Genomic DNA, 56,143 nt, shown 5'->3' with positions numbered 1-56,143 from the left:
TCGGCGATGCGCCCGAGCTGAAGAAGCGCGCCGCATCGAAGGCTCTCGCGGGATGGGGCCGGGCCGACCAGGTCCTGCCGGCTCTGATGCAATGAGAATTGCGACCTATAACGTCAACGGTGTCAACGGCCGCCTGCCGGTGCTGCTGCGCTGGCTGTCGGAGGCACAGCCGGACATCGCCTGCCTCCAGGAACTCAAGGCCCCGCAGGAACGCTTTCCGGAAGAGCCGATCCGTGACCTTGGCTATAACGCGATATGGCACGGACAGAAAAGCTGGAATGGCGTCGCGATCCTGAGCCGTGTTGGCAATATTCATGAAACGCGGCGAGGCCTTCCCGGTGAGCCCGACGACAGCCATAGCCGCTACATAGAGGCCGTAGTCAACGGCATCCTGGTCGGCTGTCTCTATCTTCCGAACGGCAATCCGAGGCCAGGCCCGAAATTCGACTATAAGCTCCGCTGGTTCGATCGGTTAATCGCTCACGCCGAGGAACTGCTCGATTCGAAGCAGCCGGTGGTGCTGGCAGGTGACTTCAACGTCATGCCGACCGATCTCGACGTCTACAAGCCCAAACGCTGGCTCGACGATGCGCTCTTCGCGCCCGAAGCGCGCGCCGCTTATGCGACGCTGCTCAAACAAGGCTGGACCGACGCGCTTCGCACCCGTCATCCCGGTGAGAAGATCTACACGTTCTGGGATTACTTCCGCAACGCCTTCGGCCGCAATGTAGGCCTGCGCATCGATCATCTGCTGCTGAGCCCGTCGCTCAAGAAGCGATTAGTCGACGCCCAGGTCGACGTTGAGGTGCGCGGCTGGGAAAAGAGCAGCGATCACGCGCCTGTATGGATCGAACTGTCAGATAACCGCGCACCAAAGGTTTCACCGAGAATTCGCTCCGCGCCCGGGGACTAGCCAGTCAACCCCGCGCTGAACGATGATGACGACTGCCGACGGAATGCCCTTCTTGCACGACGCCGAGAATTCCTGATGTCTAGTCGAGTGGGTCGCACCTTTGCGTTCATCGTACGCTGGTCGTTGATGGGCCAGTGCATCGCTCTACGAGGTTGATCTGCATGAACCGCCCGTTTTTCACGACGTGCAAAAGCCGCAACCGCGGCAACAAGACCGCTACGGCGGCGATGTTGAGATGCTCAAGCTGCCACGGGGACTTCGACCGAAGGAACCAGGGCAGCGCCCCTTCACTGTCCTGCACGCGAAGGATCGATCATTCCCGAGCGCTGCCAGCAGCGGCACTCCCGCTGAGAGGCCTCGAGACCGGCCGTGTCGACCAAGTGGAACAACCGCGTCGCCAGGCCCGGCATTAGCTTACGCAGCGCACGGCTGCATAGTTCCTGCGCCGTCGAACTACCGTCCGCCTCCGCTTCTGGACCTCGCCAAAGACCCGGCTACAAAAGCGCAGTCTTGGAATCCTCGGGATCACCTATTTCGCGCTTCGTCTTGAACTTTGCTTGCCGAGCGACGTTGAGCGGGAGCAGACCCATCCAGCGGAGCCCAAATGACCAAATCAATTGAGAACTGGAGCGATACGTATGGCCCAGCCGAACTTGCAAAGTTGTTTGGTTTGACCATCGAGCAGGCGAGGATCGTAATCGGCTCGAATGGGCCTTCGAAACATGGTTGCGAGGTAGGTGCCCGAGCCTTCCGAAATGCCTTGAAAATGCGAAGCGGGCGGCAGCCATCCCGTCGCCGCAACGGCGGTTAGATGGCTTCTCTGTGCCAATCGAGAGGGCGTGCTTGTTCAATCTGGGGTTCGATCTCTACCGGGGAGCGCAGCAGCTGATCTTGCTTCAGGCATTTCGAACGCCAAAGGGGAAACGTTATCTCGGCCGGAGGCCCGACAAATCGCCGGCGAAAAAGCCGAGCCGGCCGCGCTGGCGAGTGTCCTCCTGGCCAACACGTCGGTGAGCGAAGTAGCGCGCGTGCACCGCAAGAAGATCAGTACCGACTTGACGCCGTTGAACCCAGTGGGCGCTGTGGCAGCGATGATGCACCGCCGCATCCGCACGTGCGTTGCACCGATCCTTTATATCGCACAAGACACCCGCAGAGCCGAGCAGCTAGCAACAATCCTCAACGCGATGGCCGGCGAGTTGGCAGCTGCGTTCTATCCGCGTTGGGATGGTTCAGCGGCTGACGCTATTCCAGCAAGCGCGCAAGCGGTTGGACGGCGCATGAGCGTCCTGCGATGGCTGCTGGATCGAGACAAGCGGCCGCGCGTGCTCGTCAGCACACCTGAGGCATTGCTGCGCCGTGTCCCTCCTCGTGACATCTGGAACAACGTTCACCTCGAATTCCACGCCGGCGACGAGGTGGTCGCGGAGGATGTTCAGGCTCGGCTGCAAGAAATCGGATATGTATTCGACGACCGCGTCGACGAGCCCGGTGAAGCAGCGATCCGTGGCCGGGTGATAGAGGTGTTCCCTGCCGCCTCCCCCCGCCCCTGCCGCATCGAGATAGAGAACAGCACTATCGTCTCGATCCGCTCCTATGATCCTTTGTCGCAGCGCTCAGTCGCGGAAGCCAGGCACCTCATCGTGGATCCGGCATCGGAATCGGTCCCGGTCTACGGCACGTCGCCGGATGGCCTCACCCGGCCGAGCGAGACAATTTTCGACTATCTCGATGATGTCGAGGTGATCGCCGAACGTGGCGCCAATCAGCGGGCTCTGGATGCCATCTCGGCGTTGCAGGAAGATGGCGAGAACATGTCCGACTTCCTCTCCCGGGATGAATGGGAATCCATCACCAGCAAGATTGCTGCTGAGGTGGTAGACGATGTCGACGCGAAGACGCAAATACCCGTTTTCGCCCGAGAAGCCGATGCTGCTGGTGCTTTGCGATCTTTTGCGGAAAAGCTGATCGCAGAGGGATTGCGGTTGGTTCTCATCGGACCGGCCGGACATGTGCTGCAGCTGTGGGGGCGGCGTGTCGAACGCGCCTTGGCGTTGCCGCTGGCTCCCCAGGACGATTGGGACGCTGTGTGCTCAGCGCCTTCGGCGTGCCTGTATGTAGCCCCAATCGAGCGTGGCTTTGTTGATCGTGAGGACATGCTTCTTTGTGTCACGCTAAGAGATCTGGCTGGACAGGCACTCCCGGTTCATCAGCCTCGGAATGATTTATCGCACCATCTGGACGCCCAGCTCCGCTTCGGCGACGTGGTGGTTCATTTCGAACACGGCATCGGCATTCTGGAAGGGCTTGAGCCCGCAATCGAAGATGATGAAGCGCTGCGTCTGCGTTACGCCGATGACGCGGTCCTGCTGGTCCCGCTGCGGGAGATCGGGAAGCTTTGGCGGTATGGCGGCGCCGAAACGGAAGTCACGCTTGACCGGCTCAAGGGTGATGCCTGGAGACAACGCCGCGACGAGACAGTGGCGAGGATCGAGCAAACGGCCAAACGGATGGTGCGAATGCTTGGCGAGCGCGACCGACGCCGGGCAACGCCGCTCAATCCCGACCGGGTGCAATTTGAACGCCTCTGCGCCGGCTTCCCATACGATCTGACCTTGGGGCAAGCCGATGCCGCTGCCGCTATCGCCGCGGACCTTGCCTCCGGCCGGCCGATGAACCGGCTTCTTTGCGGAGATGTCGGCTTCGGTAAGACCGAGATCGCCGTGCGTGCCGTAGCCGCTGCGGTCTTCTCGGGACGGCAGGCGGCAATCGTCGCTCCGACCACCGTCCTTGCCCGCCAGCACTTCGAGCTGTTCAGAAGGCGTTTCTGGCGACATGGCATCGAAGTTGCAATGCTGTCTCGCCTGCAAACGGCGTCCGAGACCCACCGAACGAAAGCCAGCCTAGCGAAGGGCTCAGTCCAAATCCTTGTCGCTACCCATGCGATCTGCGCCAAAGACGTCCGGTTCAGGGATCTGTCGCTCGTCGTGATCGACGAAGAGCAGAGATTTGGGACGCGCCACAAGAAGGCCATGCGCGATCTGGCCCGAGGACAGCACGTTCTTTCTATGACAGCAACGCCCATTCCAAGGACGCTACAAGCAGGCTTCGTGGGGCTCATGGATCTGAGCGTCATCACCACGCCACCGGTACGACGTCGCCCGATACGTACAGCGACGGTCACGTTCGAAAGCGAAGTGGTGCGAAAAGCGCTGCGCGCGGAAAAGGAGCGGAGCGGGCAAAGCTTGATTGTGTGCCCGCGCATTGAGGACCTCGCTCCGCTTTCCAGGCGCATCAACGCTATTGTCCCCGAGCTTTCTCTCACGGTTCTTCATGGCGACATGTCAGCTGCGAAAATCGATCGTGCGATGCTCGCCTTTGCTGCAGGCGAGGGCGACATATTGTTGGCAACCAACATAGTCGAGAGCGGCCTCAACGTTCCGGGAGCTAACACAATCATCGTTTATAAGCCCGAGCGGTTTGGCCTTGCCCAGCTCCATCAGTTACGCGGTCGCGTCGGGCGTGGCTCGCGCCGGGCAAACATGCTGATGGCGCTTGAACCCGGCGCTGAGGTGTCCGAGGGTGCGCGACGTCGGTTCCAGGCGTTGGAGCAGTTCAATGCCCTCGGCTCGGGATTTGACATCAGCACTCGCGACCTCGACATCCGCGGTGCCGGCGACTTGCTAGGCAAAGAGCAAGCCGGACACCTTCATGCAATCGGTTTGTCGCTTTATCGAAGCCTGCTCGAACGTGCTCTTGCCAAAGTTCGAGGCGAAAAAATAAAAGCAGCGAACCGCGCCGAAATTGACCTCGGCTTTACTCCCGTCATTCCGATTGACTACATCCCCCATCCCGAACTGCGGATCGAGTTAGCCGCCGCACTCGATCGGGCCGAAAGCGAAGTTGCCCTCGCCCAAACTCGTGAGGAATTCAGCGATCGGTTTGGGCCGATCCCGTCCTCGCTCGAGACAGGCTTCGCCCTTGCGTCGCTTCGAATTCGCGCGACGATGCTTGGCGTCAGCAAAATCCATGGCGGACCCAAGGGGATTGCGCTGACACTTCCTGCCGAGCAGGCGGCAGAGCTGCAGAAGCACCTCAAAATTGGGAAAAACGATCCGCTCCGATGGTCGGCCCAGCGGCTCATTCTTGAGCACGGCACCGATGTGCGAGAGGAGAGGCTGGCCGCCGTTGAAACCGTTCTGGACCGGATCGCTTGACCGATTTGCCTGCCAACATCCACGCGCCCAGTTGGGCTGTCGGAAACGGTTCCACTGGACGGCGCTGACTGACCATTGAGGCATTGGCCGAATGAGCTACTGCAAGGCGGGCTGTGACGGTTGCTTGCCCGGTTGGTCGCCGCCTGTGCTGGATCGAGGCGTTGGGTCCCTGTCCACCTGTGGATTTCGGTCAACAGGGGTGACGTTCATATTGTCGGCTTTGGACTTTGCCGGATCAGCTTCCGCGGGATTTGGACTGGCGGTCGACGGTGCCCGACCATTCTCCTGCGGCGCGGGCTTTTCCTGAGTTGCAGGCGTCTTTGCCGCCTCGCCATAGATCTCCGCAATGCCCCATGCGATCGCCGCCAGCACCAGCCCGCAGATCAAAACCCCAAAAACCCGAACTCCACGGCCGCCCTGGCGAGCTTTCTTTTCGGGGATGTCATTGGCCATCGAAACACCATTCCGGAGAGGGATGTTGCCCGCGGCACGCCACAGGCTCTGCTGCTGGAGCTAACCAGTGATACTGACGGATGTTCCCGAATTGACCAACCCGCCGGGCTTCTCAACGCTTCCGACAGTTTCACGCTGGAAACATCGGCCTGGCCGAAAAGTGCCAGAAGTTGCTGAACTGAGCTCTGTTGACGAGGTTGCGCTTTCGAGGGTGCGCTACCCAGATGTCGGAAGGCCACTATCTACGCTGGGCGCACTCGATCGATGATCGCGTTGGCGGCGTCGGCCGAAGCGGGCTTCTGCATATGGGGATGTTGGCGATTAGTGGCAGATCCCCTTGGCCGTGACTTGTAACGAACGCGATTTCCTTTTCGTACAAAGTGTCGGCCAGCGCGTAAGGCGTCTCGCCGTTCAGTTGAACGACAAGCAGCGCGACATCGATCTGTTGCCTCTCAAGGAGAACAAGAGCAGCCTTTACGGATCAGGCGGCTCTCACAAGAGGGTGGCTTGCACGTCCGGCGGCGAGCGCGCGGCCAGAAGCTGAGCGGCCATTTACTACACGCACGTTTCGGCGAGGGTGGCGCAATTTCGCCTCTCTTCCTTAGAGACTATGCCTTCCATGCCGGTCATGTCCACCCGGTGGAACACTGCGTTGCCGGTGCCCGGCAGGGCACCACCTGAACTGGATCCGATGCTCTGTGATCGACCCATGATGGATCTCGAGACGCCGCCGGTTGCCGTCGGGGTCCTTGGATCACTTACGTTCCGTAGCCGTGCTTATTGACCTTGTGAATCCAAAGGTCGCCCTTCGGAGGACTCCTGAAAAGCTCGGTTCCATAGGGCTGGATGAGTAGAGTTAGCCCCTGCCCATGGGCTTACCCATGTGCACTAAATCTCTGGAGTTCGATTCAATAGCAAGGAGTGAATTCTCCTCCATTAGCAACAGCTAATTCAACAGTGGAACAATTAAAGACGGTCGGCATTGATGGTCAAATGCAACCGAGGGCCTGCCAATGTCCATCATTGAGAGCATCACCGGCATTTTCTCGTCGAAGGAGGAGCCGAAAAAGGCACGTGCAAGAAAGGCTGCGCCGAAGAAGGCCGCTGCGACAAAAGCTGCCACCAAGTCGTCAGCAGCGAAGAAGACTGGTGCAGCTCCGGCGATGTCGGCCCACGCGAAGGACGCTGCCTCAAAGGGCAAGTCAGGTCACCCGAAAGCGCCGGCCAGAAAGAAGGCAGTCGACTGACCGAAGAGAACCCGCAGAACGCGAGTTCCTTTAGAAGATCGGGGACTGCTCAGCGCTGCTTCCGTGCCGGCCAATGGGAACATTCGTTACCGGCCGCTGTTCGACCAGAGGCAAAGCTACGGCAGACGACGGAGCCAAACGAGACTTTCGCGACCGAGGCGGTGAATGCCGATACCCTCAGGCCGGGCGCTATGTGCCGCCGAAGCGGAAAACGCCGCTCATCAACAAGGTGAGATAAAAGAAAACCCGCCCGGCCGTCCCTGCGGGCTGTTCTTTCCTCAAAAGCTCGGTGCTCCCCTTTTCCCCGACGGTCCGCCCGCCAGGAACCCTGCACGCGGGTCTCTTGATACAAGTCCATCAACGACGCTGTAACTTCGCGGCAACTGCGAATGGGATTACAGCTCTGGACAGTGACAGCCAGCGCAAACCGCACTGCGCGGCACCAGGTTCGGGCATAGAAAAGCCCGCCGCAGCTATGAGCGTAGGCGAGCGGCCTCCAGCGATTGGCCTCAATCCAGCGGCTAACACCCCTGAGGGACCGACCGCTGCTTTGACTACCCATCGGCGTGCAAAGCGCTCCACAGACCGGTCCACCATCCCCACCTCTCGAGACTCCATAGTCTCGGAGACGCTTTCGACCTCTTAATGATGTCAGCCGTTGGTGCCCCCCGTTCGGTCGCGTTCATGTGTTCCTCACGCAGTTGCCACGTTACCAGCGGCTCGGACGGCATTGCGGTCGGCAGATGATCTCTCAGCAAAACGATTCCAGGATCTACCCCACGCGTGCTCCTCGGTGGAGTATGAACGCGGAGAGGACGGCCATGCCGAGGGACACCGGCAACGCTACTAGGAAGCACGCTTCCACGAATGCGTTTTCATAGCGGCCTCAAGTTTTTTTGGTGCAGGTAGGTGCTGTAGAAATCTCCGGCTCGGACCAACTCCCGCCAGTCAACCGCTTTGAGCCTCGAGCCTGACGTTGATATCAGACCTTCGCGACGAAGCTCCTGCAGCACTCGGTTCACGTGCACTGTGGAAAGACCCAATGTATCACCAAGCACGGCTTGGCTTATTGGAAACTCCGCCACATGGTCCTGAATCCTGCCGACGGCATGAAGCCGAACGATGAGTTCACACAGGATGTGAGCCATGCGGGTATAGGCGTCTCGTCTACCGAGATTGGTGACCCATTCTCGATATATAGCTGCGTCGATCAGCGTGGAGCGCCAGAATATGTTGGCAATGGAAGGGTGCTCAGTGCAAATGGCACGCAGAGTGTCATGACGCATGAAAGCTAGCCTAGCGGGGGTGAGAGGCGCGAAGCTGCAATCCATAACGGAAAGATGAAGTCCGTGAAGATCGGGAAGATCTCCCGGAACAAAGATCGACGTGATCTGCCGTTTGCCCTCCCCCGTGAGCTTTGCCGATGCCACCAAGCCGTCCAGAACGACAAAGGAATGGGAAGGCCGATCGCCCTCGCGCACGATATCCTGGCTTGCTTCGAAGGTGCGCTCCTGAACCGCCACCTTTTCCAGAATGACAACATCCGATGGTGCAAGATCAGAGATGACCTGAAGCTTACGGATCATCAGGTTTAACGACGAAGCTACGAACGCCCGGGTTGTTGACATAGAGCCGAACCTTGGTGGGCCGACAATGTTCCGGTTTAAGCCCGCGCCAGAGCGCATCTGAATTGTCTAGTGGGTGGAACAAAGGAGTCCGGCGCTTGTTGGAGTGACACCCATTCAACAAGGAACCTCTCTGATGAAACACCGCCTTATGATGGCAGCGCTGTCTACCTGCGCGGTCCTGGCATTTGCTGCGCCCTCCTACGCCGCCGACAAAGCGCAGGACTTTGTCGACAAGGCCGCGGCGGGAGGCATGTTCGAGGTCGAGTCGAGCAAGATCGCACAGAGCAAGGCCCAAGATCAGGCAACCAAAGACTTCGCTCAGAAGATGATCGACGATCATGGTGCGGCCAACGCCAAGCTTGAAACAATCGCCGGCGAGCAGAAACTGAAAGTACCTGCCCAAATGGACGCCAAGCACAAGAGCGACCTCGACACTTTGCAAACCGGCAAGGACGCGTTCGACAAGTCTTACGCCCAGATTCAGCGTGATGCACATGCGGATGCTGTAAAGCTGTTCGAAGGCTACGCCCGGGACGGCGACAATGCTCAGCTCAAGACATTCGCGCAGGAGACGTTGCCGACGCTCAAGATGCACCAGGAAATGATTGAAAAGATTGCTTCCGGCTCCAACGACCAGTCATCAACCACGAGCTCGACCACGCCCGCCGTATCCACGAGCGACACGAACAATCCGGCCGCGCCCGTACCGGGCGCCAACAGCTTCACCGAAGATCAGGCCAAAAACCGAATCCAAGACGCCGGTTTCTCGGATGTGTCAGGGCTGACGAAGGATGACCAAGGCATCTGGCGTGGGCACGCTACCAAGGATGGCAAGCAGACAGACGTCGCCCTTGACTACCAGGGCAACGTCGTTGCCGGCGCCAAGTAACCGAGATTTTGGAGAAGACTCATGCAGACAGTGACCGGACTATTCGACAATTATGACGACGCTGCAGCGGCGGTTCGCGAACTCGAGGAGAGCGGGATTCCCCACTCCGATATCAGCATCGTCGCCAACAATTCGACCGACTGGTATGAAGGTGATCGCTCCGACGCCGCTGAAGACGCGGCTGGCGGCGCAGGCATTGGTGCCGTCATTGGCGGTGCCGGTGGGTTGCTGACGGGCCTCGGCATCATGGCCATTCCTGGTGTTGGTCCCGTGGTTGCCGCGGGGTGGCTCGCTGCCACCGCCGTAGGCGCCTTAGGCGGAGCGGCGGTTGGGGGAGCCGCCGGAGGAATCATCGGCGCGCTCACTGACTCTGGAGTGTCCGAAAGAGATGCTCACGTTTATGCAGAAGGCGTGCGCCGTGGCGGAACGCTGGTAACGGCACGGGTCGACGACCAACTGGCTGCCCAGGCACAGACGATACTGGGACGCACAAGAGTGGTGAACGTGGAGGAGCGCCGGCGTGATTACGAGGCTGGTGGCTGGACCGGCTTTGATCCTGCTGCAGACAACTATACGCCCGAGGAGATCGAGCGCGATCGAGCGCGATATGCAAATCGTCCTTGACGGTTTCGCACTTACGGCCGGACCAATAATGAGAGCGCCGGGACCCGCCCGGCGCCTTTGTCTGACGGGTCGGGTCCTCTACGACTGGGGCCTGCGCATCCGCACTAGTGTCAGGATGAAAGGCCTTGTGGTCTGATACTGGCGCGCACTGGTCCCAATAGGCCTTCTCGGGGGAACATCAAGGGACCTTGGCGCTGCGCGAACGGTTCGTCCGAGATTGTATCATTTCGGACTCCACGTTGCTGCGGGGCCTGGATCCGGCTGCGGGGCCTGGATCCGGCAAAAAGCTTCTCCCCGGAAACCCCGTCCCAAGCTATTTATTAGCGGATCCGCAACCGACCGGGGCAGGGCGCGTTGCACGCGGGCGATGTCTCGGATCATTGCCAGGCAGTACGGAGGCTCGATGGTGGCGGCCAATCGTCGTAATGGGGCGTCGGAGTTGAGGCTGGCGAGCCTGCTCGCCGCTTCCAGAGGCCATCCGCGCACCGTGCTGCCAACGGTGGCGAGCGTCGTTACCACGGTCGCCGCGCTTTACTTCGGGCGCGAGGTGTTTCTGCCGATCGCGGTCGCGCTGCTCTTGACCTTCGCCATCGCGCCCGTCGTGTCTTGGCTGAAGCGCGCCGGCGTCCCGCGCATCGCGGCGGTCATCGCCAGCGTCGCGGGGGCGTTCGCCGCGCTTTTGCTGTTCTCCTTCGTGGTCGCCACGCAAGTCAGCGATCTCGCGCAGAATATCCCCGTCTACCAGATCAACATCCTGACCAAAATCCGCGCGCTGAAGGAAAACGGCCTTAGCGGAGGCGTTATCTCGCGTCTCAGCGGCGTCATCGAGCGGGTTGGCCAGGAGATCGATCGCCAGGAACCGCAGCTGCCCTCAGCCGCCCAGGCCCCGAAGCGCGAGCCGATCCCGGTCGAGGTTGTCTCGCATGAAAAGCCGCTGGATGTTCTACAGAACCTCATTGGGCCGCTGCTCAGCCCGCTCGGCTCGGCCGGCCTCGTCGTCATCGTCGTCATCTTCATGCTGATGGAGCGGGAGGACCTCCGCGACCGCTTTATCCGGCTGGTCGGCTATGGCGATCTCCACCGCACCACCCAGGCGCTGCAGGATGCTGGCAAGCGCGTCGGCCAGTATCTGCTGATGCAGTTGGTGGTGAACACCGTTTACGCCGTGCCCATCACAATCGGGCTATGGGTGCTTGGCATTCCCAATGCGCTGCTCTGGGGCCTTCTGGCGCTGGCCTTACGCTTTGTTCCCTATATCGGGCCGATCGTGGGCGCGCTGCTGCCGCTGTTCCTCGCGCTGGCGGTGGCGCCCGGCTGGTCGCTGGTTTTGTGGACCGCCGTGCTTTTCATTGTCGTGGAGCTCATCACCGGTAATGTCATCGAGCCGTGGCTCTATGGCTCGCACACCGGCTTGTCGCCCTTGGCCATTATCGTGGCGGCGATCTTCTGGACTTGGCTGTGGGGGCCGATCGGCTTGGTGCTGTCGACGCCGCTCACCGTTTGCCTGGTGGTGCTCGGCCGGCATGTGCCCCAATTCGAGTTCCTCGACGTGCTGTTCGGTAACGAACCGGTGCTGGAGCCGCATGCTCGACTCTACCAACGGCTGCTGGCCGGCGATCCTGACGAAGCGACAGATCATGCCGAAGAGATGCTTGAGGAAAAATATCTGTTCCAGTTTTATGACCAGGTCGCCATCCCCGCGCTTCTGCTTGGCGAGCAAGACCGTGGGCGCGGCGTCATGGATGACGAGCAGCGCAAGCAGGTCGCCGACAGTGCCATGACACTGGTCGCCAATCTCGACGAGAACGCCCAGCAGGAGGCCGACGAGGAAGAGGCAGAGCAGGCGGCTGAGGCGGACGAGAAGGCAACGGACAAGAGGGCGACGGACAAGAAGGTGCTTGAAAAGAAGGCTGCCGATGGCAAGCCTTCCGACGAAGGCGACGACGAGGAAGATATCGACCTGCCGGACGGCTCCGGCATCGCGGTCCTCTGCACCGGCGGGCGCGGCGAGCTCGACGATGCGGCCAGCGCCATGTTGGCGCAGGTGCTGGAAGTACAAGGCGCCTCGGTGTCAAAGGCGAGCTTCGCAGACCTCGAACCTTCGGCTATTCGCCGCCTCGACCTGAAGGCCGCCAATGCCGTCCTCATCAGTTTCCTCAACCGCCAGTCCATCCAGCACGCGCGTTTCATGGTGCGCCGGCTGAAGCGCATTGAACCGAAGCTGCGCGTCGGCATCGTTTTCTGGTCGGAGGTCGGCGATGGCGATGGCAAGGCCGCGGCCGAGCTCGCCAGCACGCTCAACGCCGATTTCGTCGCTTTCGACATGGTTGGCGCCGTGACCGGCGCCCTGTCGGACAAACCGGCGGTCCCGCTCAGAACCACACACCGCCGCCGCCAGCCGGTGCGCCGCAAGCAACTGCAGGCTGCAGCGAAGTGAGAGTGGCGTGTCTGCCAGTCGGCATGCCAGTGACGAATGAAACTTACCGGGCCTGACGCTCAACGCCCACAGGCCGGGAGCGAGTTTTCCAATGAGGGCCAAAAGCGTTTGGCTCGAGCTTCTTGCAGGCCCCACTCACAGTCAGATCTGGCCACTGCAATAGGGTTGCTCTCAACCCATGCAGCAGATTGCGTTGAGGCCATTTGGTCAAGGGTCTCGCTCGAATTTCGCTCGGGCTAAATTCGCGATTGGAGAAGGCGGGACGTAATCATTGGAAGTCGCTGCGGCCCGCCTTGGCCGGGGCTATTTCTCCACGGCCGGTTAACCCTAGGGCGGGAAGCGAGGGTTTCATCATCTATTGCCGCCTCGACCTCGTTTGGCCCGATAGGCTGGTTGGGACCGGGGCTGACCCAAGAACCCACTTTTGAGCCGGCTCCCGCATCTCGGAAGCGGTCGACGATATCGCCAAGAGCTGTCCCGGAGACGCCTTTGGACAATTGGTCCAGTATCCCGCCCCGCGGATCGTTAGGATCGCGACTCCCACGGAGCCCCGATCTTGTCGCGATTTTGGTAGGCGAGCACGCCGAGTAAGGCGACTGCCAGCCTGCCCAGATTTGCCATTGGTTTCTTCCCATCACAGGGGAAGCAGCCGCAGTCGGAAAAGGTTCCGCTGCATTTCCAAATGCCCGATCAGCGGCTTCCCCCAGGAGAGGCGTCGGCCACTTTTAGCCCCGTCGCCAGGTGTGGGCACACCAGCGGCGGGCTATCGACCTAGTGCCTTAATCCTCTTCTCGAAAATCTTGCAGCGAAGCATGACGCAACGTCTCTTCGCCACGCAGATGCTTCACGCGGCAGATCAGCCCAGGCTTTACCCACTGCGTTGCGGGTCGCTTGACGCCCTTTGGCGCGGGTCCCGTGTGCTCCTGGACGCGTTTCCAGAGCCGATTACGCACTTCTGTGTTCAAGGTAACGGATGCAGCCCCCATGAAGCGCCCCGATCCGCGCTCGGTGAGGAGAACGAAGGCCGGCTTTCCGGGCTCGCGCTCGACACCGAGCAGATCGTATTCGTCGACGGCATAAGCCTTGATCTTCAGCCACGCCGTCGAATCGCCGCTCCGATAAACGCTGTCCATTCGCTTCGAGACCATTCCGTCCAATCCAGCCTGGTCGATCAGGTAAAAAATAGATTTTGCGTCACCCGGCAGTGCTTCGCTGAATTGGATGTGCTGGCCTTTTGGTATGAGATCCTGAAGGATGTCCCGTCGATCGATCAACGGCATGTCGCGCAGATCATGGCCGTTCAGGTGCATTAGGTCGAAAGCCACAAAGTACAAATCGTGCGGGCGGCGTGTGATGGCTTTGCGAAGCTCCCGGAAGTCGGGATGCCCCGCTGCATTCAGCACAATAATCTCACCATCGACAATCGCGCTGACGACGTTTAACTCGTCGGCGACTTTCGCCAGTTCTCGATATTTTTCGGTCCAATCGATGCCGCTCCGCGTGAAGATGCGAACGCCACGCCTATCGATGACGATCTGAGAGCGGTATCAGTCAAATTTCATTTCGTGAATCCAACCCTCGCCTTCCGGTAGCTTATCAACCAAGGTCGGCGATAAAGGCGGAATAAAGGACAGCCGGTCGCTGCCTGATCTACGCATCAGGTCCCCAACACTCCCTCGAATTCGATTTAATAGCGCAGGATTGTTTCGGTTCCGTTAGCTCTCGCTAATAGGACCATTCATTCGCTGCTTCTCAACGGCAACCAGGAACAAGCCTTGATAGTCACCGTTCATCTCCGACGAACGGAGCGCAGTGCATTGAAAAGCTATGTGGTCGAGACGATGGCCGGCGAAGCCGTGACAGCCCTTCGGATAGTCGTAGCAGAAACTCCGTTGGACGCCGCCAGGATAGGGACCGGCCGCGAGGTGCACGTGCGGCGCCAAGAAATGGAATGGGTACGGGTTACCGACGAGTCCGACGCCGCCGTGTTCTGGTTCGCGTTCAAATGACTTGTGGATAGTTAGTGCCTATTCACCATCGTGGCGGGGTGCCCCTTGAACGCCGCAACGGCCGGCATAGCGTCGGCTGGTCGGTTTCTGTCACTCCGACACACCTCGGGCGGCCAGCAATCCCCCACCGGGCTGGCCGCTCATTCTTTTCGGGAGACTGAAATGGTTTCGCGCCAAAAGGCCACCAATTTGATGTTGTTCCGCCACGCATGTGCGCGGTCACGCCCAAGCTGGTTGAGCAGCTGAGTAAGGACCTTCGCTCGGCGTTACCCGGTTTTCGGTTTCAGATCGTACCCGACTACTAAGGCGCGACGCGCTTCAACACCACGCTTCCAAAGCCGCCGCGGCCGACGCTCTGAACCTCCGGCCCGTCTGTTTCGGCCCAGGTGAGGCGAAAGCTTCGCGACGGCCGGGAGCCGGCCACCTCTCAACTGATGGCCCACCAAGAGCACGGTAATCGGCGCGGCGAGCGGTCGGCGCCGTGGTCGGCTCTGCGACTACGCCGCAGCGCCGCGGCGATCAGCTCTGCCGGTATCGGGACCGCTACGGACGCATTTACACGGCGCCCTGCGACGACCGGTACTACAGCGGCAATTACTAGGACAGGTAGGCCGACCGGCTGATCTTCCCCTGTGAAGATCAGTCGGCCGGCTTCGGAGCTTGTTGGTGTTCGAACTGAACTGTGAAAAGACAGCGCACTCCCGTCCGCTCGTAGATCAGTTCAACGCCACCCGACTTTTCTCCGCCGAAGACCCGCTGCAGAAGTTGCGCTCCAAAACCTGCCTTGCCGGGCGCGACCGGCGGACCGCCCTGCTCGCGCCATTCGAGTTCGAGAATGCTTATGCCCTCCCTGTGCTTTTCAATTCGCCAAGAGATGGAGACCGAGCCTTTCGTATTCGAAAGCGCTCCATGTTTGATGGCATTCGTCGTAAGTTCGTGAAAGGCTAGGGCGAAGGAGAGCGCTGTGTTCGGAGGCAGCCAGATCTTGTCCCCGGAGAAATCAAATCGGTCAATCGGCGCATGAGGCCCTACCGAGGCCGCAATAACTTCCGCGAGATCAGCTCCGCTCCAGTTTTGCCGGGTGAGAATGTCGTGTGCCTTGGCCAGTGACACGAGCCGGGCTGATAAAGCTGTTCTTGCCTGTTCGAGGCCGGTCGCGTTGCGGAGGATCTGGCCGGCTATCGCTTGGACCACGGCAAGGGTGTTCTTAACGCGATGGTTCAACTCGTTAACAAGTAACTGGCGCTGTTCTTCACCGCGTTTGCGCTCGGAAATATCCAAACTGATCTGCACGGCCCCAATGATCGATCCCTGCGGACTGCGTATGGGCCGGGCGCTGGAAAGCAGATAGCGCTCTCCTCCCGTCGGCAAGGTGTAAACAAATTCTTCGTTGCTGGTGTTTTCGCCGCGCATGGCCTTGCTCAGCGGTCGATTTTCCCGGCTTACAGGCTGGCCATCCTTATATGCCAAGGTGGCGATGACCTGGTCAGGCCTGCCAAAGAGATCGCGCCCCTCGGTTGGCAGGCCCATAAGTTCGGCCGCGAACCGGTTGCGGATGACCTGGTGCGCCTGCGGGTCGTAGGTAAACCAGACCGCGGCCGGCACAGTCTCCAGAACCGTCTCCAGCTCGCGCGTGCGCTTTGAGATGGCATGCCGGGCAGCGATCATGGCCTTGGAAATCGAGGCGAACTCGGCGACTGAGGTGGAGACTTCCTGAACTGCGCGGCCGCTCCCAAGCGCATCGGCACTAGCGGCGAGATCGCCGGTAGCTTTGGTGATTCTCCTGCCTACGACGTAGGCGAGAGCCAGCGATATGAGCAGCGCTGCGAGACCCGTCGCACCGATTTGTGCGAGGGACGACCAGAGAGGTGCCTGAACGTCAGCCAAGGGAATGTTGGCGGTGTAGAACCACTCGGAGTAGGGAGACCTGTAATAGCCTGCCAGCAGGGTGTTGCCCTCGAAATTACGGGAGTGGAAGCTACCCGAGCGACCTACAATTTTACTCACGTATTCCGGCAAACCAGGCCTGCCGGTCACCTGGTCGTGCAGCTTTGACCTCGCGACATATCTTCCCTCACGGTCACCAACGCCGATGATCCATCCATCGGGTACGGCGGGCAGCATCACGAGGCGAATGCGTTCCGTTGGGACCGAGATCGAAAGCAGCAGCGGCACGCCCTTCCCGCCGGACACCTGTTTGGCAACCGCAATACGATATGCGTTCGGTCCCGGCGCGGCATATACGTTGCTAACCAGGATACCGGCGAGTTTCAATTGTTCATGCTCGGCGGCCGTAAGCGGTCGCTCCGGCAGATCCGGCATCCTGCCCGGCTGGCTGCTCGCGAGGTCGCGACCTTCGAAATCCCGGAGCGTGATTATCTGATCCGTACCCTGGACGACGCGTCGGGCTTCGCTGCCGAAGGCTTGCCAGTCTTGAGCCGCTAGGGCCGGAGATTTCGAAAGCCCATCGAGAAGGGTCTGGAGACTGGCCAGTTCGCCTTCTACGACCAGCGACATCTGACGGGCAGTCCAGCGTGCTTCCTGCTCTAGCCGCGACTGTTCATGCCGCGCGTAGTCAACGAACAGGTAGGCGGCGAATAGCCAGACGGGCAACACGACCGCTGCTATCAAGCCAAGCAGATGAGCTCGAGCCGATCGACGGACCAACTTCAACCCTCTCCCCAACGGCAGCCAAGCTTATCCCTATGCTGAGAGACAGCAAGCTCGATTAGCACTGTCTGATCTTACGCCCTTTGCGGCAGCCCTTTTTCCGGCATGCTTTCTACCTATTGAGGCGGCCGGCAGGAGGAGGTCGAGAATGACAGGCCTTGCCGTTGCTCTGAAGAACCGAAGCAAACATGCCGTGAAGCGGCTGCTTCGCTATGACGGGCGCAACTGGCTGCGCATCCGCCAGATCGAAGCCTTCAACACATTTCTTGGAGCGGCAATCGCAAGTCGCGCGACGTGATCGAGATCTCGCCGGGCTGGAACCGCTATTGGCGGACGCTCTGCCCCAACTATCGCTCGGTCGATTTCCCGGAATTCGACATCTGCCGGGATCGCACCGAGGAGCAATATTCGATCGTCATCGCCGACCAGGTGCTTTGAGCATGTGCGGCGGCCGCTAGCGGCCGCCGCCAACACCACGCCATGACGACTCGGGGGAGGCCATGGCTTCGGCCTCGGCATCGAAGTCGTCCAGCCGCTCCCTGGAATTCAGACGGAAGAGCCCAATTTCCGGCTGGCTGACGCGAGCCTCCACCGACATGCACACCTGCCCTACGACTGCGCCCAGCGCATTCGCGACGTTCTCGCCTTCGTAGAAGCAGTCGACGGGGCAGACCTCCACGCGGTCCATGTATTTGCATGTGATGCAGTTGTCGGTAACCACGAACGTCATGGGGCGCGTATCGGCGGCCAGGGCCGGTCAGGACGATAGAATAAGGCGAACGTCGTAAACCAGGTCCACGAGTTGACGGATTTGCTGTTCGGAAACCGGGGCAGCGTCCTTGACTTCGATGCTCATTTCTCTGTCCTCGCCCTGCCTCAAACCACCGCCTAGGCAATGTCGAGGGGAACGCGGTGATCGTTCACCGCCCGAACTCCGGCGATGTTTTCGGCCAGAACGAGCGATGCCTTTCGTTCCTGTTCCGACAGATAACCGCCCCACAAGGTGACCACGCCGCTTGTCACGCTCACGTCGGCTGCTCCGATCGATGGCCATGCTTCGGACCGCAGAGCACCGACAATTTCTCGCCTGATGCTCGCATCGTCACGGAATGAGACCGGGCGAGGCATGCTTGTTAGCGGAGCAGGCCGGGTTGGGCTCCAAAAAGGAGCAAGGCTCGCATCATGCACTGGCAGATGGAGCGAATTCTCAAACAGGGAGTTAGGGTGGCTACACGGGAGATCCAAATGCATCCGAAGGCCGCCGCAGAAAGCATAGGGTACGTGACGCCGACCACGCCGGCGGCGGAGGGGCTCGCCCCTGCCCTGGCGCGAAACATAGAGGCACTGGTCGAAAGGAGGAAGCGCGATGCCAAGGCCGCCTCGCTGGAGCAACGTGCAGCCGCAGCGATCAGCAGCTTTGCCGGCAGCATGATCTTCGTCTACATCCACCTGGTCATCTTTGGGGCGTGGATTGGACTCAATCTCGGCATTGTAACGTTCATCAAGCCATTTGATCCGTCGTTGGTCATCCTGGCGATGTTTGCCTCTGTCGAGGCGATTTTCTTGTCGACCTTCGTGCTCATCAACCAGAACCGCATGGCGGCTGAGGATGATGCCAGGGCAGACCTGGATCTGCAGGTCAGTCTGCTGAATGAACATGAGACGACCAAGCTCATCAAGCTGGTTGAAGAGATTGCCAAGCGCTTGGACGTGAACACCGAGGCAGACGAAGAACTGAAAGAACTCAAGCGCGATGTGGCGCCGGAAGCTGTCCTGGACAAGATCGAAGAGGTGGGCGAGCGCGCGACCCGAAATTAAGTCGTGCAGCCTGTCTTACGCGGTCGTCACGGGCGCCCGCTTAGCCGACATTCTGCGTAGTGAAGGATGGAGTAAACGCAAGGAACCGGCGTTAGTTTTCGGCGTTGTTCGGCTCGCAGCTGCCGGCATTGCCCGGCGCATTCCTTTATGAGGGGAAGCAAACGTGGCTGATTATCAAGAGGGGCGCGCTCGAACCGCAAGCGGCGATGGTCATGTCGAAGATTCAGGAGAAAGGCGCGTATCGACGGGCAGCGAGGGGCTGGACGATATCTTAGGTGGGGGCTTTGACCCCGACCGGATGTATCTTTACGAGGGACGCCCCGGTACCGGCAAGACGACGATAGCGCTTCAATTTCTGCTCGAGGGCGTAAGACTCGGCGAGCGCGTGCTCTATATCACGCTTTCGGAAAGCCGACGGGAGCTGGCCTTGGTAGCCAAGCGGCACGGTTGGACCCTCGACGGGATTGACATATTCGAACTGGTGCCGCCGGAAACGTCGCTCGATCCCGACCGAGAACTGACGATCCTGCACCCTGCCGAAGTCGAACTGAGCGAAACCACCAAGCTGGTGTTTGACAAGATTGCCGCCCTTGATCCGACGCGCGTGGTGTTCGACAGCTTGTCGGAGCTGCGATTGCTGGCTCAGAACTCGCTGCGCTACAGACGACAGGTTCTCGCGCTGAAACATTTTTTCACGGCACGCCGCTGCACGGTCGTTTTGCTGGATGACCTCTCGTCGTCGGATACCGATCTGCAATTGCACTCGATATGCCATGGCGTGATCAATCTGGAACAACTCGCGCTGGACTATGGGGCGGAACGGCGTCGCATCCGGGTGGTCAAAATGCGAGGGATTCGGTTTCGCGGCGGCTATCATGATTTCACGATCGTGAAAGGCGGCCTCAGAATCTTCCCTCGCCTGGTAGCAGCGGAGCACCACAAGGAGTTTACGGTCGAAGCGGCGCCGAGTGGGAATGCCGAACTCGACAAGATGCTCGGGGGCGGCATCGAGCGAGGAACCAACGCTCTGTTCATCGGCGCCGCCGGCGTTGGAAAGTCTTCACTCGCCTTGACCTTCGCCCTGGCTGCGGCTCAACGGGGCGAGCACGCCGTGTACTTCGCTTTCGACGAAGGTCGCGGCACGATTGAGGCGCGGGCACGCACATTGGGTATGCCGCTTGAACAGGCGCTGGCCGACGGAACCATAAGACTCCAGCAAATCGATCCGGCCGAGCTTTCGCCCGGAGAATTCGCTGCCGGGGTGCGCGCCAGTGTCGAGCTGGACAAGGCCAGAGTTGTCGTCATCGACAGCCTGAACGGCTATCTGAACGCGATGCCTGACGAGCGATTCTTGATCCTCCAGATGCACGAGTTGCTCAGCTATCTAGGGCAGCAGGGGGTCACCACTATCCTCATTCTTGCACAGCATGGTCTCGTTGGCCCGATGGATACGCCTCTCGACATCAGCTACCTGAGCGACGCCGTGCTCATGCTGCGCTACTTTGAGTTCGGCGGCACGGTTCGGCGCGCGCTTTCGGTGGTGAAGAAACGCAGCGGTAATCACGAGCATACGATCCGGGAATTTCAACTGACGCCAAACGGCGTTGCGCTGGGCCCGCCGCTCACGCACTTCTCCGGAGTCTTCTCAGGCACGCCGACCTATAGCAGCGACAAAGAACTGCCAATGGTGCACGGTGCCAACGATTAGGCCTGCAATGGACAGCGCCGCAGTTCTTGTCCTGGCCCCGATCGGCCGAGATGGGCCGGCGGTCGTCGAGATTTTGTCGCGAATCGGAATCTCAGGGATCGTTTGTCCTGATTATAGCGCATTGGTCGAGCGGCTTGGCCCGCAATGTCTTGCCGTCATCGCCGCCGAAGAAGGTCTCTACGGTCGCGATCTCGACGACTTGATCCGCTGGACCAAGGATCAGCCTGTCTGGTCAGACCTTCCTTTCATCATTCTCACGAGCCACCTGCCCCATCAAAGGGCCACAGCATGGCGAGCCGAGCTTGTCTCCTCGCTCGGAAACGTCACGCTGCTAGAGCGGCCGGTCGAGTCCATTACGCTTACCAGCTCGACCAGGGCAGCACTGCGTGCCCGTCAGCGCCAATACGAGCTCAGAGGGTTGTTAAGCGAGCTGGAGCACGGAAATGAGCGCTTCCGCCTGATTGTCGAGAATGCCCGAGACTACGCAATCATACTAAGTGACCCCGACGATTTGATCGTCGACTGGTTGCCCGGGGCCGCCTCGGTTTTCGGCTGGAGCGCAGACGAAATGCTGGGCAAGCCCACCTCCTCGATCTTCACACCCGAAGATCAGGCACATGGGGTGCCCGAGCAAGAACTCAGCCGGGCGCGCTCTGAAGGTGTCGCTCCCAATGTCCGCTGGCATAAAACCAAGGACGGTGGCCGGGTTTTCCTTGACGGCCAGACGGTTGCACTTCGCAATGATGACGGAACAATTCGCGGGTTCATGAAGATCGGCAAGGACATCACCGAGCGCAGGCGCAACGAAGAGCGCCAGGCCGTCCTGACGGCTGAGCTACAGCATCGGGTCCGCAACGTTCTTGCCACGGTCGCTTCGCTTGTCAAGAGAGGCGACGCGACCGGCTCCACTCAGGAGTTTCGTGAACGGCTGAGCGGCCGAATTGCCGCCATGGCGCGCACTCAGACTCTGCTGACGCGCGGAGCCGGAGAAGGTGTGGAACTGGACGTCATCGTGCGTGATGAACTTCTGGCGCAAGCTGCCGATGCGTCGCGGGTTTCGGTCGACGGGCCTTCCCTCATACTGATGCCAAAGGCAGCTGAGGTCCTGACATTGGCAATTCACGAATTGACGACCAACGCTGCCAAGTACGGTGCCATTGGCGCGCCGCAGGGTAACGTCACCGTCCACTGGCGGCGACAGCCGCGGCAGGGCAGGGATTGGCTGGAACTGACGTGGCAAGAGAGCGGCGTCGAAATATCGCCGGGTCGGCAGATGCGCAAAGGATTCGGAACCGAGCTAATCACCCGCCGCGTGCCATTCGAGCTCAAAGGTGTAGGTGAGATGCAGCTTACCGAAACCGGGCTTTTGTGCCGCATTTCTTTTCCGTTGCAGCCGAGCGAAAGCGTGCTGCAGACCGACGTGCCCGCGGAGCGAAGCGAGGAAAACAGGAGGAGTTAATGAGCTTCGACCTGCACGGCCGAGCAGTGTTGGTGGTCGAGGACGACTTTTACCTTGCCGATGACACCGGACAGATGCTCGAAGACGCCGGGGCCAAAGTCCTGGGTCCCGTCAGCGCAGCCGACGAGGCTCTTTCGCTGCTGGAGCTTCAGAGGCCGGACTGCGCTGTGGTGGACGTTAACCTCGGCGCTGGTCCCAGCTTCGGGCTGGCCTCCGCCCTCCAGGCGCGGGGGATACCTTTTGTCTTCCTTACCGGCTATGATCCCGACATCGTTCCAGCCGAGTTCAAGGGCGTTCCCTGCCTTCAAAAGCCGGTAGACCCTGAGAAAGTGCTTGTTGCCCTTTCAACTCTCGAAATGGGCGTTCGAAATCCCCCTGGGAGATAGCGATGACGCGGATCGCGACGTTCAACGTCAACGGCGTCAACGGCCGCCTCCCGGTCCTGCTGAAGTGGCTTGGCGAAACCGGTTGCGACATTGTCTGCCTTCAGGAGCTGAAAACGTCGGACGACAAATTTCCGATCGAAGCAATTCGAGACGCCGGCTTCGGCGCGATCTGGCATGGCCAGAAATCTTACAACGGGGTGGCAATCCTGGCGCGAGGGAGGGATCCGGTCGAGCGACGCCGCGGCTTGCCTGGTGATCCCGACGACACGCACAGCCGCTATCTCGAGGCAGAGATCGACGGTCTCGTCGTCGGTTGCATCTACCTGCCGAACGGCAATCCGGCGCCAGGCCCCAAATTCGATTACAAGCTGCGCTGGTTCGACCGTCTCACCGACTACAGCAAATCTCTGCTGAGCGAGCGCGCCGCGCTTTGTGGCGACTACAACGTCGTGCCCACCGAGATAGATGCTGTGGTCCCTCGGCGTTGGTTGGGCGATGCCGTCTTCTTCCCCGAAAGCAGGAACGCCTACGCTCGCATGCTGAGCCTTGGCTGGGTGGATGCGATGCGAAGAATCCACCCGGGCAAAGGCATCTACACCTATTGGAACTTTTCCTACCGCGGCGGATACGACCGGAGTTCCGGCCTGCGCATGGATCACTTGCTTGTAAGCCCATCGCTTGCGCAGACGATTCAAGCCGCAGGCGTCGACGTCGAGACCCGTGGGTGGGAGAAGCCGAGCGACCACGCACCCGCCTGGATCGAAGTACGCAGATAAAACCGCCGCGCTTGGAATCCCGTTCTGGACCGGACCTTTTGCGCCTCTTCAGCCCGCGTTAGATCACTCACCCAGACGAAGAATCGCGTCGACGATCGTTACGGCCTTGTCGCTCAGACACAGTGCCGGTCTCGGCTTGGATCAAGCCGATGGATTTTTTGAACCGCGCAAGAAATCCACTGGCCTGGAACATTGTCTGCCCCTCCTCGGCTGGGGCGGGAGCAATGATGTTCGTTCTCAGGCACCGAGGTTCGAGACCTATCTGGGTGATATGATCAGGAATGCGACCGGCAGATATGCGCCAGGATCGAATAATGCGACTCTTGCGGTGCATATCAGGGACGTGGCAGGCCGGTTGCTCCACATTGCGGAGATCAGCTTCGACGCACACGAGACACCGTTTTGAGAGAACGTCGGCAACGATGAGCCGAGGTCAACGTGACAGCCGTATGCGGTTGGCCCTGACCTTCCTTTGATAGTATCGCGCAATTGCCGCCGGCGTCGCTCCGGTAGCCAGCATGATCCCGGCGTGCACAGCGGCGTCGATCTTCTCACTGAGCATGCGTTCGGCCTCCTGCTCGGCACCTTTCCCGCCCTGACCAATGTACAGGAGCCGCAGCCAGACCACCTGTTGGCCTTCCATCATGGAGAGACTTAGATTGAGCATAGGGTTGAACATGGAGGCGCTCCTAGGTGGCACAGGAGAACGGCCTCTCCAACTATGTGTTCCGTTGGAACGCGGACTTGTACACGGTCCAATTCTCGTGATCCGTCACAGGGGCCCAATGGTTTTCCGACCGCCTGTCCTCCACCGGCCGCCCGTTTGCCTTTGCAGCGGCAGCCATGGGCGTTTCGGCGGTAGTGACTTGTGGGAAAGCGGGACCTCGCCCGCCATTATCTCGACCTCGTAGGCTCTCATTAAGCTGTGCTCCAATCAGACCACAACCTGTTGCATCCCTTGTTGAGCCAACGAGACAGATGGCGCGCTATGAGCTTGGTTTGGTAGCCGGCATCGTTCGTGCCTTCGGTTTTCTCGTAGCGGCCGTTCTTGGGTGGCGCCCGAGGCCCCGATGGAATCTGCGCTTTGAGATATGATGACGCCGAGGTCGTTTGGGCGCACGAGGCGCCAACGGCATTCGTCGAGGCGAGCCTGCGCGATGCGGCTTAGCCCACGCCACCTTCGCGATCCCTCAAATCCCCGGCGTCGTCTTTGGTCAGGCCGACCTGCCGTGCGAGCTCGGCAAAGGGCGGCACCCCAGTCTCGTCCTGGGACAGATTGGCGAGCTGCAAGAGCCTTAAGGGGAAACAGATCGCTTCCCTGTGGGCCGGTGACATATCTTCATAAACACGCTCGTCGGATGTCACGGACGATTCGGCCTTGCGTAACGCCTCATCTATAGCGTCGATCGACAGAACACCCTGGTGCACCAGGGCATTGTTGATCGCGGCGACCGCCATCATAAGCCCTTCAAGCTGCAGGTTGGCGACGTTCATCTGTTGTCCTTGACATAGGCACCGAGCTGACGGCCGCTCTTGGGCGCCTTGGCGTCCTTGGAGTGCTCGGCGATCGCGGGTCCGGATCCGGACACCTTCTCCGTTGCAGGCGAAGGCGTGGCGGGATTGGGCTCCAGGCGGGGAGCGTCGTTTGATTTGTTCCCGTTTGCGAGATCGGCCATGGTCGTGCTCCGGTTTGAACGCAAATCAACATGGCAGCCACCGCTAAGTTCCAACGGCGTCTTGGAGCGGCCAACATTTGGTGGGCCTCCCTTTGCACCAACCGAGGGGCGCTCTCTCATCGGTACTGACTTCAATCATCGTTCGATAATGCTAAACTCTAGGAATGCATGAGCGGAGATGGAGACTGCCGCGCGTCACGTCCACGATGGCGCGCGGCATATCGCCCGGCAGCATGAAATCATTCGAGCCCTGACGACCTCGAGGGCACCGCTTGATCTCGCAATTGCTCAACCTGTTTGAGGATATGCACAGCGTGCCTCTCGTCGCTTCCGATTGGCTGAGCCCGATCATGGAGGCGCCGTTCGCATGCGCGGGAATGCCGGTGAAGACGTGATAGACGGTCCAGGAACGCTCGGCTTCAACGCGACGGCCATATTGATGGTCCCCAAAGTCGCAAGCCCGCGCGCCGCCTGCATTTTCCTCGCGGAGATGAGGCCAGGCGTCGCGAGCGGCATCGGTGCGAAGGTCGCTTGCGTTCATGATGTCGGCCCTTTGTCTATGTCCGCCTGCGCGGCGGTGACGCTGGAATAGATCGTCGCACCCTCGGCGTCGGCAATGGCGACCGCATCTGGCCACTGGGGCATGTTCAGCGTCTTTGCTAGAAGCCGCGCGATCTCGATCGCCGCGTCGAGGTCGGCCGCGTCCACGGTTTCACGGCCGACGACGGCGTGCGCGTCGTCGGCAAGGCGCGTGCGATAGAATTCGATCACGACCTTCATAGGAGTCCGTCAGCCCTTGCCCTTGCTTTGGGCGTGGGTTCCACCGGAACCTTTGATTTGGCCGAGCAAACTCTCAGACTTGACCGGACTCTTGTCCTGTTTCGGCTTCCTGATCTCTCTGTTCGAGCGCTTCTGTCCCTTGGCCATGTCCGAACGTCCTTTCAATGAGTCTCATGCCGCCGTCCGACATCTCGTCGACCGGTTCCAGCCTGTCCTCCGTCACCACCCGCTCATGCGGTTCAGCGTCGCTGCGGATGCGGTACTGCGGCGAGTTCCCCCTCAGCGGGAGAGTACGGGTGACACGATAGATTTCGCCGGTCCTGGGGCCGGATCCGGGACCGCCTTTCAGCCGGACCGCCTGTCCGATGTAAAAAAGACGCGTCGGGGCTCCGTGCTGGATTGGTTGTGCGTTGCGTTGCATGAGGGTCGTCATGATTGCCTCCGGTCCTTGTCGAGCGCGACCTCGAGCGAGGCCGGTTCGATCGGCACCATTTGCTGCGTGGATCCCTTCGCGGAGATCGCCGGCAGGTGAATGAAAGTTGCCACGCGGCGCCATGCGGTGCGAGAAGCCGCTTCGAGAGGCTCCTCGTCGAGATCGACGCGATAGTCTCCGGGCGGCTGCGGCGCGTCGAGACCCGGCAGCACGAATGCCGAGTTGAAGCGAACGACGGTCTGCGTGGTGCGAGTGGCCATTTGCGAGCTTTCTGCGGAAACAGGCGCATGATCTTCCGCTTCGATCGCAACCGAACCGCCGAAACGATGTCCGGTGCTGCCAGTACATCCGTGGTCAGCACCGGTATCATTTCAGAGTTCGAACGAAGCGAAATGCCCGCGCCGGGAGCGGCGCAAGGCATTCACTATCGAAAATTCGGAAGCGGATGGCGAGGCTTCATGATCACGAAGCCATCTCGACCAAATCAACGATTTTATATATGCGCCATAATTGCGCGATCTACAAGGCGGTGATGGCGTTTATTTTTTTCGGTTAAATAAAATTCGACCACCGCACCCAAAAAATCGACAGAAAATCCCGCATCGAACGGCATATTTTTCACGCCCCGCATTTATGAGGCAGATAATTTTGACGACTTGGCTAATAATTTCGGTTTCCCTATCTATCGCGGAGCAAGCAGTCTATAGAAGGATATGCGCACCAGTTCCCCCGTAAGAAAGAAGTTGCCGTCGAAGCTTGGCCGTCCGACAGCCTCGCCAACTGTGAAGCCTGGCGTTTTGGGCACATCCGGGGTCTTGTCCACGGGCAAACCGCCCCGCGCTTTCGGCAAACTTGGCACCAAGGCGCCGCTCGCTGTCGCGACGGGGCGCGCTGGCGCGAGTGGGATGGCGGGGACGCTCGTGGCGTCGGCGCTCCCTTCATATGGGCCGCTCGCCTTGAAGGTGTGCGTCACGCTCTGGATTGTCGCTGTGCTGGCCTCGGTTTTTGTCATCGTAAAAGCCTGACCGGTCAGCATTCGTCGAGGCCGAAAACAAAGAAGGATGCCAGCATGGCAAAGCGCTACGCGCTTCGGATGGACAAGCCGAACAGTTGCACCGTTATCGACATCTTCACCGGCCAACCTGCCGAGTTTGAGAAAAAAATGATGATCGGCATCAAGACGCGACGGGCAGAAAAGATCGCTGGCGAATTGAACATTCAGGACGCCAAGCGGCGGGAAGAGGCCGGCCGGGAATCCTGATTGGCAAGGCCGATACTGCGGTTCGGCGCTCCTGGGCCGGTGATGAAGCAACCGCCGAATGTCGCCTGCCTTCCGGAGCATTCGTTTGAAAGGATAATGCCCATGAGAACCATGAAAACACCGGATGCGCCGCCCGCCGTGATCGTGCCGGTCGCCAAGTCGCCCAAGATTATGTCGGCGCGGCTGACGATCAGAACGGACGAGGCAGCAAGGCGCCGGATCGCCGATACCGACGGCACTCTAAGGCGGGCACGCGAACTCGCAGAGCGCAACCGCCTAATTTGAACCAGCCCTTTCGTTGGCCAGAAGGTGTCCACGGCAACAGCCGCCATCGTGATTGGAGCCGAAACTGCGTTTCCCAGCGAGGCAGGGGATCGGCCGACGAGTGGGAGACTGAGAATGGCAACTGTCGAATTGGTAACAGTTGAGGAGCGGCCCAGTGGCCAGCTTCTATTCAATATTCGCGTGACCTCAACCGCTGGCAAAATAGAACTGCCGATCGCGATCGAGGGCCAAGGATCGGTCGCTTCGACGGCGGTTCTTCAGTTCGCGCTTGGGTTCGCCAAAGACCTAGAGGCTTCGGTCCGGCTTCGCCTTGGAGTGGAGCAATAGGGTCTTTAGCAGCGACGAGCCACTGTTCCAATGATCTGGTCCGGACATGATGCAGATCTAGCAGGTCGCTGTGGGGGGCCGTAAGCAGACAATGGCCGAGTAGTGCTTCAGCTTGAGATTTGACCGGGTTTATCCCCAAGCTCAGACTGCTTGCGTGATCTATGCCCATCAAGCAGCAATTCCGTCTCAACCAGCATCCGCTTGGCGTGCTCTATGTATGCTCTCGTTTGAGCAACTGCTCATCGCTTGTAGCCGGACTCGGGCATCTTTCAGCAATGGCACGGTCTTTGTCTTGGGGCATGATGCCGCTCCGATCTTTTGCAGACGGGAGCGCGGTTACGTCTCTCAGCCGCCGACAGTCCTTGGTTAGTTACGGCGATAGCTGAGTTATAAGGCGACAGGCAGACTGAGCAAGGAGAACTTGGATACTTGGCGAAAGCATCCGGTTGGCCGCCGGTTCGGACAAAACATTCGTCCCGTAGCGACGCGCCTCTTGGCATAGAATTGGCCGTCAAGACTCCCGGCAGGGCTCGCGATGACGCCGCCCATTGGTAGTGCCTCAGTTTGAGATTTAGCGTCTAGCTTTGCGCGGAGGGATCGAGCGGCGACTGTTGGTTCAGCAGTGTTGAAATCGCTGTGAGGACCTGAGGAAGGAAGAAAGGCTTGGTGATCATAATGCTATTCGGAACGCCTTCCGCGCCCCAATGTATTGCGCTGTCTCCGCTGACATAGACGACCGGAATTGTCGGATTGACGCGGCGGATATGGCGAGCGACCTCCCATCCGCTCTCGCCGCTGCCCAGGCGAATGTCAGTCACAACGCCACGGAACTTTTCAGGATCAGTGTCAAAGGCAGCGAGGCCCTCAGCGGCGCTGCTCAAGCCGACTACTTCAAAGCCAGCTTCCTCAAGCGCGGACTCAATGTCGAGCAATATCATCGTCTCGTCTTCAACGACCAGAACCGCGCCATCGCTCATTTTTGTGGGTACCCCTAACCGACTTCCAACGTCTTACAGGCCTATTTGTTCCCTGAGATGTTTGGCCCGACAGCCCACCGGCCACGACACGATGAGCTTGGTATCCCTTCGATCGGCTGCTTCACGGTCGAAGTGTTCTGGCCTTTACGCCGACAGAGGTCCAAATGTCGCGCTGGATACGCTTCGAAGTCACGTTGATCCAGATCGGCGCAAACTTGCGGGCGTTGACCACGGCTTGGAAACCGTGTTGATGGAAACACCCAACGCAACCCCAACGCGGAACTGTCGGGCCGCTTATCGGCCAGAGCTGGCCATGGAGTTGCCATCCGAACCCCACCTCTCGGAAATTGTGATGGTTGCCGAATAGACGGGCAAATCATTTTCGTTTCGGACGTTAACGGACAGAGTCTGCTCTTGGTCGCTCGCAATGATCTCGCCGATCGCGATGTCCTGCAAAGCCCACAGTGCCTCTCGCCGTATTTCCCCGAGATCGGCAAGTCCACCAAGGTGTCCGCCAAGCCACGTTGGCCGTTCAAGACGAATTCGAACAGATAGCGAGACATGAGCCATGGTGTACGGTGGGCGACGGCCGCGCATTCACATTTCACGCTAAGGCAGCGACATCTGCAGAGGCACCCGACGCGCTCACCACGTCTAAATCTTGGTGGCGTTCTCTCTCGCGGTTTTGATGAGCTGATTGATTTGCCTTCGGAGGGCAGCCCCTCCAAATGCCAGACATCGTACCCTTCGCTTTTTCAGCTTTGTCCGCACTCGCGGAAATTGGCGTAGGCCCCGGACTTGGCGAGATCAAAAGCCCGTTCAAGGGTCGTTTTCCCATGATGCATGGGACTTAGCATTAGGCGTTTCGGGCTCCGGGATCACAAGCAATAACTCGGCCTGTTGTACGCCGCTAGGACAGGGCGTTCGGCCGTTTATCATCAGAACAGATGGCGACACCAATCACTGGTAATGAAATTCTTTGATGATGAAGAGCACAGCGCCGAAGTGGGTTGGCATTTATCGATGCCCGGGCGTCCCGCCATTTATCTGTGTGATCGAGGGATCGAGGGGCGGTTACATTTCGCGGGACGAATACATCGCTTCGGGTTTCCAGCCTGACGTCGACGTTCTCCCTTGGGAATCCGAATATAGGACATCCAGGAAGCCTTAGGCCCTAATCTTCCGCTATAGCCGAACTGCGTCCCGTCTTGCCTCCCCCGCTCGTTCAGCCAAAGCGGCGTTGGTTCTCCCGGGACCAAGCTTCCATGGTATCCATAAGGTCGAACTCATCCACGACGCCGCTCTGGAAGAGATAGACCAGCTTCCTGGCGAGGTTCTGCCCATCGTCAGAGTCCATTTGATGCCCTTCTTGCCTGCACATGTGGTGCAGCACGCGAGTGAGCATTTCGAGGTCGGACGGTTCCATGATTTGGGTGTGCATCTCAGCGCCTTAGCGGTTGGGCGAGAGTGCTATTCGCTCCCAGCGTCCGTGCCCCATGACAAAACCGGACGACGTATGAACCTTAAGCCTTACAGAAGCGCCCCGCATTCACATTTGACACAGGTGCGCAAGCAGCCTTTTACAGCACCCAGGAACATTCATTTCGATCGAAAGTCGAGCTGAAAGGCCCGAGAAAATATCTCAGAGTGTGGAGGTATGCCGTTGTTCTTTTTCGATGTCACGATGGGAGCGAGTTGACGAGAGACGATTCTGGCGTGGAATGTTCATCATTGGCCGAGGTTAGGACAAGGCGATTGACGTGTTGCCCGACATCGCCCGCGAGGAATTGCCCAATGGCCCCAGCAGCGTCGCGACAATCGGAATCCGCTCGATCCGGAGAGCATTCAGCATGTGCTTCAGGAGATCGGCGAACGCGGCTTTGTCGACCAAGTATAACGGGCGCTCTTACCGGCCGGGCGCTCGATGTCTAGATGGGGCCGGCAGCGGACTGTCCGTTTTTTTCGAAGGCGAAGGCGAAAAAGCAGTCTTTCCTGGAACGTTAATGCTTCAAGATCTGGCTGAGGAACACCTTCGTCCGATCGTGACGCGGGTTGCCGAAGAACGCGTCGGGCGTGCCCTCCTCGATGATCTGTCCGGCGTCCATGAAAATGACGCGGTCGGCCACGGCACGGGCGAAGCCCATCTCATGCGTCACGCAAACCATGGTCATGCCGTCGCGGGCCAGCTCAGTCATCGTGTCCAGCACCTCCGAGACCATTTCCGGGTCGAGCGCGGAGGTCGGCTCGTCGAACAGCATGACATCGGGCTTCATGCACAGGCTGCGGGCGATCGCCACGCGCTGCTGCTGACCGCCGGAAAGCTGGACGGGGAACTTGTTCGCCTGCTCGGGGATGCGAACCCGTTCCAGGAACTGGAGCGCCGTCTGGCGCGCCTCCGCGGCGGGCACACCTTTGACCCACATCGGTCCGGCCATGCAGTTCATCAGCACCGTCATGTGCGGAAACAGGTTGAAGTGCTGGAAGACCATGCCGACATTGGACCGCACCGCGGCGACGTTGCTCATCCTGCCATGCAGCGTGACACCGTTGACAACGATCTCGCCCTCCTGATGCGCTTCGAGGCGGTTGAAGCAGCGGATCAGCGTCGACTTGCCCGAACCGGACGGCCCGCAGATGACGATGCGTTCGCCCTTGTGGACCGTCAGGTTGATATCCTTCAGCGCGTGGAACTGGCCGTACCATTTGGAAACGGCTTTGGCCTCAATGATGGCTTGAGCGCTCATCGCACCTTGCTCCTGGCATAATGCCGTTCGATGCGGGATTGAATCAGCTCGAGGCAGATGGACATCACCCAATAGATCATGGCAGCCGAGATCAGCATCTCCATGTGCTGGAAGGTCTTCTGGCCGAGCGTGCGCGCGAGGAACATCAGCTCCCACACGCCGATCACGGAGACCAGCGAGGAATCCTTGAGCATCGAGATGAACTGGTTACCGGTCGGCGGAATGATGACCGGCAATGCCTGCGGCAGGATGATGCGGCGCATGGTCAGCGCGAAGCCGAACCCCATGGAGCGCGAGGCCTCCCACTGGCCGCGGTCGATGCTCTGGATGCCGGAGCGGAAGATCTCGGTCATGTAGGCGCCGTAGCAGAGCGACAGCGCCAGGATGCCGGCGGGCACGGCATTGATGACGAAGCCGAGCTGCGGTAGCCCGAGATAGATCAGATAAACCTGCATCAAGAGCGGCAGGCCTCGGAAGAACGAGGTGTAAAAGCTGGCGATGGCATAAGCGAATCCATTGTTGGAGAGCTTGGCGACCGCGCCCGCCACGGCGATGACCGAAGCGATGACGATAGACATAGCCGACACATAGAGCGTGGTGACGACGCCCTGGCTGATCAGGAACGGCAGCTTCTCGCGGATGAAAGGCAGGCTGAGGTGGAATGTCTCGAAGAAGGCGATGAACAGGAGCAGCAGTTCCAGCCATACGATGCCGATCTGCAGCTTGAGCGGCGCGAAGCCGATCAGGACGACGTTCAGTGTGAAGATCACCGCGACGGCGAAGCCGACGGCAAAACGCCCGTAGAGGCCGCTCGTCGACGGCTCGCCGATCACCGGGCGCATGAGTTCGGCGAAGCCGGTGCCCGACAGGTTGAACGCCATGAAGACCAGCATGACGACGCCGAACATCGTCGCCACGAACCAGGGCTTGTGAACGAGGACTTCGGCCTCGACGGTATCCGGGTAGAGCATCTTTGAGCACCGGCGGTTCGGCGGCCTGCTAAATGGCAGGCCGCCTTGGGAGAGATCAGTTCGTCTTCGAATAATCCTGGCCGTACCATTTTTCCGAGAGCTTGCTCAGCGTGCCATCCGCCTTCATCGCCTTCACGGCGTCGGCGATCTTCGCCGACAATTCCGGATCGCCATGCTCGATGGCGATTGCCAGCGGCTCGTAGAACACCGGTTCGCCCAATTGCTTGATCGGATAACCTGCCTTTATGGCATCCAGGATCGACGGCAGCGACGACACCACAGCATCCAGGCGCACGCCGTCGCCGAGGCGAAGGTCGTCGAAGGCGGTGGTTGAATTCTCATAGGAATGGACTTCCTTCGGATTGAGCTTGTATTCGAAGGGCGGCGCCCCGGCGGCGTCGAGGGTCAGGTCCTTCTTGGCATAGGCTTCGAAAGTGGAGGTGCTGGTAGCGCCGACCACCTTGCCGTCGAGATCGGCGAGCGTCTTGGCCTTGCTGTCCTTGTGCACTGCGACCGCCGCGGGAGTGTAATAGTACACCGTCGGGAAATCGAAGATCTCGGCGCGCTTCTTGGTCGGCGTCATCGAGCCGACATGCATGTCCCAGCGGCCCGCCCAATTGCCGGCGGTGATGATGTCCCAGCCGGGCGTGACGAACTCGACCTTGACGCCAAGATGCATGCCGATCGCCTTGGCGACATCGACGTCGAAGCCATCAAGCTCATTGTTGGCGTTCATGAAGGATTGCGGCGCCCAGTTGGCGTCGGTCGCCACCTTGAGCGTGCCAGCCGCCATCACGCGGTCGAGCACGGAGCCGGCATGGGCGGGATAGGAGCCAAGCACAAGCGCGAGTGCGGCCATCGTCAGCTGTCGTCTGTTCCAGAATGTCATTTTCGTGTGTTCCCTTGTTGTTTGTTCAGTCCCATGCGGTCATGGCCATTCAGCCGGTCATGATCTCGCAATCCTTGCCGACGAGGTCGGCGTCCCGCCGACGGCTCGCGGATTTAGCGGTGCCCGGCCAGTCCGGTCTTCCGCTTCCGCGCCGGATGTTTGCCGTCGTCCTTCCCTCGCTCACGGGGAATGTTTCGGCGTGTTTTCGGCCAGGTGCCGCTTGGCAAGCCGGCCCTTCCGCTCCGCGAAGACCGCTACTCATGCGCGACGGCTCCGCTTCCGCGGCCGGCGCTGAGCAGGAAGCCGGCCATCGTTTCAGCGACAAGCGCCGGCGCCTCGATCAGGATCGAGTGGCGAAGGCCGGGCAGGATGGCGAGTTCGGCCCCCTGCACCTGCTCGTGCATCAGCCGCGCCATGCGCGGGCTGGAGCCCTGGTCGTTCTCGCCGGTCACGATCAGCGTCGGACGGGTGATGCGGTCGAGGATGCCGCCATAATCGGTTTCGGCGAGAACCCGGTAGGCAGCGGCGTAGCAGTCGGGGTCGTTCTCGGCGTCACGCCGACGCAGTTCCGCGATGATCCCGGGGTTGGTCTCCTGAAAATCCTCGGTCAGCCAGCGCGACAGCGAGGCGGCATGGTGCGCCGAGGCGTCGCTCGCCATCAGCGCCGCCAACCGGCCGCGCACCGCATGCCGCTCCTCAGGCGTGCGGCCGGCGACCGTCGACAGCAGCACCAGTTTCCGCAGGCGCTCGGGATGCGTCAGCGCCAGGCGCTGCGCGATCAGACCGCCCAAGGAAAATCCCGCCAGATTGAACGTGGAAAACCCGAGATGGTCGGCCAGCGCCAGCGTCTCGCCGACGAAGTCGTCGATCTCGTAACGGCCCTTGACCCGGCTGGAGCGCCCATGGCCGCGCAGGTCGAAGGTGAGGACCGCGAAGCGATCCTTCAGCCGCTCGGCCACGCCGTTCCAGGCTTCTAGATAGGATCCGACGCCATGGATGCAGACCAGCGGCACGCCGCCCTCGCCCTCGAGGCGCCAGTTGAGCAGCACGCCTTTGACATCGAGCTGGCCGGAGCGCGCCATTCTCACGCCCTCGCCGCCTGGCGCGCCTTGTCGCGCTCGCGCGCGGCAAAGACCGGCATCACCTGGTCGACCCAAAGCTTGATCGTCTTTTTCTGCAGCTCGAACGGCAGATTGAACGTCAGGCCGAGGCAGTATTGGTCGACGCCCGCGGCCTCGTAGTCGAGCAGCTTTTCGATCACCTCGTCCGGCGTGCCGAACATGAGGTTGCGGCGGATGTTTTCCGGATTGTAGTTATCCTTGCCCTTGACGCTCTCGTAGGGCACGGCTTCGGGAAAGCCGTTGCGCACGGTGCCGATATTCTGGAACAGGTTCTCGAACGCGCGGCCATAATTGATGGCGTGGCCGACCGCGACCTCCCAGTCCTGCTCTCTTTCGTAGACGCAGGTGCGGCGCTGCATCATCAGGCGCGGCCGTGGCACCTCCGGATGATCGGCGACGGCCTTGCGGAATTTCTCGCCAAGGACGGCCACTTCGGACGGCGGCGCCGACAAAGGCGTCGACAGGATCGAGGCGCCGATGCCGACCGCCCAGTCGAAGGTACCTGGGTCGCGCGCGGCGACCCAGATCGGCGGATGCGGTCTCTGCAGCGGCTTCGGCACGCCGGCGGCTAACGGGAATTTCCAGTAGTGGCCGTCATGCGCATAATCCTCGGCCCAAAGCCTCTTCACCGCCGGCACCAGTTCCTTCAGATAGGCAACGCCTTCCTGCTGCGGCATGCCACCGGCCATGCGGTCGAATTCATACTGGTAGGAGCCGCGTGCGATGCCGAATTCCAGCCGCCCACCGGTCAGGTGGTCGCAAAGTGCCGCCTCGCCCGCCAGCCGGATCGGGCTCCAATAGGGCGCGACCAGCGTCGAGGTGCCGAGCCGTATCTGCTCGGTGTGCTGCGCAAGCCAGGTCAGCGTCATCAGCGGGTTGGGCGAGATGGTGCATTCGACCGTGTGGTGCTCCGCCGTCCACAGGGTCTCGAAGCCGCCCTCGTCGGCCATGCGCGCCAGTTCCAGCAGGTTGCTTTTCACCCTTTCCATCGGGATGTCGGGCGAGAAACGCTCCATGGTCAGCGAAACGGCGAATTTCATGTGGGTCTCCCTGTCGTTGCGTCGGGTTTGATCAGCGAAGGCGGATGACGAAGGGATCCTGCATGGCGCCCGAATAGTCGATGACGACGTTCTTCAGCCGCGAGAACTCCTCCATGGCGTCGAAGCCGCCGCGCCGCCCGTAGCCGCTTTCCTTGAAGCCGCCATTGGCGGACATGAAGGAAGAGGCGCGGTAGGTGTTGACCCAGACCGTGCCGGCCTCGACATCCCTGGCGAAGCGCAGCGCGCGGTTGATGTCGCGTGTCCAGATGCCGGAGGCGAGACCGTAGCGGGTGTCGTTGGCGAGCCGGATCATCTCGTCCTCCGACGAGAACGGGACGACGCCAACGACGGGGCCGAACAGCTCCTCCTGCATGAACTCCATGCCGTTGTCGGCATCGGTCATGACGGTCGGTTCGAAATACCAGCCGCCGGCAAGCTCGTCCGCCTGCGGCCGCTTGCCGCCGGCCGCGATCCTGGCGCCCTGGCGCACACCGGAAGCGACATAGCCCTCCACCTTGGCAAGCTGCGCCGACAGCGCCAGCGGGCCGATATCGGTGTCCTCCAGCATCGGCAGGCCGACCCGCACCCGCCGGGTGCGCTCGACAAGCGCGTCGACAAAGCGGTCATAGGCGCTCGCCTCGACGAAGCAGCGCGATCCGGCGACGCAGGTCTGGCCCGCGGCGGCGAAGACGCCGGACACGACACCGTTCACGGCATGCTCGATATCGACGTCGCCGAAAACGACATGTGGCGACTTGCCGCCAAGTTCCATCGAGCAGGGAATGAGGTTTTGCGCCGCATTGGCGGCGATCCGCCGCCCGGTCCCGGTCGAGCCGGTGAAGACGAATTTGGCGATGCCTCGGTGGCGCGTCAGCGCGTCTCCCGCGACTGCTCCTGTACCGGTCACCACATTGACGACGCCGGTGGGAAAGCCTGCCTCCATGATCAGCTCGGCCAAAGCGAGCGTCGAGGCCGAAGCATGCTCCGACGGCTTGACAACCACCGTATTGCCGAGCGCCAGGCACGGCGCTAGCGTGCCGGTGAGCAGCATCAGCGGCGAGTTCCATGGCGTGATCATGCCGACCACGCCGATCGGCTCGCGCAGGTTGAAGTTGAGCATGTCGAGCTTGTTCACCGGAATGGTGTCGCCAAGCAGCTTGTCGGCCATGCCGGCGAAGTAGGTGTAGCTGTCAGGCATGGCGCGCATCTGCGCCCGCATTTCCTTGAGCAGCTTGCCGTTGTCGCGGGTCTCGATCAGCGCCAGTTCGTCGGCACGCTCCAGCACCAGTTCCGCAAGCCGGCGCACCAGCCTGCCGCGGTCGGTCTGGGTCATACGCCGCCAGGCCGGATCGGCAAATGCAGCGCGCGCCGCCGCGACAGCCGCGCCAACATCCTCCTCGCTGGCTTCGGCGAACTGGTACCAGGGCTTACCGGTGGTCGGATCGTAACTGTCGATATATTGCCCGCTCTTCGGCGCCACGAACGCGCCGTTGATGAACAGGTTCTGGCGCGACCCTTCGAGCGATGCGACCGTCGTTTTCATGCTGTCTGTCCTGCGTGGATCGTCATTCGGATGCAGCCTGCGTCCACGATTGCGACGGGCCGTCGATCATCGCGACGCGGCCACCGTCGCCGCTGTCCATGTAGATGCCGAAGCGCTTGTCCTGCCGTTCGCGGGCATAGCGGCGCAGCATGGCGCGCAGTTCGTGGGTGGCGATCTGGTCATAGGGCAGCGCGTCGACGGGAAAGAAGGCATGGTTGTCCGGCAGCGTGGCTTGCCTGCCGTCGCGGCTCAGTTCGGCGCGATAGATCAGATAACCTGGGTCGCTGTCGGCGACATCGAACACCGAATAAAGGAAGGTGTTTTCCGGGACGAGGCTCAGCGCCTCGCCGCCGTCCAGCACCAGTCTGCTGTCCGCCTTGCGGCGCCGCCCCGTCGGCAGCACGAAGCCGCCCTTACCGTCGCTTCGTAGAAGGATGCGGTTCCCCGCTTCGACCAGATAGCCGATGATCATGTCCTGCGAGGCGAGCCAACCGGCAGGCAGCGGATCCTTCACGCTGGCGTAGCGGCCGCGGCAAAAGCCGAGCGGCGCCGACGGGCTGGTCCCGAAGGCTTGCACCTGACCGATCAGGATGATGTGGTCGCCGGCCTCGACGCGGTTGTGGACGGTGCAGTCGAACCAAGTCAGGCTGTCGGTGAGGACCGGTGCGCCGGTATGGGCGCGGTCATGGTTCACCGACTGGAACTTGTCCGCCGCCTTCGAGGCGAACACCGACGATACATCGGCCTGCCCCTCATGCAGGAAATTGACCGCGAAGGACTGCGCCTCGTTGAAGGCCGGAAAGCTCGCCGCCGACTTGCCGACGCAGACTAGCAGCAGCGGCGGGTCGAGCGAGACGGAGGTGAAGGAATTGGCGGTCATGCCGCGCGGATTGCCGTCGCCGTCGCGCGTGGTGATGACGGTCACACCGGTGAGGAAGGTGCCGAAGGCACGACGCAAGGCGATCGGGTCGATCGTCCTTTGTGCCATCGCATCCGCCATTGTCTTCCTCCACATCGTTGGACGGAAGCTAGGCAGGAGCCGGCGCCCATTCTTCCTCCGATCTGTAGGAAAGGTTCACGACGCGCTGCTGCCGACCCGAGCAAGCGGAAGCGCGGCGTGCCCGTGCCTGACACGCGATCTGACATAATGGCAGCAATGTTCGGATGGAGCAGTTCTAGGGGAAGGCCGGCACGCGGCTGTCGATAATGCCGCTGAGGCGAATCGCCAGCTCGACCGCGAAGCGCTGTTCGGGTGTGTCGAGGTTGATGCCGAACAATTCCTCCATGCGCGACAGACGGTAGCGCAAGGTGGTGACGTGCAGTCCGATTGCGTCGGCGCAGGCCTGGCTGCGGCAGCCTTCGCGCAGATACGCAAACAGCGTATCCAGATAGGGCGTGCCGTGCTCGCGATCATGCGCGATGAGCGCGCCGACGCTCTTGTCGACGAAGTTGCGCACGTCGGGCACGTCGGCGGCGGCGACCAGCATCGGCAGCGGACCAAAATCCTGGCCGGCGAAGACGCCGGTGCGCCCGAAGGAGCGGCCGATGCGGATCATACGGCGGCAGCGTTCCCATGCGGTCGGGTAATCGGCCAGCGCGGCGCACGTCTCGGAAACCAGCACCGCCGGCTCGCGCTTGAAATAGCGGCCAAGCTCTGCGGCGATCTTGTTCGGCAGCTTACCCACTCGCAGGCCATCCTGCGCCGCATCGTCCGCGACCAAACAGACGAGACCACCCTCGACGGCGATGACAGCGCCCCCCAGACCCGCCTGTTCCAGCAGCCGGACCAATGCATGGTGGGGATCTGCAAGACCGCCGCTGCCGTCCTTGGCCTCGTCGGCATAGTCGACGACGATCAGTCTATGCGGCGTCGTCAGGTTGACCCCCAAACGACGGGCGCGATTGACGATATCGGCCTCCTCGCGCCAGCGGCGCTCGACGACTTCCAGGAAGAGCTCGGTCAGCGATCTGGTCTCGAAGCGGAAGCGCACGAAGCTGCGCATCATCTGTACGCTGAGCGCGAATTTGGCGCTGTCGAGCAGCATCTGGTCGAGCTGGCCGGACTGCTGCGGCGTCGGGAAAATCATCAGCGCGCCAACCACTTCGTCGTCGATGGTCAGCGGCTCGATGCGCACCGAAAGCTTCAGCCGGTGCTTGCCGTCGTCGACGAACAGCGTCTCGTTCTGGCGCGCCTCCGAGGCGCCGCGCGCGACCTTGACGATCTGCCGGTTGAGCGCGCCGCCGACGGCCTGTTGCCAGGCCGCGGCGTCGAAATGCGCTTCGCTCGGCGAGCGGCCGGCGACGACCAGATTGGCATGGAAATCGATGACCACGACCGGACTGGGCAGCAGCTCGCCGACCTTGTCGGCGAGCGCGGCCACCGATCCTTCCGACAGGGCCTGTTGCAGAAGCGAGGTGTGTGCAGCCAGGGCGCGCTGCAGGCGCTCGCCGGCCTGCTTTTCCTGGCGCAGGCGGTGCTGCTTCTCCACCGCGATCTCGCCCAGATGCACGATCATGCCGATGAAGGCGATATCCTCGGCGCTCACTTCGGTGATCTCGCGCGAGACCACGGTCAGCACCATCGGCCGGCCGGCCTCGTCGACGCAGTTCATCGGCATGACGAGCACGCTGCGGTAGTCGCGCTCGAACGCCTCGCGGCGATAGCCCGGAAACTCCTCGGATACCCGCGCGTCCCTGATATAGACAGGCTCGTTGCGGTTGAGCGCCACGATCGAGGGACTGGTCGCGAGTTCCCAGCGGTCCGGCAAGGTGCGCTGGATGAGCGTCGGGTCATGCCGCACGATGACATAGGCGTGGCCATGCGGCGCATCGATGCTCATGATCGAGCCTAGCGTCCATTTGGCATGGCGGCAGGCTGCCAGCACGAGATCGCGCAGCACCGACTGGAGATCGCCACCCGAATTGATGAGGCTGGCGGCGTCCCGCAAAGAGAGAATTTGCGACTGGTGGTCCACGCCCGGTCTTCTGCCTCGCGAAGGGCCTACTAAGCCGTCGCGGATGTACCAACGCTACACTGCTTCCAAGCGGGGTGCACGCAGATTCTTCCTACGAACCGGAGGAATACCTGGTCGACGGGGCTGACTAGGCTGGGCTTCCATCAACAGGGCTCGAAATCATGGAATTGCGAAAAGTCTGCACCTTCATCGAGGAAGTGCATATCGAAGGCGGCAAACCGGGCGCGAGGCCGATAACCTCGATCGTCGTCGCCGCCGTGCTGCGCAATCCATGGGCGGGGCGCGGCTTCGTCGAGAACCTGCGGCCCGAGATCGTGGCCATCGCGCCCCGGCTTGGCCACGAACTGACGCGGCGCCTGCTCGAGCTCACGCCCGCGGAGCGCATCGAGAGCTACGGCAAAGCCGCGGCCGTCGGCGTCGCCGGCGAGATCGAGCACGCCTCGGCCATGATCCACACGCTGCGCTTCGGCAATGTGTTTCGCGACGCCGTCGGCGGCACGACCTATCTCGAGTTCTGCAACACGCGCAACGCGCCGGGCGCGCTGCTGTCACTGCCGATGATGCACAAGAGCGAGAACGGCCGCCGCTCGCATTTCATCACTGCAAACTTTCAGATCGCTGATGGACCGGCCGCGGACGAGATCGTCGTGGCTATCGGCGCGGCGGACGGCGGACGGGTCCATCCGCGCATAGCGGACCGTTTCCAGGACATGAAGGAGATCGAGCAGGAAGCCGCGACGTAATGCTTTGCGCGACATCCTTTGCGTTGTCGTCGATGACGTCCGCTTTCAAGAATACTCACAGCTGACCTCAACGGCCGACACGCGGCCCATGCGGTCATTCGCGGCTGTGTAACAAACTGCGTAACACGTCACAAAAGATAATAGTTCACTGCGATCGATGCTCGACCGCCGTGGACACGAAAATCGAACGCTTGCGAGCGCGCCTTCGGCGCCAACACTGCCGCGCATCCGCTTGTCAGCGATCCACGCCCAAAAACTCGGCTGCGCTGCTGATCTCAATGGGGCCCCTTGAGAAAGTCGAGCTTCGCGAAGCCCTAAGCACCCCGGACGTTGCGGGTGCTTTAAGCCTTTCTTTCCTTTTCGACCGTTAGCTTGGCATGGAACGTCGCAGGTATTCCGTTCATGTCAGTGCATGCATTCCCACTCAGCCGGGAGCTTCCCACCATTCGTATCGTGGCCGGCGCGATCGCTCGGCTCCCGAGCGACGAAGCGGCCCAGCTCTGGCGGGAAACTGCCTCCCATCTGCTTTCCGTCGCAATCGAACGCGGGCAGAACGCCAACGATGCGCGCGATGAAGTGCGTCGCTTCTTCGACGCCGTTCAGTCGGCTCTGCCCAGCGAGCTGTCGTTGTAGGCAATGCCGAGACTACCGAGTGGAATTCTAAGTGGGCTTATGGCCGGCGGGGAACGTCCGATAAACCAATAAAGTTCCTCGGGTGTGCCGATCAAGCCGCTCGCTCGGCAGAGCGGCTGCGAACGTCCGCCTTACCAAGGTGACGGCGAAGCAGCCGGATGTTGCGATTGTTGGCCTTGAAAACACATCGAAGATTGAGCCCAGAATGGGGACGCTACCGACAAGCGTATCGAGCAATACGTTCCCCAACATCCTGGCGACCAAGAAATTGCGGCACCGCAGCTTCGGGCACGCAACACGATATAGGCCGACACGATGCCAGTGGCTGCGTCTCCGAGTATGGGCACCAGCCCCACCAACGCATCCAGACCGAACAAATTAGTTCCGGGAATGCGCCAGCGTGAGTCGAGCAAGGCTGCCAAGAAATCCAATTCCGCAACGACGCTGGCTACCTTGCCGCCCTAGCGACTCTGGCGAGGTATCCTACCGGCAGACCCCGTCGGGGCCAGCATACTCGGCTGACGTATGGCCGCCGTTCTAGACATCGTTTTGCCTGGTCGATCTAGCTTGCGTGCCGTTCGGAGGCACGTCGTCGAGCAGGGGAAAAGTTGAGCTCAGGTCGACGCGCCGATATCCCTGTCGGCACCTGGGTAAGCGCCGTGCTCTCGGGTTAGACCTTCTCCTCAAAACCATCCAGCTTCCGCCAGTCAAAGCTGACACCAATGCCTGGTTCGTCCGGGGCGACTGCGAGCCCATCCAGCAACCTGAGCGGGCGAGTGGTATACTGGTCGATGTCGAAACTGTGCGCCTCCACCCAACCAGCGTTTGGTTGGCCCGCGACCAAACTGACATGGAGTTCCTGCATGCCGTGGCTGCACACCGGAACTCCAGCCTTGCGGGAAAGCTCGGCCACCCGCGACCAACCTGTTATGCCGCCACAGTTCGAGGCGTCCGGTTGGATGTAGGACAGCTTCGACCATGCGAAGGCATGCTCGAACTCCTCGATCACATGCAAGTTCTCGCCCATGGCCAGCGGCACGCCCGTCGCCTCGGCAATGGCAGCGTAGCCCTGGTAATCGTCCGGGATGATAGGCTCCTCGAACCATAGCAGATCGTAAGGCGCGAATGCTTTCGCCGCCTCGATCGCCCGATGAATGTCGAGCGCATAATTGGCGTCCACCATGAAGGGGGTGTGCGGCCCGATGCGCTCGCGGATGGCCTTTACTCGGGCGACATCCTCTGCGAGGTCATCTTTGCCGACCTTGATCTTCACGGCTTTGAACCCGGCGGCGAGATAGGAGTCGATGCTCGCCTGCAACTGATCGAGGGAGAAGTTCAGGTCGATGCCACCGCGATATACCTTGGCTGTCTTGTTCGCGCCGCCGGCCATCTGCCAGAGTGGCCGGCCCATGCGCCGGCCCTGCAGGTCCCAGAGCGCTATGTCGAGGGCAGAAACTGCAAAGGACGCGATGCCGCCGCGCCCGACGTAATGGATGTGCCATAACATCCCATCATAGAGCGCCTCGATCTCCGTCGCGTCCCGTCCTTTCAGGAACGGCGCCAGGTCGTGCACGATCATGGCTCCGATCGCATGCCCCCCTTTGCCGCCAGTGTAGGTGTAGCCAGTTCCTTCACTGCCGTCGGCCAGCCTGAGGCTTGCTGTCACGAGCTCGAAATGCGTGTGGGCGCCATGCTTGGCGTCGGTCATCACTTCACGCAGCGGCACCCGAAAAAGCCGAACCTTCACGTCCGTGATCACTGTATCGCCCATTGCGAGACTCTCGTCCCTTCACCTATTTCGTCCTACCATAATTGCACTCTGGAGCGCGGACCGCAACCAGGCGAAGCCGATTTCGCCTATTTTGGTCCGATGATAATTCGCCGGACCTTGTGCTTTGGTCCGATCTGCGCATTAATGGTTGGGTGAAAAGTGGAGGACGGCTTGCTAAGCACACCACAACATTCCGGAACGCGGGCCACGAGCGGAGCTGCTCGCGCCGCAGACGCCATGGTGGCCGGAATCGAAGCGGATATCGCCTCCGGCAAGCTCGGCGACGGCAGCTTCCTGCCAGCTGAGCGCGAATTGATGGCCGAGTACGGCGTTGGCCGCGGCGTGGTGCGTGAAGCAGTCGCTCGCCTGGCAAGCCGCGGTCTTGTCGAAGCGCGTCCACGCTTTCGCCCGGTGGTGCGCCGGCCGGGGCTGGACGCGGCGCTCGGCGCTTTGGAAGGTGTTGTCGGCCACCTGCTAAACGATCAGGCAGGAGTAAAGAACCTCTACGACACCCGGGTCTTTCTTGAAGCCGCTCTTGCCCGCAACGCCGCCATCCACGCGCGCAAGGACGACGTGGCCACGCTCAGATCAGCGCTCGAGATGAATGAGGCGGCGATACCGGATTCGGAAAAATTCTATGCAACCGACGTAGGATTCCACGCCGTGCTCTACCAGATCACGCGCAATCCGGTGATGCCCGCCGTGCACAAGGCCTTCACTGCCTGGCTGTCACCGCATTGGATGCGCATGCCCCGGTCACCCGAGCGCAACCGGATCAATTTCCTGAGCCACCGCGAAATCTGTATGGCCATCATCGATCGAGACCCAGACGGCGCAGAGCGCGCACTGCTCAATCATCTTTCCGCGGCTTGGGAATATGTCCGTGGGACATTTGAAATGTCTTGAGGGCCGGCGGGAGGGCCGGTGAGAATGACCCAGACTTACGATCATATCGTGGTGGGCGGCGGAGCAGCGGGTTGCGTGGTCGCGGCGCGGTTGGTGAAAGCGGGACGGCGGGTCCTGCTTCTCGAAGCTGGGCATTCGCACCACCACCCGCTGCTCGATATGCCGCCGGGCATCTTCAAGATGATCAATGGCTCGAAGTTCATGCGCTATTACCGCACCGAGCCGCAGCAGCATCTGGAAGGCCGCCAACACGAAATCTCCCAGGGCAACGTGCTGGGCGGCGGCACCTCGGTCAATGCCCAAGTCTATATGCGCGGCCGCGCCTCGGACTACGACGAATGGGATGAGCTGCTGCGCGGCAACAATGCCGGCATCCGCTGGAATTGGCAGGCTGTGCTGCCCCACTTCACGGGCATGGAAGGCAACAACCGCCTCGGCGGCGACTTGCATGGCAGCGAAGGACCGTTGCTCGTCTCCGACCCCGGTCACATTGATGACGTTTCGCGGTGGTTCGTGCAGGCGGTGCAACGGCTCGGACTGCCCTACAATCATGACTTCAACGGGCCGTCGCAACGCGGAGTGGGCTTCTATCAGTTCATGAACCGGCGCGGGAAGCGCAGCAGCGCCGCCTATGCCTTTATCGAGCCATTGGCGAAGGATCCAAGGCTGACGCTGAGGCTGAATTCTGCCGCGAGACGGTTGCTGATCCAAAGCGAGCGCGCAAAGGGTGTAATCTACACTGACCAATCAGGAACCGAACACCAGGCCTATGCGGATGGCGACGTGATCGTCTCGTCTGGCGCACTGGTGTCGCCGAAACTCCTGATGCTGTCAGGTATTGGCCCGGCTGACGAACTTGCCAAACATGACATTGCCTGCATCGCCGACCTTCCAGGCGTAGGCCAGAACCTGATCGACCATCCGGAAGTGCCGATCATTGCCACGACAAACGGGCCCTACGGCTACTTTAAGCAGGGCCAGGGTTGGCGGATGATCAAGAACGGCTTGCATTTCAAGCTGTTCGGCGCCGGGACGATCCTGTCCGCAGGGGTCGAGGCAGGAGCTTTTGTCAATCCTTCCGATCCGGATGGCGAACCGACGATCCAGGCGTTTTGCGTACCGCATGTCTACCTGGACCGCGATATCCTCACCCTGGTGGAGAATACCTACGGCCTCACGGTGACGACCGTGGTTGTCAAGCCGAAGTCCCGTGGCTTTGTGAAGCTGCGTTCGGCAGATCCAGATGACATGCCGGTCGTCTCTCCGCACCTGCTCAAACACCAAGACGACATGAAGGAGATGATTGCCGGCCAGCGCTATTTCATGAAGGCATTCCACGCGAAGCCTCTGGCGGACCGCATCAAGGCTGTAGCCGTTCCCAGGGAAGACGACCTCAGCGACGAGGCGCTGGAAAAGCACTGCAAGCGTTTTGTCAAAACGAATTACCATCCCGCCGGCACGTGCCGTATGGGTCCGGACAGCGATCGAATGGCCGTCCTGGACGCGGCCATGCGGGTGCGCGGGATAGAGAACTTGCGCGTTGCCGACATGTCAGCCTGTCCCAACATCAACGCCGGCAACACCGCTGCACCCGCCATGATGCTGGGCGATCGCTGCGCCGACTTCATTTTGGAACCGGGCGCAGTGACTCAATCGAGGGAGGCGCCTGCTAGCGAGCTGACCTGGCCCGCATAGGCGAGGAATATTCAACGTCGTCAAAACGCGACAACCAAGGAGGAAAGCATGATCATTACCCGTCGGAAATTGTTGGTAGGCTCCGCCGTCGGCGCGGCCGCTCTTACCCTCGCATCACGTGCCTTCGCCGCGCTGCCGCCGCTTGCCAAGAAAGACAAATACAAGGTTGGCTTCGCCCAGACCGAGAGCAACAATCCATGGCGGTTGGCTGAAACCAAAAGCATGCAGGACGAGGCTGCAAAGCTCGGCCATCAGCTCGTCTATACTGATGCCGCCGGATCCTCGGCCAAGCAGGCTTCCGACGTAAACTCCATGATCGCTCAGGGGGTCGATGCGATTTTCCTGCCTCCGCGCGAGGACAAGCCGCTGGTGCCAGTCATCCTGGCCGCGCGTGATGCCGGCATCCCGGTCTTCCTCATCGACCGCGATGTCGACCACACCATGGCCAAGCCTGGACAGGATTACGTCACCTTCATCGGTTCCGACTTCATCAATGAGGGTAACCGCATTGCCGAATGGGTGGTGAAGAACGCCAATGGAAAATCGAAGATCATCGAGCTGGAAGGCACCACCGGTTCCTCGCCAGCCAACGACCGCAAGAAGGGTTTTGACGACATCATCGCCAAGCACTCGGAGTTCAAGATTGTCGCCTCACAGTCGGGCGACTTCGCCCGCGACAAGGGCCGCCAGGTAGCCGAGACCTTGCTACAGGCGCATCCTGAAGCCGATATCATCTATGCCCATAATGACGAGATGGCACTCGGCGCCATCGCAGCTCTCGAGGCGGCCGGCAAGACGCCGGGAAAAGACGTGCTTATTGTCTCGATCGATGGCGAAAAGGACGGCGTGCAAGCAATCATCGACGGCAAGATCGGCGCCATCTGCGGCTGCAGCCCGCTTTTCGGACCGAAGGCTTTCGCCACGATGGCCGACTATGCAGCCGGGAAGCAAATCCCGCCTTTCATCAAGAACGACGACGACTTCTACGACGGCACCAACGCCAAGGATAAGATTGGTACGGCGTTCTGAGGTCGTCTGGTTAAAACTGCCTCCCCGCCTCGGCGGGGAGGCTTTTCGGAGCTTTGCCAATGACGCGGCCGCCGGACGGGCCCTCCCCGCTGCTTCTCGACATGCGCGACATCCAAAAGCGCTTCGCCGGCATACCCGCGCTGGTGGACGCGTCGCTTTCCGTGCGCTCAGGCGAGGTCCATGCCCTGATAGGCCAGAACGGCGCGGGCAAATCGACGCTGATCAAGGTCTTGACCGGGTACCACCGCAAGGATGCCGGGCAAGTGCTGTTCGAAGGCAAGCCTTTTGAGGTCCACTCGCCCCACCAGGCACAAGTCAACGGCATCAGCACGATCTATCAGGAGATCAATCTGGTCCCGCTGCGTTCGGTGACGGAGAACATTTGCCTGGGCCGGGAAAAGCGCCGCTACGGCCTGCTCGACTGGAATGCCATGCACGCGGAAGCCGAGCGCCTGCTGAGCCGCTTCTCCATTGGCATCGATGTTCGCCGTCCGCTGGGTGAATTGAACACCGCAACACAGCAGATGGTGGCGATCGCCCGGGCCATAGGGTTTTCCGCTCGCCTTGTCATTATGGACGAGCCGACCTCGTCCCTTGATGAACGCGAAGTGGGAGTGCTGTTCAGCGTCATCCGTCAGCTGAAGGCTGAAGGGGTATCGGTTATTTTTGTAAGCCACAAGCTCGATGAGCTGTATGAAGTCTGCGACCAGGTCACGATCATGCGCGACGGCCGCACTGTGCGCAGCGCCGCGATGGAAGAGATCGGCAAGCTGGAACTTGTCGCAGCTATGCTTGGCCGCGATGTCGCGGCTGTCGAGGGGCACGCCACAGCCTTCGGCGAGCGCGACCGCTCTAGGATCGGGGATATGATGTTTTCGGCCCGCAGGCTTAGAGCCGGGCAGGCCGTCCGCGATGTAAGCTTCGACCTCCGGCGCGGCGAGATCGCGGGCTTTGCCGGCCTACTGGGCGCAGGTCGTACAGAAACCGCAAGGCTCGTGTTCGGAGCCGATCGCGCGAACGCCGGCGAGATGACGATGGAAGGCGCTGCCTACAATCCTGAGCGTCCCGCCGACGCTATCGTCGCCGGCATGGGCTTTTGCACCGAGGACCGGAAGAGCGAAGGCATTGTGCCGGAGATGACGGTGGCAGAAAATCTCACCCTTGCGTTGCTCCCGAAAATCAGCCGCAACGGCGTGCTGGACGAGTCGCGCCAGCGCGAAGTCGTCGAGCGGTTCATCCGCGAGCTCGGCATAAAATGTTCCGGGCCCAATCAGAAGGTGCGAGAGCTTTCGGGCGGGAATCAGCAGAAAGTGCTGCTTGCCCGTTGGCTGGCGATGAACCCGAAGCTGCTCATACTCGACGAGCCGACAAGGGGAATCGATGTGGGTGCCAAGGGCGAGATCCAGCGTCTGATCCGCGGACTTGCAGACCAGGGTCTCGGCGTGCTCATGATCTCGTCAGAGCTGGAGGAAGTGATCGAGGGTGCGGATCGCATATTCGTTCTGCGCGACGGTGTCAGCGTGACCGAGTTGGAGGCTGAAGCCGCCAACGAAGAAAAAGTGCTGACCGCAATGGCGCACGGGATAAGCGCTTCCTCGGAGGCCGCGACGTGACCGAGTTGCCGAGATCATACGCGGATCGGGATGCCGTCGCGCGCAGCTTCGATCTCTTCGGTTTTTTGTCGCGCTACGGGACCGTGATCGCGCTGGTTTTGCTGGTTGCGTTCAACCTGGCCTTCACGCGCAATTTCGCGACGATGCAGACGCTGAACGTCAACCTCACTCAGGTCTGCACGATCGTCATCGTAGCCGTCGGAATGACGCTCGTCATAGCCACAGGCGGCATCGATCTCTCCGTCGGATCTCTGATGGCTATTTCGGGTGCGCTGGCACCGATGATATTCATGGGCAAGATCCTTCCGATCGGAAGCATCTACTTGAGCGTGGCTGCCGCGATGATCGTCTCGGTATCGGTGGCTGGGCTATTGGGACTCTTCAATGGCTGGTTGGTCGCCCGCTTCCGCATCCAGCCCATTGTCGCGACACTGGTTCTGTTCATCGCGGGCCGCGGCATCGCTCAGGTGATGACGAATGGGAACCTGCAGACCTTCCGCGTACCGGAATTTCAATGGATCGGCCTTGCCCGACCCTTGGACATCCCGGCGCAAGTCATCATCATGGCTGTCATTGTCGCGGCAGCTGCATGGGCGTTGAAAAAAACGCTGTTCGGGCGATGCATATTGGCAGTCGGCGGTAATGAAAGGGCTTCCGAACTCGCAGGTATTGCCGTCTCAAAGATCAAACTTGCCGTCTATGGCATAAGCGGCCTCTGCGCCGGGCTGGCCGGGCTTATCGTGATTGCAATCAACTCCTCCAGCGACGCGAATCTGGTTGGCCTTGGTATGGAGCTCGACGCCATCGCGGCGGTTGCCGTGGGCGGGACTCTGCTCAGTGGCGGCAAGGCCACCATCGTCGGTAGCCTGCTAGGCGCGCTTACCATTCAACTGGTGCGCTTCACCCTTCTGGCGAACGGGGTGCCTGACGCCGCTGCCCTGGTGGTCAAGGCGGGGATCATCGCCCTCGCCGTGTGGCTGCAGCAGCAGCATCGCGGGTAGCCTATGAATCGCGCCCGCCTGGTCCGCATCATTGGCACCTACGGCGTATTGATTGCGCTGGCTGCGCTCGTTCTGTTCGGGTTCCTGCGTTATGATCGGTTTCTCAGCTTCTACAATGTGATGACTCTCCTGCGCTACAATTCCATGTTCGCGCTGGTGGCGCTTGGCATGTGCTTCGTCATCATGACAGGCGGGATCGATCTTTCAGTGGGCTCCGTCGCTGCCTTGGGCAGCGTAGCGTCGGCATTGGCCAGCCCTTATGGCATCGTGCCGGGTCTCGCGGCGGGAATAGGCGCCGGGCTGGCCGCCGGGCTCATCAATGCGACCCTTGTCACACGCGCTAATCTGATGCCGTTCATAGCAACCCTCGCTACCATGCAGGCTGCGAGTGGCTCGGCCCTCCTGCTCGCGGGCAACCAGACCGTATCGGTTTCCTATGAATCGGGGTTCACTGCCATCGGCCAGGGTAATTTCTGGACGTTTCCGATCCCGGCTGCGATCGCAGTCGTGGCATATCTCATCGGTTCCCTCATCTTGAATTACACCGGCACCGGACGCGCAGTGTTGGCAGTCGGCGGCGGCGAGGACGCTTCTCGCCTCATGGGACTGCGTACCGATCGTGTGAAGTTTTTGGTTTATGTCGCGAGCGGAGGGCTGGCTGGGCTAGCCGGCGTCATCCTTGCCTCGCAGTTCGGAGCGGGACAGCCCATTGAAGGCGTTGGTTGGGAATTGTTCGCCATAGCAGCAGTGGTGGTCGGCGGCACGCTGCTCACCGGCGGCTCGGGCTCGGTTGTGACCACGCTCGCCGGCGTGCTCCTCCTCGGTATCCTTTTCAATGTTCTGAACTTTGAGAATGGAATGGGTTGGATTTCGCTTTCAGCCTACTGGCAATCAGTGATCCGAGGGCTGTTCCTGCTGCTGGTGGTCTTGCTTCAGGCCCGACTGACACGACGACGTCTCGCCGCGCTCTGATCGTCTCGGCCCATCCCAATGGCTGGAGGAAGATGATCTCGGCCGCAAGGACATGCTCCTCGACATAGCGACCGAAGAGCTCAGCCACCTCGAGGTCGCTGGCTCGATCGGGCGGTCGAGGACACCCACTACTACCGGACCCAACGCGTCTATAGCCGACAACGAGGCACGTAATCTCGCGCCGCTGCCCGGCGATGTCGACTTCGCGACCGTCTTCTGGTTGATCCCGTAGCGCTTGGCCAGGGTTCTCAGGCTCTCTTGACTATGTTGTATCGCTCGACCGACCGCCTCTGTCGTCGTGGCGCTCCCATGGAGAACCTGGCCCATAGTGCCTCCTTCGATTCGGAGGACAAGGATGCACCATCAAATTCTGGGATCAAACACCTAGCTCGGCGGTGGCGCATGATGATGATGGTCCTCTCGAGCAGAGTTGAAACCAAACCATGAGGCTGCGAATTGCTCCGATCCCGACCTCGGCAAGCAGAGTAGATGAGCGATCGCGCCAAAGGTGCCATTCCGCAGGAGCCGAGAGGAATATGAATGGTGGGATCGGCTTCTTGAATCCATTTCGGCGAACTGCTTCGTAACCTGTTCGCGAATAAAGATTATGTTAGTCGCTGAGGACGCGAGCAAATCTGTTATTGGCGTTCTCGTGGGCCAAGTCCCCCGTATCATTCTGTGCGGCTTCTCCCAGCGAACCCGTTGTGGTCGGTTCATTGTCCGATGGAGTTCGAGGCCTGATCTCCGGCAGGACTGCGGTCAAATAAGTCCGTTCCGACCCGCAGGCACTCCATGTAGGTTCGGTAAGCAAAACTGCGATCACGCTTCCTGCCGGTCGTTTCCGTGAGAATGCCAACCTCCGTTAGCGTTTCGATCGCCCGCGTGGCCGTCGGCTTACTGGCATCAATCAATTTCATAGTGGAGGCCACCGTGACAATCGGATGCCGGGGCAGCTGCTCAAACAGTCTGATCGCCGAGACGGAAGCAGATTCTGTGTTCAACAATCGCGTCCGATCCGCGTTGACGAGGTTGAACAGCTCACGCGCCGACGCGACCGCTTCATCGGCAATCGTGGCGATCCCGTCGAGAAAGAAGTCGGTCCAGCCTTCCCAGTCCCCCTCCAGCCGGACGCGGTTGAGCCGACGATAATACTCTTCGCGATGACGCTTGAAGAACAGGCTGAGGTAGAGAAGCGGGGCTTTCAGCAAGCGCCAATGCTCCAACAGCAACGCGATCAGCAGTCGTCCGATTCTGCCGTTGCCGTCGAGGTATGGATGGAGGGTTTCAAACTGCACATGCAGCAGACCCGTGCGCACAAGGGCCGGCAGCTTTTCATCGGCGTGTATGTATTTTTCGAACGCGCCAAGAAGTTCGGGGAGTTTGTCGGGCGGCGGTGGCACGTAAGCTGCATCCCCAGGCCGACTTCCCCCAATCCAGTTCTGGCTGCGGCGAACCTCTCCAGGCTGTTTGTTCGAGCCGCGTACGCCACGCATCAGCCGCTTGTGAGCCTCGTTCAGGAGCCGCATTGAAAGAGGAAGGCCGCGCTTTGCTGCGAGTTGCCCGCGCGCATAGGCCAGAGCGTCGAGATAGTTCGTCACTTCCTCGATGTCTGCATTGGCAGCAGGATGCTCTTCGGCCTCGAAAGCAAGGAGGTCGATCAGCGATGCCTGGGTGCCCTCGATCTGGGATGAAAGCACCGCCTCCTTACGCACGAAGGCATAGATGAACCAATCGAGCGACGGCACCATCTCGCCTGCAAGGTCGAGCCGAACGAGCGCCTGCTCGGCTTCGCGGAGGCGATGTTCGAGCTTGTCTTCGATGACCAGCGCCGGGCGCATGGGTGGCAGATCGAAGGGGACGAAGGCATTGACCTTCTCCCCACCGACAATCACGCTCTCATATCGACCTGTCTTACGCATTGGCATCACTGACCCTCGTGAGGCGATGATCCTCAGAGGGAAGGCACGACAATGTTCCCTGCCTCCTTCACTAGGAACGGACACTTTACTATCCGAGACCGGTAGTCAAGGTTTCGTTCTTAGTAGGAGTCACTGAAAACGATTCCTTCCAGAGGGACGTCCCCGCGGTGGCATAGATGGCGTTCATGTCGGGATTGCCGGTGATCAGATTTTCAGCAGCGGCAAGCGCAGTGTCTTGCACATTCTGGCTATCGACCACACCTACGGTTTCAATGCCGTCCTTAGCGTTGATGGCGTCCTCGAAGCCTTTCTGGCGCCCCGTTCTGGATGTAGGAGTTGAGGGCGCCGGCAATGCCGATTCTGGCCTTGCCTTCCCGTATTTGGCCTTAACATAGTCGAGGAAATGCGCACCCATGTCGGCACCGCCTTGGCGTTGTCCACGCCGATCTGCGCATTCTGCGGCGCCTTAGTAGGATAGCGTCGATCGCCACCACGGGATCTTGGCGTCCGCCACCTGATTGACCGCCGCCGTGACGCCGTTGACGTCGATGGCCACGACGATCAGGCCGTTCACCTTCATGGCGCAAGTCCGCATGATCTTGCACGCCGTCTCGCCGATCGTGGCGAGGAAGGTGTGCCGGCACTGCCTCTCCAGCGGTCGCCGCGAAGGTGGCTACTGGCTGGTGGGGCGACGTAGGCAACACGCCGGGCCGCTCGATCTATGTCCGGCTCAAAGACATGCCCAAGGGTCCGGCCGGCAAATCGACCGACGCACCGACCGGCGAACATGGCGATCTCCTCGACGTCATCCGCGAAAGCTGCGGCCTGGTAGACTTCAAGGAAGTCACTGAGGAGGCCCGGACCTTCCTCAGCGTGCCGCCCCCGGAGCGTGAACCCCCTGATCACCAGCGGCAGAGCCCGGCGCCGCACGGTTCCCCCGAAGCGGCTCGTCGCGTGGTTCGCATGTCGCAGCCGATCTACGGCACACTCGTACAGGCGCATTTACGGGAAGGCGGCATTACGGATTTACGCGGAACCGGAAGCCTGCATTTCCACCCCCGCTGCTACTATCGCCCGGACGAGCACTCGCCAACCGAGACCTGGCCGGCGTTGATCGCAGCGGTCACCGACCTCAACGGGAGGATCAGTGGAGCGCATCGCACCTGGCTCGACCCCGCGGCGCCGTGTCAAGGCGCCTCTCGACACACCGCGACGAGCAATGGACGATCTTCTCGGCAACGCGGTTCGCTTTGGCATCGGCCGCGAAGTAACGGCAGCCCGCCAGGGCATCGAGACGGTGCTCTCCGCTCGACAGGTTAGGCGGACATGCCGATGCTGGCGGCGCTCTAGGCAGCCCATCTCGCCGCCAGCGTGGCCTGGGAGATAAGATCGACAAGGTCGACGGCACGCGGATCTTCCGCAAGAACTATCTCTTCCTCAAATTCGTGGCGACCAACCCCGAAGCGTCGCTCAACGAACGCATTCAAGCCGAGCAGGAGATGGCCCCTTTGCGAGAGCAAGGTTGAATATTGGGAGAAGCACCCCCGCTTCGTACTTTCCGCCGCCGTCGAGCAAATTCAGAAATTGAAGGCGCATTTCGGCGTTGATTTTGGCGAGCATAAATACCCGACGATGAAGCCCAAGGGGCTGCGCCGCCCAAGAAGAAACCCTTCGTCGAATACAGGAAGACGAAATGGCGGGCCGAGTTCACTCGCCTTTCGACGCGGCATAGGCCGACCAGCCGTCGGGCGTGTCGGCGATGTAGCGGGTGAACTCCGTTTCGAGCGCGGCGACGGCCTCGTCCTTGCTCTCCGCGCGGCCTCTACCGCCACCATGGCCGCGCCAGCGCCTGTCATAGGTCGAGCACGACCAGAACCACTTGCCCGCACTCGGTCCGTGCCTTTCACCAAGGAGCCGGCCGACGGAATCGGACCCAAAGAAAGTCGGCGAGAAGTCATACGGCTAGGTATTGCCGCCCATCACGGTCCGAGAGCCAGAAGCGCGCGCCGCGATCGCGCACGAAGCGCGCCATCTCGACAATGCTGATGAACCGGCCGAGCACGTCATCACCCTCGAACACCTCACAGGCGCCGTCGACCTCGCGGGCTTTCAGGCGATCGGCCGGCCATAGTCCTCGTGAACCCCTTGCGCCGTGAGGCTCAGCTTCGACTCGCCCGTGGCGATCGTGGCCACAGTTGAGCGGCTGTCATTCGACAGACCGCCGAAGCGCGCCGAGAATCAAAACGCAGGAGGCCATGTCGGGCGACTAATCGGAACAGTTTAGCGCCCGAGCGGCAACTTGGAAACTGACAGCAGCTCAGTCTCGTCCCTGATCCCTGCCAAGTAATTTGCCAAAAGGCGAGATGCCAGGGCTTCGCGCCGCTCCAAGGATTGGCGTTCGTCCTTCAATTTGTCGAACACGCGACCGAGCAGCGCAACCTCTGAAGAACTAAAGATGCCCGCCTCTTTGGCTCTTTGGTAAATCGGCACGTGAGGTCCCTCCCTAAACCGGCTGATCCCTCAAAACGCCCATCAAATTGAGCGGCGCTATTGTTGGTTGTCAAGAAAAGAAAAGCCCGCCGGCGTGAGCCGACGGACAATCTTCCCTGAAACTGCCTGTGCGCCCCTTTCCCGGATGGTCCGCCCGACCGAGGAACCCGCACAAGGAACGTCATAGAGCCGGACGACTGTGACCGCTGTAGTGGATTCATAATTTCTATGTTGCGACGCGCCCTGGCCCCTCCTTTTCTCCGATCGAGGATTAAGCCAAGACCTGCGAAATCATAGCTGCATGAGTTCATCGATAACAATTACGCTCTATGGTGATCGACCGTAGGAATCGTTTGAAACGGGTCAGCCGGAAGGTGGGTGGCGATGCTGGTGAGTGAAGGCGATCGACGGACCCTCGGGATCGACATCCGCTTGGCATCCCTGCTGGCGGCGATAGCCGGATCCCTCAACGCCGCTGGTTTCCAGGCAACGGGCTTTTTCACCGCCAACATGACAGGCAACGTTTCATCGCTGTCCGACCACCTCGGGTTGGCACAATTTGGCACGGCGGCTTTCTTCGGCGCCTTGGTCGGCGCCTTCGTTACAGGGGCGTTCATCTCGGGCTTGCTGATCGAGGCCGGCCGCAAGCAAGGAGTCCGCGCTATCTACGCCTACAGCATCACTTTTGAGGCGGCGCTCCTCGTTGTTCTCGGGCTTGCCGATATTGCCCTGACCGGCCCGCAAAGCGGCTGGGCATTGGTTCTCGGACTGAGCTTCATCATGGGGCTCCAAAATGCGGCGACCACACTGATATCGAACGCCAGGGTGAGGACAACGCATGTATCAGGGATGGCAACCGACATCGGGCTCGGACTTGCAGCCCTGCTCAGTTCGTCGTCAAAAATCCCGAACGCAATGGAACGTCTGCGTCTCCACACCGGCACGATTTTTTGCTTCCTGTTTGGCGGCGTCGTAGGAGCGGTCCTGTACAATTTGATAGGTGGCTATTTGCTGTTCTGCTGCGCTGCGGTGCTATTGGCCGTCTCGCTTCCCGAGGGGCGACGCGCCAAAGCGTTGCCATAGGGCCCCCGATTGCCATTTCTTCGGGCTGGCGG

Annotated in this window: 56 protein-coding genes and 5 pseudogenes (1 of these 61 only partly in view); 29 read left to right on the top strand and 32 right to left on the bottom strand. The window is 60.8% G+C overall.

The features are described from left to right. From ligD to P9273_RS14610, 3 genes are all read left to right on the top strand, one after another. Positions 1-95, top strand: the 3' end of a protein-coding gene (gene ligD / locus P9273_RS14620) for a DNA ligase D (protein ID WP_278049505.1). It extends 1,777 nt beyond the left edge of the window; only the last 95 of its 1,872 coding nucleotides appear in the window; the start codon falls outside the window, past its left edge; its stop codon occupies positions 93-95. Beyond that, complete coding sequence (gene xth, locus P9273_RS14615) at positions 92-913, top strand: exodeoxyribonuclease III (RefSeq protein WP_278049504.1); 822 nt, start codon at positions 92-94, stop codon at positions 911-913. Before ligD ends, xth (P9273_RS14615) begins: the two co-directional genes overlap by 4 nt. An 839-nt stretch (positions 914-1,752) precedes the next feature. After that, a complete protein-coding gene (locus P9273_RS14610) occupies positions 1,753-5,130 on the top strand; it encodes a DEAD/DEAH box helicase (RefSeq protein ID WP_278049503.1) in 3,378 nt (1,125 codons plus the stop codon). Between the two features lie 96 nt (positions 5,131-5,226). Here P9273_RS14610 and P9273_RS14605 read toward each other — a convergent pair whose 3' ends face one another. Beyond that, positions 5,227-5,583: a hypothetical protein gene (locus P9273_RS14605; RefSeq protein ID WP_278049502.1), complete on the bottom strand. Its 357-nt coding sequence runs from the start codon at positions 5,581-5,583 to the stop codon at positions 5,227-5,229. A gap of 1,013 nt (positions 5,584-6,596) precedes the next feature. Here P9273_RS14605 and P9273_RS14600 point away from each other — a divergent pair. Beyond that, the gene (locus P9273_RS14600; protein WP_040999804.1) at positions 6,597-6,830 is read left to right on the top strand and encodes a hypothetical protein; all 234 of its coding nucleotides are present in this window, start codon (positions 6,597-6,599) and stop codon (positions 6,828-6,830) included. An 875-nt stretch (positions 6,831-7,705) separates the two neighbouring features. On the opposite strand, the gene P9273_RS14595 is transcribed toward P9273_RS14600, so the two are convergent. After that, positions 7,706-8,416, bottom strand: a complete 711-nt coding sequence (locus P9273_RS14595) for a Crp/Fnr family transcriptional regulator (protein WP_278049501.1) — start codon at positions 8,414-8,416, stop codon at positions 7,706-7,708. A gap of 175 nt (positions 8,417-8,591) precedes the next feature. Here P9273_RS14595 and P9273_RS14590 point away from each other — a divergent pair, with 175 nt between their 5' ends. The 3 genes from P9273_RS14590 (at position 8,592) to P9273_RS14580 (ending at position 12,408) form a co-directional block, all read left to right on the top strand. Continuing rightward, positions 8,592-9,347, top strand: coding sequence for a DUF4142 domain-containing protein (locus P9273_RS14590; RefSeq protein ID WP_278049500.1), 756 nt, complete (start codon positions 8,592-8,594; stop codon positions 9,345-9,347). 21 nt (positions 9,348-9,368) lie between these two features. After that, positions 9,369-9,971: a general stress protein gene (locus P9273_RS14585; protein ID WP_278049499.1), complete on the top strand. Its 603-nt coding sequence runs from the start codon at positions 9,369-9,371 to the stop codon at positions 9,969-9,971. Between the two features lie 406 nt (positions 9,972-10,377). Beyond that, a complete protein-coding gene (locus P9273_RS14580; RefSeq protein ID WP_278049538.1) occupies positions 10,378-12,408 on the top strand; it encodes an AI-2E family transporter in 2,031 nt (676 codons plus the stop codon). Positions 12,409-12,644: 236 nt separating this feature from the next. Here the strand turns inward: P9273_RS14580 and P9273_RS14575 are convergent, their stop codons facing one another. Together P9273_RS14575 and P9273_RS14570 are read right to left on the bottom strand one after the other, a co-directional pair. Continuing rightward, a complete protein-coding gene (locus P9273_RS14575) occupies positions 12,645-13,043 on the bottom strand; it encodes a YidB family protein (RefSeq protein ID WP_278049537.1) in 399 nt (132 codons plus the stop codon). A 144-nt stretch (positions 13,044-13,187) separates the two neighbouring features. After that, the gene (locus P9273_RS14570) at positions 13,188-13,943 is read right to left on the bottom strand and encodes an ATP-dependent DNA ligase (protein ID WP_442920222.1); all 756 of its coding nucleotides are present in this window, start codon (positions 13,941-13,943) and stop codon (positions 13,188-13,190) included. A 282-nt stretch (positions 13,944-14,225) separates the two neighbouring features. Between P9273_RS14570 and P9273_RS14565 the strand changes: the two genes are divergently transcribed. After that, complete coding sequence (locus tag P9273_RS14565) at positions 14,226-14,417, top strand: hypothetical protein (RefSeq protein WP_278049498.1); 192 nt, start codon at positions 14,226-14,228, stop codon at positions 14,415-14,417. 639 nt (positions 14,418-15,056) lie between these two features. On the opposite strand, the gene P9273_RS14560 is transcribed toward P9273_RS14565, so the two are convergent. Next, on the bottom strand, positions 15,057-17,033 hold the full coding sequence (locus tag P9273_RS14560) for a sensor histidine kinase (protein WP_278049497.1): 1,977 nt from the start codon (positions 17,031-17,033) through the stop codon (positions 15,057-15,059). 202 nt (positions 17,034-17,235) lie between these two features. On the opposite strand from P9273_RS14560, the gene P9273_RS32370 reads away from it, so the two are divergent. Further along, positions 17,236-17,385 carry a hypothetical protein gene (locus P9273_RS32370; protein ID WP_442920215.1) on the top strand — a complete coding sequence of 50 codons (150 nt, stop codon included), beginning with the start codon at positions 17,236-17,238 and terminating at the stop codon, positions 17,383-17,385. After that, the gene (locus tag P9273_RS32365) at positions 17,382-17,525 is read left to right on the top strand and encodes a hypothetical protein (protein WP_442920214.1); all 144 of its coding nucleotides are present in this window, start codon (positions 17,382-17,384) and stop codon (positions 17,523-17,525) included. The genes P9273_RS32370 and P9273_RS32365 overlap by 4 nt, the downstream gene beginning before the upstream one ends. Before the next feature lie 196 nt (positions 17,526-17,721). Here the strand turns inward: P9273_RS32365 and P9273_RS32360 are convergent. Together P9273_RS32360 and P9273_RS14550 are read right to left on the bottom strand one after the other, a co-directional pair. Further along, positions 17,722-17,817, bottom strand: a pseudogene (locus P9273_RS32360) (ferredoxin FdxA); the annotation flags it as partial. Positions 17,818-17,975: 158 nt separating this feature from the next. Then, entirely contained in the window at positions 17,976-18,215 is a 240-nt protein-coding gene (locus P9273_RS14550) for a BON domain-containing protein (protein ID WP_278049496.1), read from the bottom strand. Between the two features lie 117 nt (positions 18,216-18,332). Between P9273_RS14550 and P9273_RS14545 the strand changes: the two genes are divergently transcribed. The 5 genes from P9273_RS14545 (at position 18,333) to xth (P9273_RS14525) (ending at position 23,234) form a co-directional block, all read left to right on the top strand. Then, complete coding sequence (locus tag P9273_RS14545; protein ID WP_278049495.1) at positions 18,333-18,905, top strand: DUF1003 domain-containing protein; 573 nt, start codon at positions 18,333-18,335, stop codon at positions 18,903-18,905. Between the two features lie 163 nt (positions 18,906-19,068). Then, positions 19,069-20,613: an ATPase domain-containing protein gene (locus tag P9273_RS14540; RefSeq protein ID WP_278049494.1), complete on the top strand. Its 1,545-nt coding sequence runs from the start codon at positions 19,069-19,071 to the stop codon at positions 20,611-20,613. Positions 20,614-20,620: 7 nt separating this feature from the next. Next, entirely contained in the window at positions 20,621-22,072 is a 1,452-nt protein-coding gene (locus P9273_RS14535; protein ID WP_040999761.1) for a sensor histidine kinase, read from the top strand. Next, positions 22,072-22,458: a response regulator gene (locus P9273_RS14530; RefSeq protein WP_052458782.1), complete on the top strand. Its 387-nt coding sequence runs from the start codon at positions 22,072-22,074 to the stop codon at positions 22,456-22,458. Before P9273_RS14535 ends, P9273_RS14530 begins: the two co-directional genes overlap by 1 nt. 2 nt (positions 22,459-22,460) lie before the next feature. Next, positions 22,461-23,234: an exodeoxyribonuclease III gene (gene xth / locus P9273_RS14525; protein WP_278049493.1), complete on the top strand. Its 774-nt coding sequence runs from the start codon at positions 22,461-22,463 to the stop codon at positions 23,232-23,234. Between the two features lie 433 nt (positions 23,235-23,667). Here xth (P9273_RS14525) and P9273_RS14520 read toward each other — a convergent pair whose 3' ends face one another. From P9273_RS14520 to P9273_RS14490, 7 genes are all read right to left on the bottom strand, one after another. Beyond that, entirely contained in the window at positions 23,668-23,913 is a 246-nt protein-coding gene (locus tag P9273_RS14520; RefSeq protein WP_040999756.1) for a hypothetical protein, read from the bottom strand. 485 nt (positions 23,914-24,398) lie between these two features. Next, positions 24,399-24,728, bottom strand: a complete 330-nt coding sequence (locus P9273_RS14515) for a hypothetical protein (RefSeq protein WP_040999754.1) — start codon at positions 24,726-24,728, stop codon at positions 24,399-24,401. After that, a complete protein-coding gene (locus tag P9273_RS14510; protein WP_040999752.1) occupies positions 24,725-24,910 on the bottom strand; it encodes a hypothetical protein in 186 nt (61 codons plus the stop codon). Before P9273_RS14510 ends, P9273_RS14515 begins: the two co-directional genes overlap by 4 nt. Positions 24,911-25,061: 151 nt before the next feature. After that, positions 25,062-25,451 (bottom strand): hypothetical protein, encoded by a 390-nt coding sequence (locus P9273_RS14505; RefSeq protein WP_278049492.1) that lies wholly within the window; start codon positions 25,449-25,451, stop codon positions 25,062-25,064. Continuing rightward, positions 25,448-25,690: a hypothetical protein gene (locus tag P9273_RS14500; protein WP_040999750.1), complete on the bottom strand. Its 243-nt coding sequence runs from the start codon at positions 25,688-25,690 to the stop codon at positions 25,448-25,450. The genes P9273_RS14505 and P9273_RS14500 overlap by 4 nt, the downstream gene beginning before the upstream one ends. A 73-nt stretch (positions 25,691-25,763) precedes the next feature. Then, on the bottom strand, positions 25,764-26,123 hold the full coding sequence (locus P9273_RS14495; RefSeq protein WP_278049491.1) for a hypothetical protein: 360 nt from the start codon (positions 26,121-26,123) through the stop codon (positions 25,764-25,766). Next, the gene (locus P9273_RS14490) at positions 26,120-26,383 is read right to left on the bottom strand and encodes a hypothetical protein (RefSeq protein ID WP_040999746.1); all 264 of its coding nucleotides are present in this window, start codon (positions 26,381-26,383) and stop codon (positions 26,120-26,122) included. The genes P9273_RS14495 and P9273_RS14490 overlap by 4 nt, the downstream gene beginning before the upstream one ends. Before the next feature lie 809 nt (positions 26,384-27,192). Here P9273_RS14490 and P9273_RS14485 point away from each other — a divergent pair. The 3 genes from P9273_RS14485 to P9273_RS14475 all read left to right on the top strand — a co-directional run bounded on the left by P9273_RS14485 (position 27,193) and on the right by P9273_RS14475 (position 27,996). Then, complete coding sequence (locus tag P9273_RS14485) at positions 27,193-27,384, top strand: hypothetical protein (protein WP_278049490.1); 192 nt, start codon at positions 27,193-27,195, stop codon at positions 27,382-27,384. Between the two features lie 102 nt (positions 27,385-27,486). Beyond that, positions 27,487-27,669, top strand: coding sequence for a hypothetical protein (locus P9273_RS14480; RefSeq protein ID WP_040999798.1), 183 nt, complete (start codon positions 27,487-27,489; stop codon positions 27,667-27,669). Positions 27,670-27,783: 114 nt separating this feature from the next. Continuing rightward, on the top strand, positions 27,784-27,996 hold the full coding sequence (locus P9273_RS14475) for a hypothetical protein (RefSeq protein WP_040999737.1): 213 nt from the start codon (positions 27,784-27,786) through the stop codon (positions 27,994-27,996). Positions 27,997-28,574: 578 nt separating this feature from the next. Here the strand turns inward: P9273_RS14475 and P9273_RS14470 are convergent. The 12 genes from P9273_RS14470 to P9273_RS14420 all read right to left on the bottom strand — a co-directional run bounded on the left by P9273_RS14470 (position 28,575) and on the right by P9273_RS14420 (position 40,256). After that, complete coding sequence (locus P9273_RS14470) at positions 28,575-28,973, bottom strand: response regulator (protein WP_040999735.1); 399 nt, start codon at positions 28,971-28,973, stop codon at positions 28,575-28,577. 294 nt (positions 28,974-29,267) lie between these two features. After that, on the bottom strand, positions 29,268-29,543 hold the full coding sequence (locus tag P9273_RS32355) for a DUF6894 family protein (protein WP_442920221.1): 276 nt from the start codon (positions 29,541-29,543) through the stop codon (positions 29,268-29,270). A gap of 655 nt (positions 29,544-30,198) precedes the next feature. After that, positions 30,199-30,414 (bottom strand): hypothetical protein, encoded by a 216-nt coding sequence (locus P9273_RS14465; RefSeq protein ID WP_040999733.1) that lies wholly within the window; start codon positions 30,412-30,414, stop codon positions 30,199-30,201. Between the two features lie 300 nt (positions 30,415-30,714). After that, entirely contained in the window at positions 30,715-30,864 is a 150-nt protein-coding gene (locus P9273_RS14460; protein ID WP_278049489.1) for a hypothetical protein, read from the bottom strand. A 109-nt stretch (positions 30,865-30,973) separates the two neighbouring features. Further along, the gene (locus P9273_RS14455; RefSeq protein WP_278049488.1) at positions 30,974-31,717 is read right to left on the bottom strand and encodes an amino acid ABC transporter ATP-binding protein; all 744 of its coding nucleotides are present in this window, start codon (positions 31,715-31,717) and stop codon (positions 30,974-30,976) included. Then, positions 31,714-32,688, bottom strand: coding sequence for an amino acid ABC transporter permease (locus tag P9273_RS14450; protein WP_040999729.1), 975 nt, complete (start codon positions 32,686-32,688; stop codon positions 31,714-31,716). Before P9273_RS14450 ends, P9273_RS14455 begins: the two co-directional genes overlap by 4 nt. 55 nt (positions 32,689-32,743) lie before the next feature. Next, positions 32,744-33,577: a transporter substrate-binding domain-containing protein gene (locus P9273_RS14445; RefSeq protein ID WP_278049487.1), complete on the bottom strand. Its 834-nt coding sequence runs from the start codon at positions 33,575-33,577 to the stop codon at positions 32,744-32,746. A 254-nt stretch (positions 33,578-33,831) separates the two neighbouring features. After that, complete coding sequence (locus tag P9273_RS14440; protein ID WP_040999726.1) at positions 33,832-34,659, bottom strand: alpha/beta fold hydrolase; 828 nt, start codon at positions 34,657-34,659, stop codon at positions 33,832-33,834. A 2-nt stretch (positions 34,660-34,661) separates the two neighbouring features. Next, a complete protein-coding gene (locus P9273_RS14435; RefSeq protein WP_040999724.1) occupies positions 34,662-35,738 on the bottom strand; it encodes an LLM class flavin-dependent oxidoreductase in 1,077 nt (358 codons plus the stop codon). A 31-nt stretch (positions 35,739-35,769) separates the two neighbouring features. Continuing rightward, entirely contained in the window at positions 35,770-37,281 is a 1,512-nt protein-coding gene (locus P9273_RS14430) for an aldehyde dehydrogenase (protein ID WP_040999722.1), read from the bottom strand. 22 nt (positions 37,282-37,303) lie between these two features. After that, on the bottom strand, positions 37,304-38,281 hold the full coding sequence (locus P9273_RS14425) for a flavin reductase family protein (protein ID WP_040999720.1): 978 nt from the start codon (positions 38,279-38,281) through the stop codon (positions 37,304-37,306). A 175-nt stretch (positions 38,282-38,456) separates the two neighbouring features. Further along, entirely contained in the window at positions 38,457-40,256 is a 1,800-nt protein-coding gene (locus P9273_RS14420) for a helix-turn-helix domain-containing protein (protein WP_040999718.1), read from the bottom strand. Positions 40,257-40,417: 161 nt separating this feature from the next. Here P9273_RS14420 and P9273_RS14415 point away from each other — a divergent pair, with 161 nt between their 5' ends. Both P9273_RS14415 and P9273_RS14410 read left to right on the top strand, forming a co-directional pair. Beyond that, on the top strand, positions 40,418-40,999 hold the full coding sequence (locus P9273_RS14415; protein WP_040999716.1) for an amino acid synthesis family protein: 582 nt from the start codon (positions 40,418-40,420) through the stop codon (positions 40,997-40,999). Positions 41,000-41,371: 372 nt separating this feature from the next. Further along, complete coding sequence (locus P9273_RS14410) at positions 41,372-41,632, top strand: DUF6074 family protein (protein ID WP_278049485.1); 261 nt, start codon at positions 41,372-41,374, stop codon at positions 41,630-41,632. Between the two features lie 27 nt (positions 41,633-41,659). Here the strand turns inward: P9273_RS14410 and P9273_RS32350 are convergent. Both P9273_RS32350 and P9273_RS14400 read right to left on the bottom strand, forming a co-directional pair. Beyond that, positions 41,660-42,009: pseudogene (locus P9273_RS32350) on the bottom strand (DUF4112 domain-containing protein). Positions 42,010-42,302: 293 nt separating this feature from the next. Continuing rightward, the gene (locus P9273_RS14400) at positions 42,303-43,403 is read right to left on the bottom strand and encodes a mandelate racemase/muconate lactonizing enzyme family protein (protein ID WP_040999712.1); all 1,101 of its coding nucleotides are present in this window, start codon (positions 43,401-43,403) and stop codon (positions 42,303-42,305) included. A gap of 237 nt (positions 43,404-43,640) precedes the next feature. Here P9273_RS14400 and P9273_RS14395 point away from each other — a divergent pair, with 237 nt between their 5' ends. The 6 genes from P9273_RS14395 to P9273_RS14370 are packed head-to-tail and all read left to right on the top strand — an operon-like array spanning position 43,641 to position 50,619. Beyond that, on the top strand, positions 43,641-44,309 hold the full coding sequence (locus P9273_RS14395) for an FCD domain-containing protein (RefSeq protein WP_082045176.1): 669 nt from the start codon (positions 43,641-43,643) through the stop codon (positions 44,307-44,309). Positions 44,310-44,333: 24 nt separating this feature from the next. Further along, positions 44,334-46,004: a GMC family oxidoreductase gene (locus P9273_RS14390; protein WP_040999710.1), complete on the top strand. Its 1,671-nt coding sequence runs from the start codon at positions 44,334-44,336 to the stop codon at positions 46,002-46,004. Between the two features lie 48 nt (positions 46,005-46,052). Beyond that, complete coding sequence (locus tag P9273_RS14385) at positions 46,053-47,033, top strand: ABC transporter substrate-binding protein (protein ID WP_040999707.1); 981 nt, start codon at positions 46,053-46,055, stop codon at positions 47,031-47,033. Between the two features lie 59 nt (positions 47,034-47,092). Continuing rightward, positions 47,093-48,646, top strand: a complete 1,554-nt coding sequence (locus P9273_RS14380) for a sugar ABC transporter ATP-binding protein (RefSeq protein ID WP_040999706.1) — start codon at positions 47,093-47,095, stop codon at positions 48,644-48,646. A gap of 5 nt (positions 48,647-48,651) precedes the next feature. Further along, positions 48,652-49,647, top strand: coding sequence for an ABC transporter permease (locus P9273_RS14375; RefSeq protein WP_052458786.1), 996 nt, complete (start codon positions 48,652-48,654; stop codon positions 49,645-49,647). A gap of 3 nt (positions 49,648-49,650) precedes the next feature. After that, the gene (locus tag P9273_RS14370) at positions 49,651-50,619 is read left to right on the top strand and encodes an ABC transporter permease (protein WP_040999702.1); all 969 of its coding nucleotides are present in this window, start codon (positions 49,651-49,653) and stop codon (positions 50,617-50,619) included. A gap of 201 nt (positions 50,620-50,820) precedes the next feature. Here P9273_RS14370 and P9273_RS14360 read toward each other — a convergent pair. The 3 genes and pseudogenes from P9273_RS14360 to P9273_RS14350 all read right to left on the bottom strand — a co-directional run. Then, positions 50,821-50,946, bottom strand: a pseudogene (locus P9273_RS14360) (IS481 family transposase); the annotation flags it as partial. Positions 50,947-51,332: 386 nt separating this feature from the next. Further along, entirely contained in the window at positions 51,333-52,544 is a 1,212-nt protein-coding gene (locus tag P9273_RS14355) for a Fic family protein (RefSeq protein ID WP_278049483.1), read from the bottom strand. 145 nt (positions 52,545-52,689) lie between these two features. Beyond that, positions 52,690-53,115 (bottom strand): annotated as a pseudogene (locus tag P9273_RS14350) (substrate-binding domain-containing protein); the annotation flags it as partial. Between the two features lie 15 nt (positions 53,116-53,130). Here P9273_RS14350 and P9273_RS14345 point away from each other — a divergent pair. Next, a pseudogene (locus tag P9273_RS14345) lies at positions 53,131-53,885 on the top strand (DUF7146 domain-containing protein); the annotation flags it as partial. A 622-nt stretch (positions 53,886-54,507) separates the two neighbouring features. Further along, positions 54,508-54,669, top strand: coding sequence for a hypothetical protein (locus P9273_RS14340; RefSeq protein ID WP_278049482.1), 162 nt, complete (start codon positions 54,508-54,510; stop codon positions 54,667-54,669). Positions 54,670-54,818: 149 nt separating this feature from the next. Here the strand turns inward: P9273_RS14340 and P9273_RS14335 are convergent, their stop codons facing one another. Next, positions 54,819-55,028 carry a hypothetical protein gene (locus P9273_RS14335; protein WP_278049481.1) on the bottom strand — a complete coding sequence of 70 codons (210 nt, stop codon included), beginning with the start codon at positions 55,026-55,028 and terminating at the stop codon, positions 54,819-54,821. 384 nt (positions 55,029-55,412) lie between these two features. On the opposite strand from P9273_RS14335, the gene P9273_RS14330 reads away from it, so the two are divergent. Beyond that, positions 55,413-56,111 carry a YoaK family protein gene (locus tag P9273_RS14330; protein WP_278049534.1) on the top strand — a complete coding sequence of 233 codons (699 nt, stop codon included), beginning with the start codon at positions 55,413-55,415 and terminating at the stop codon, positions 56,109-56,111. Positions 56,112-56,143 lie beyond the last annotated feature (32 nt).

This window comes from Mesorhizobium sp. WSM4935, from assembly GCF_029625735.1.
GTDB lineage: Bacteria > Pseudomonadota > Alphaproteobacteria > Rhizobiales > Rhizobiaceae > Mesorhizobium.
This window is presented reverse-complemented; position numbering and strand designations above follow the sequence as displayed.

Excerpts from the sequence above, each read along its gene's own strand:
- xth (WP_278049504.1), top strand. The coding sequence starts at position 92 with ATGAGAATTGCGACCTATAACGTCAACGGTGTCAACGGCCGCCTGCCG.
- P9273_RS14605 (WP_278049502.1), bottom strand. The coding sequence starts at position 5,583 with ATGGCCAATGACATCCCCGAAAAGAAAGCTCGCCAGGGCGGCCGTGGA.
- P9273_RS14600 (WP_040999804.1), top strand. The coding sequence starts at position 6,597 with ATGTCCATCATTGAGAGCATCACCGGCATTTTCTCGTCGAAGGAGGAG.
- P9273_RS14595 (WP_278049501.1), bottom strand. The coding sequence starts at position 8,416 with ATGATCCGTAAGCTTCAGGTCATCTCTGATCTTGCACCATCGGATGTT.
- P9273_RS14590 (WP_278049500.1), top strand. The coding sequence starts at position 8,592 with ATGAAACACCGCCTTATGATGGCAGCGCTGTCTACCTGCGCGGTCCTG.
- P9273_RS14585 (WP_278049499.1), top strand. The coding sequence starts at position 9,369 with ATGCAGACAGTGACCGGACTATTCGACAATTATGACGACGCTGCAGCG.
- P9273_RS14575 (WP_278049537.1), bottom strand. The coding sequence starts at position 13,043 with ATGGGAAGAAACCAATGGCAAATCTGGGCAGGCTGGCAGTCGCCTTAC.
- P9273_RS32370 (WP_442920215.1), top strand. The coding sequence starts at position 17,236 with ATGACAGGCCTTGCCGTTGCTCTGAAGAACCGAAGCAAACATGCCGTG.
- P9273_RS14550 (WP_278049496.1), bottom strand. The coding sequence starts at position 18,215 with ATGCCTCGCCCGGTCTCATTCCGTGACGATGCGAGCATCAGGCGAGAA.
- P9273_RS14545 (WP_278049495.1), top strand. The coding sequence starts at position 18,333 with ATGCATCCGAAGGCCGCCGCAGAAAGCATAGGGTACGTGACGCCGACC.
- P9273_RS14535 (WP_040999761.1), top strand. The coding sequence starts at position 20,621 with ATGGACAGCGCCGCAGTTCTTGTCCTGGCCCCGATCGGCCGAGATGGG.
- P9273_RS14530 (WP_052458782.1), top strand. The coding sequence starts at position 22,072 with ATGAGCTTCGACCTGCACGGCCGAGCAGTGTTGGTGGTCGAGGACGAC.
- xth (WP_278049493.1), top strand. The coding sequence starts at position 22,461 with ATGACGCGGATCGCGACGTTCAACGTCAACGGCGTCAACGGCCGCCTC.
- P9273_RS14520 (WP_040999756.1), bottom strand. The coding sequence starts at position 23,913 with ATGTTCAACCCTATGCTCAATCTAAGTCTCTCCATGATGGAAGGCCAA.
- P9273_RS14515 (WP_040999754.1), bottom strand. The coding sequence starts at position 24,728 with ATGAACGTCGCCAACCTGCAGCTTGAAGGGCTTATGATGGCGGTCGCC.
- P9273_RS14510 (WP_040999752.1), bottom strand. The coding sequence starts at position 24,910 with ATGGCCGATCTCGCAAACGGGAACAAATCAAACGACGCTCCCCGCCTG.
- P9273_RS14505 (WP_278049492.1), bottom strand. The coding sequence starts at position 25,451 with ATGAACGCAAGCGACCTTCGCACCGATGCCGCTCGCGACGCCTGGCCT.
- P9273_RS14500 (WP_040999750.1), bottom strand. The coding sequence starts at position 25,690 with ATGAAGGTCGTGATCGAATTCTATCGCACGCGCCTTGCCGACGACGCG.
- P9273_RS14495 (WP_278049491.1), bottom strand. The coding sequence starts at position 26,123 with ATGACGACCCTCATGCAACGCAACGCACAACCAATCCAGCACGGAGCC.
- P9273_RS14490 (WP_040999746.1), bottom strand. The coding sequence starts at position 26,383 with ATGGCCACTCGCACCACGCAGACCGTCGTTCGCTTCAACTCGGCATTC.
- P9273_RS14485 (WP_278049490.1), top strand. The coding sequence starts at position 27,193 with ATGGCAAAGCGCTACGCGCTTCGGATGGACAAGCCGAACAGTTGCACC.
- P9273_RS14480 (WP_040999798.1), top strand. The coding sequence starts at position 27,487 with ATGAGAACCATGAAAACACCGGATGCGCCGCCCGCCGTGATCGTGCCG.
- P9273_RS14475 (WP_040999737.1), top strand. The coding sequence starts at position 27,784 with ATGGCAACTGTCGAATTGGTAACAGTTGAGGAGCGGCCCAGTGGCCAG.
- P9273_RS14470 (WP_040999735.1), bottom strand. The coding sequence starts at position 28,973 with ATGAGCGATGGCGCGGTTCTGGTCGTTGAAGACGAGACGATGATATTG.
- P9273_RS32355 (WP_442920221.1), bottom strand. The coding sequence starts at position 29,543 with ATGGCTCATGTCTCGCTATCTGTTCGAATTCGTCTTGAACGGCCAACG.
- P9273_RS14465 (WP_040999733.1), bottom strand. The coding sequence starts at position 30,414 with ATGCACACCCAAATCATGGAACCGTCCGACCTCGAAATGCTCACTCGC.
- P9273_RS14455 (WP_278049488.1), bottom strand. The coding sequence starts at position 31,717 with ATGAGCGCTCAAGCCATCATTGAGGCCAAAGCCGTTTCCAAATGGTAC.
- P9273_RS14450 (WP_040999729.1), bottom strand. The coding sequence starts at position 32,688 with ATGCTCTACCCGGATACCGTCGAGGCCGAAGTCCTCGTTCACAAGCCC.
- P9273_RS14445 (WP_278049487.1), bottom strand. The coding sequence starts at position 33,577 with ATGACATTCTGGAACAGACGACAGCTGACGATGGCCGCACTCGCGCTT.
- P9273_RS14440 (WP_040999726.1), bottom strand. The coding sequence starts at position 34,659 with ATGGCGCGCTCCGGCCAGCTCGATGTCAAAGGCGTGCTGCTCAACTGG.
- P9273_RS14435 (WP_040999724.1), bottom strand. The coding sequence starts at position 35,738 with ATGAAATTCGCCGTTTCGCTGACCATGGAGCGTTTCTCGCCCGACATC.
- P9273_RS14430 (WP_040999722.1), bottom strand. The coding sequence starts at position 37,281 with ATGAAAACGACGGTCGCATCGCTCGAAGGGTCGCGCCAGAACCTGTTC.
- P9273_RS14425 (WP_040999720.1), bottom strand. The coding sequence starts at position 38,281 with ATGGCGGATGCGATGGCACAAAGGACGATCGACCCGATCGCCTTGCGT.
- P9273_RS14415 (WP_040999716.1), top strand. The coding sequence starts at position 40,418 with ATGGAATTGCGAAAAGTCTGCACCTTCATCGAGGAAGTGCATATCGAA.
- P9273_RS14400 (WP_040999712.1), bottom strand. The coding sequence starts at position 43,403 with ATGGGCGATACAGTGATCACGGACGTGAAGGTTCGGCTTTTTCGGGTG.
- P9273_RS14395 (WP_082045176.1), top strand. The coding sequence starts at position 43,641 with ATGGTGGCCGGAATCGAAGCGGATATCGCCTCCGGCAAGCTCGGCGAC.
- P9273_RS14390 (WP_040999710.1), top strand. The coding sequence starts at position 44,334 with ATGACCCAGACTTACGATCATATCGTGGTGGGCGGCGGAGCAGCGGGT.
- P9273_RS14385 (WP_040999707.1), top strand. The coding sequence starts at position 46,053 with ATGATCATTACCCGTCGGAAATTGTTGGTAGGCTCCGCCGTCGGCGCG.
- P9273_RS14380 (WP_040999706.1), top strand. The coding sequence starts at position 47,093 with ATGACGCGGCCGCCGGACGGGCCCTCCCCGCTGCTTCTCGACATGCGC.
- P9273_RS14370 (WP_040999702.1), top strand. The coding sequence starts at position 49,651 with ATGAATCGCGCCCGCCTGGTCCGCATCATTGGCACCTACGGCGTATTG.
- P9273_RS14355 (WP_278049483.1), bottom strand. The coding sequence starts at position 52,544 with ATGCCAATGCGTAAGACAGGTCGATATGAGAGCGTGATTGTCGGTGGG.
- P9273_RS14330 (WP_278049534.1), top strand. The coding sequence starts at position 55,413 with ATGCTGGTGAGTGAAGGCGATCGACGGACCCTCGGGATCGACATCCGC.